Below are 49,812 nucleotides of genomic sequence, written 5' to 3'. Positions count from 1 at the left end.
ATTTTAAACTTTCTTTCGAAGACTTAAAACCGAAGTTTTACTTAACTCTCTGCTACGTTGTTCAGCGTCTTTCGTTGCTGCCCGCCGTGTCAGTGGATGCGCATTATAGGGAGATGGATTTTTTACGCAAGCACTTTTTTGCAGAAAACTACTAAAAACTTACCTTTCGCGCAAAAAACAAGCTAAAGGCAGTAAAAAACACAGTTTACTGTACAAAATACAGCCAACTTTTCTCGAGAGGATCTTAAGTATTATCGAAATTAGGTAATAAGCAAGTTTTAAAAATAAAAAAAGCGCCCTTATTTAAATGACGCTTTCTTTCATTTTCTAAATATTAATACAAGATACTGTAGAGTTTACGACGATACTTTGAAGCTAACGCATCACCATCTGGTAATGAAGCAATAATTTCTAGGTATGTTGGTTTTGCATCTGCAAAGTTTAGATCTTTCTTAAGTACATTAAACAATAACTCTAATGCTTCTTCTTTGCGCCCTGCTCCATTAAATGCATTACTTAATTCCAGCTTTATTTCTAAATCGTTCGGGTACTTTTCTACTTTTACTTGTAACGCTTTTATCTCTGGTGAGTCTGTTGCTGCCAATGCCTGCTCACATTTAGCTTTAATGTTTGTAAAATAAGCATCGCGCTCGCTTTCATCAACTGAATCTAATAAAGCTTGCGCATCATCTAATTTATGAATTTGAATACAAATATCCGCGAGCACTAATTTTACGCGCGTATGACTTGGGTCTAGCTCATACGCTTTCTTGGCATAATTAAAAGCATTGTTTAGATCTTGATTAATTAAGGCTTGTTTAGCTTGTTCAAGTAATAACTCATGTTGTGCAGGTAAATGCTTTGCAAGTGCATCACGAATTTGCTGCTCAGACTGTGCGCCTGGCAACATATCAACAGGAGCAGCATCTTTTAGCAATACTAATGTAGGCAAAGCTTGCAATCCAATTTGTTGTGCCAATTGCGACGCCAGCGCTTGCTCCACATCACAGTCTAGTGTTGCTACTAATAAATGCTCACCATATTCGCTGGCTATTTTCTCTAAAATTGCAGCTTGCTGATGACATTCTGGGTTTTGTGCAGAATAAAAACTAAGTAGCACTAGTTTTTCTGAAGATGTTTCACCCAATGCTTGCTGCAGATTCTGCGGTGTAAGATTTATCATATTGTTCATGTGATCGATTGCACTATATATTCATTTAGGTTTTTATATGGTGACGAACATAACAATTACAAGCCCACTCAGTCGAGGTCATTATGAAATTATCGCGCATATGTGCTGCATTAGTACTCCTTAGTCCACTTGCTCACGCCGCATCATTGGATTTAAATCTAACGCAATCAATGCCAAATATCGAAAAGCTTTATTTAGATTTACATCAAACACCCGAATTGTCTTATCACGAAAAGCAAACAGGTCAAAAACTAGCAAAAGAACTTAAAAAGCTTGGTTTTACTGTGACTGATAATGTGGGTGGTTACGGGGTTGTAGGCCTTTATAAAAATGGTGAAGGCCCAACTATCATGATCCGCACAGATACTGACGGATTACCTATTGTTGAACAAACGGGAAAGCCTTACGCTTCTAAAGTCACTGTGAAAAATGACAGCGGTGCGACTGTTGGTGTGATGCATGGTTGTGGCCATGATATCCATATGAGCTCTTTTATTGGGACCGCAGAGCAATTAATATCTCACAAAGATCAATGGCAAGGCACGCTAATGATGGTAGCACAGCCCGCTGAAGAAGTTGGTGGCGGTGCAAAAGCCATGCTAAAAGAAGGACTTTTCTCTCAATATCCGACCCCAGATCATGTCATTGCGCTGCATGTTAGTGCGAGCGTCCCTGCGGGGAAAGTGAGCATGAAAAATGAATATACCATGGCCAGTGTTGACTCTGTAGATATCACTGTAAAAGGCAAAGGGGGCCATGGTGCTTACCCACATACAACAATTGACCCCGTTGTTATCGCTTCGCGCATTGTTTTAGCATTACAAACAATAACCAGTCGCGAGCTTTCTCCATTAGAACCCTCGGTCATTACTGTTGGCTCTATTCATGGTGGTTCTAAACATAATGTCATTTCTGATGAAGTGAAACTGCAATTAACACTTCGCAGCTATAATCCCGAAGTACGTTTGCAGCAAATTGCGGCGATTAAACGAATTAGTAAAGGTATTGCACTGAGTGCTGGTTTGGATGAAAGCTTAATCCCAGAGGTATACGTTCATGAAGATGAGTCTATTCCATCAACTTATAATAACCCCGCACAAACAAATGTTGTACGTAATGCGATTTCCAGTGCACTTGGTGAAGAAAATGTACTTGATGCAGATGCAGTAATGGCAGGTGAAGATTTTGGTTTGTATGGCCGTACAGAGCACCATGTCCCTATCACGCTATTTTGGTTAGGGGGTGTCGAGCCTAACCAGTACAATGATGCAATAAAATCGGGTAACACTTTACCTTCACTGCACTCCAGTAAATTTGCGCCAGATTATAAAAAAGCCCTACCCACAGGAATAACTGCGATGAGCAACGCCGCTGTCGCATTATTCAATCAATAACCGTTTTAAGGCTAAGCTGGCTTAGCCTTAAATTTTGCTTTTCTTTTAAAACGCCGCTTAGGTGGCGTTTTTGGTAGCTGCGCAAATACCTGGCTATCGCAGTGTTTGGCTTGTTCAACAAGTTGCTGCAATTCATCAAGTAGCGGTGTTAAAAATTGCTGATAACTCATTTGCTGTTCAGCAATGTTACTCAAAGAAGCTTCCCACTTCGCTGTTAAATCAGGACTCGCTAACGCAAGAGGTAAGGCACTTATAAGCGCTTGCCCAGTTTCTGTAGCAATAATACTTTTACCTTGGCGTTTTAGAAAACGTCGTTTAAAGAGTAACTCAATAATGCCCGCTCGCGTGGCCTCTGTTCCAAGTCCATCAGTTTCTTTCAGTATTTTTTTGATTTCTGAATCTTTTACATAACGACTAATGCCCGTCATAGCACTTAATAGAGTGGCGTCTGTGAAATGCGCGGGCGGTGACGTCATTTTGTCAACGAGCTGAGCTTCGTAACAATGCAGTTGCTGGCCTCTCTCTAATGGGGGAAGTGTTTGTTCGTCCTTTAATTCTGTTTTACCCATTAATGCTTTAAAGCCCAGACTAACATCTTGCTTAGCTGTTGTTTTAAAAAGCCCGCCCGCAATCATCACACTCACTTTGGTTTCATTAAAAATATAATCTGGATAAAACTGAGCTAAATATTGGCGACAAATAAGTCTATAAACCTTTTGCTCATCGGCATTTAAGGCTGCAGTACGTAATTGTTTAACTGTTGGCACTATCGCATGATGCGCAGCGACCTTGCTATCATTAAAACATTTACTTCGCTTACTGCTATCAGCTTTATTGCATGCTTCATTAGGTTGTCCATTATTATGCGCAATTGCAGCAATAATGCCCGCAGCCTCACGGTGATGATCTTTTGGTAAGTAACGATTATCTGAACGAGGATAAGTAATTAATTTATGGCGCTCGTATAAATTTTGGCAGATATCGAGCACACTTTGTGCTGGCATCGAAAACGCTTTTGCTGCATCTATTTGTAAAGCGGATAAGTTATAGGGCAAAGGTGCTTGTTGTTTTTTTTGCTTTTGTTCAAGCTCTGATACCGTTGCTGGCTGGTCAGTTATTCGCGATACAACATTTTCTGCAAGCCCTCGGTGCAACACGCGACCTTCGTCATCTTGATACGGCTCACACGCTTTACTCGGTTGCCACTTAGCTGTAAATGTTTGCTGGTTTTGGGTTTTTAGATGGGCCAATACTTCATAAAAAGGCTTGGCTGTAAAATTAGCGATTTCAATATCACGGTTGACGACTAAACCTAAGATAGGCGTTTGCACACGGCCAACAGATAACACATTACCAAATCCAGCTTTTTGACCGGCTAATGTATAAGCACGAGTCAAATTCATGCCAAATAACCAATCAGCGCGTGAACGAGCCAAAGCAGAGACACTTAATGGAATAAACTCGCGATTAGACCGCAAATTATTGAGTGCTTTTTTTACTGCATTTAAGTTTAAATCGCTGATTAGTAAACGTTGTATTTGCTGCTTTTTTGCTTGGCTAAGTTTAACTTGATCGATCACTTGATCGACAAGTAATTGCCCTTCGCGGTCAGGATCACCTGCGTGTACAATCTGAGTAGCCTGTTTGATTAACTTTTTTAAAACGGTAAGTTGTTTGCGCGTTTTTGGTTTTGGCTTTAGTTGCCATTGCTCTGGCACGATAGGTAAATGTTCAAAACGCCATTTTTTAAAGCGTTCATCGTACTCATCAGGTTCCGCTTGCTCAAGTAAATGACCTATACACCATGAAACACAATCACCATTGGCAAGTTCAATAAAACCATCCTGCTTTTTTTGAGGTTTTGGCAGCGCATCTGCTATAGCGCGTGCTAAAGAAGGTTTTTCGGCAATGTAAAGTTTCATAAAGCAACACTAGATACTGTTTATATGAACAGTAGTCTAGCATAGGGTTTTTAACTTAGGAATAAGTTAAGCGTGCTTTGCTCGCCGTGTTAGTAAGTAAATCAGTGGTAAATAACACACAATAACAGTAGCAATATTAATGAGAGGCAGCAGCGTCTTATACATATATGTGCTGTACGATAAGTCCCAAAGATGGCGATCGACTAAACGAAAGAGTTGTAAAATAGGAGCCATAATAACAACAAGTTGACCCAACACACTCTGCCACAAATAAACTTTATCTTTGATCCCTAAATACGCAATTACAGCCATCCAAGCAATATCATTGAAAGCCCACACTACATAGCGCCAGACATAAATATCATCAAAACCACGTAAATGGTCATGAATCAACGTGCCGTATAAAAAGAAGCAGGCTGTGATTAGTGCAAACCGAAAGGCAAACCAGTCTTTTTGTAGATAGAAAACGAAAATAGCTGGGCTCAACATGAATACCCAGCTATTATTTAATATTGATATGATGGAGCCAAACCAATCAGGCAAAATTACCTACCTTAATCAGTTTTATCATCATCATCACCACTACCATTACCTGGCATGTAGCAGTACTTATCTATTTTTTTCATTTGTATACTCCATTACATCTGTTAACGAAGTTTTACTGTAATAGATTTATGGTCTCACATCAATAGGGTCTGACTCGTGCGCTTTACCCTGCATTATAGAGATCTCGACACGTCGATTACGTCGGCGATCTTCATCGGTCACATTGGGAACAAGCGGCCGTGTTTCAGCATGCCCGACAACCACCATGCGCGACTTATCGAAACCTGAGGCTTTTTCCATTTCACTGGCAACCGCCACCGCTCTTTTCGAAGATAAATCCCAGTTATTGGTGTATAGCTCATTAGAAACCTGAAAATCATCGGTATGGCCAGACACCGTAATTTCACCAGGTACGTCTTTAAGTAAGGTCGCTATATCACGAATGATAGGTTTAAATTTAGGCTGTAAAAATGCGCTGCCCGATGGGAATGAGCCATTTTCACGAATACGGATAATAATTTGCTGACCAAGCGACTCAAGCTCAATCGCCCCATCCATAATCTGTTGCTCTAATTGCTGAGCAATTTTTTTCACAAGCTCATTAGTTTGCTCTTGATCAGCCGCTGAAATTGACTGCTCCATCGCTTGCTCTTGCGCTGTACTTTGCGATTCACCACCGCGCTTGTTACCTCGTTGCTCTTGGCGACCACCAGCAGAGCTTTCATCACCCGCTTGAAACTCTAACATTTGCTGAGTCATTTCAACGGTTTGTTGTTGAATCGTTTCAATCGGCGTGGGCTCAGGTTTACCTGGCGTGAACTCCATTGCAATCACCGAGGTTCCTTTGGGAATATCTTTTACTTCAATCTTATTTTGCACACCAAAAGCAAACTTCATCGAGCCTGCTATTTGCTTAAACTTAAGTACATCCATTTCTGAGAAAGCAAGTAAGAGTACAAAGAAGCACATTAATAACGACATTAAGTCAGCAAACGTGCCCATCCAAGCTGGCAGGCCAGGGGGCGGACATTTGCACTCTTGATCAGACATGCCTACTCCTCAGTATCTACTTTACGTTTAGATTCGGCTAAATAGTTTTTCAAAATCCCTTCAATTACTTTCGGGTTTTGACCATCTTGTATGCCTAAAACCGCATCCAAAATGAGGCGCTGGTTTAGTGCTTCTTCGTCTTTACGAAGCTCAAGCTTTACCTGAATAGGAATAGCAATAACATTCGCTAAAAATGCACCGTATAAGGTGGTAAGTAAGGCCACCGCCATAGCAGGACCAATCGCTTTAGGGTCATCCATGTTTGATAACATCGCAACCAACCCTATCAGCGTACCAATCATACCCATTGCCGGGGCGATATCAGCAAGCGATTTAAATAAAGTGGCACCATGTTCATGACGTGCAGATGTCAAAGAAATATCTTTTTGTAGCGTAGCCCTCACAACATCGGCATCATGACCATCAACCAGCATATCAACCCCTTTTCGCATGAACGCATTGGGGATATCAGCCTCTTCCAGCGCGAGAAAGCCACCTTTACGTGCAGAGTCAGCTAGTTCAACTGCTTTTTCAATTAACTCTTCTGGAGATTCAATTTTGAACATGAAGGCTTTAGCTGCAACCTTCCCTATCCCCAAAAACTGTCCCATGGTGAAGTTTGATAACACAATAAAAATCGAGCCACCGAATACAATGACCACCGAAGGTGTGTTGTAAAACATTGCAACTTGGCCGTCACTACTTAACACCATCGACATAGCAATTAAGCCTATGGCACCAAGAATACCTATTATGGTTGCTAAATCCACATACCCCTCCAGAGGAAAATAACACGACACCCTCAGGCATCAAATTTTTATTATTAACTGCTTATCGGCAAGCAATTGAATTACTTAAATCATTAAATGAATTAATTTTATTTTAATGTAAGATTTTTAAGCTACAAGTTTAAGCTGTATCTAAAAGCGTAAAAATAGCATATCGAAATCGCTTTATGCGTAAAAAAACACATCATTCTTTGACCTAGTTTAGCATTCCCCCTAAAATTGGCCTCACTTTCTAATAGCTATCGAGGCCACAATGGCGGCAAAGAAACCAGAAAACTTAAGCTTTGAAGAAGCGCTGGATGAATTATCTCAAATAGTTGTGCAAATGGAGCAAGGTGAACTGTCTTTAGAACAGTCACTTAAACAGTTTGAACGTGGTATTGCACTGGCAAATGCCTCATCGGGTAAATTACAGCAAGCAGAACAAAAAGTGGCCATTTTAATGGGCAACGATAGCCAAGCTCCTCTGAGCAACTTTGATTCAAACCTGGACTAATTCAGTGCAATTAAAAGAACAACTACAACGTGCTCAACACGATGTTGAAGCCATGTTAAATCGCTATTTTGACCAGCCACTTAATACCGAACAAACAATTAAAGACGCAACCCATTATGGTGTTTTAAATGGGGGGAAGCGTTTACGCCCGTACCTTGTTTACGCAACCGGTCGTATGATGGGAGCAAACAAAGCCGATTTAGATGTACTTGCAGCAGCCATTGAGTGTATCCATAGTTACTCACTTGTACACGATGATTTGCCGGCAATGGACGATGATGATTTACGCCGAGGCCGACCAACTTGCCACATTGTTTATGGCGAAGCACAGGCAATTTTAGCCGGCGATGCACTGCAAACGCTTGCATTTGATTTAATTGCTAATCATCAATTTACGGTGCCAGCGACACAACAGGTTAAAATGATAGCCTCATTAAGCAAAGCCTCAGGTATTGAAGGTATGGTTGGGGGACAAGCACTGGATATTGTCTCTACCGATCAAGTGATCAGTGTTGAGCAATTGGAACGTATCCACCAACTGAAAACTGGGGCGCTTTTAAATTGTGCAATTACACTGGGAGCTTTGTGCGCGACTCACTGTGATCAGCATACATTGCAGCAACTAAATCTATTTGGTCAAGCGATAGGTCTGGCTTTTCAGGTACAAGACGATATCCTAGACGTTGAAGCTGATACTGAAACATTAGGAAAGCCTCAAGGGTCAGATATTGCGGCTAATAAAGCAACCTACCCTGCTTTATTAGGCATGGCAGGTGCTAAACAAAAAGCGCAAGATTTACTTGCCCAAGCTCATCAGGCTCTTGAGGCAATAGATTACGACACAAATGAGTTGGCAAGCCTTGCCAGCTATATAGTTGAACGTAACTATTAGTGCCTACAAAAGAAAGACAAAATAACTAAAAAATCAGAGCCGCTATGGGCTATAATGCACTCTGGTTAGCGAAGGATGTATAAAAAACATGACACTTGATAGTAGCAAGTATCCATTATTAAGTTTGGTTGACGAACCAGCACAACTGCGTGATTTAGCGCAAGACAAATTACCTGCGTTTAGTAAAGAGTTACGTGAATACCTTTTGAACTCAGTTTCGCAAAGTAGTGGTCATTTAGCATCAGGATTAGGCACTGTTGAGTTAACTGTTGCGCTGCATTATGTCTATAACACCCCTGAAGATCGTTTAGTATGGGATGTGGGTCACCAAGCATACCCACACAAAATCTTAACGGGTCGTCGTGACCAAATGCATACGATTCGTCAAAAGGATGGCTTACACCCTTTCCCATTCCGTGAAGAAAGTAAATACGATACATTCAGTGTAGGTCACTCTAGCACCTCTATTTCTGCAGCCCTAGGCATGGCAATTGCGGCAGAAAAAGAAGGTAAAGATCGAAAAACAGTTGCCGTAATTGGTGATGGTGCCATTACTGCGGGTATGGCATTTGAAGCGATGAACCACATGGGTGATGTAAACCCAAATGTGCTGATTATCTTAAATGATAACGAAATGTCGATTTCAGAAAACGTGGGCGCATTAAACAACCACTTCGCTCGCATTTTATCAGGTAGTTTCTATACCAATATCCGAGAAGGCAGTAAAAAGCTACTTTCGGGTTTACCGCCCGTAAAAGAACTTGCCAGCCGAATGGAAGAGCACTTGAAAGGCATGGTCATTCCAGGCACTTTCTTTGAAGAGTTAGGTTTAAACTATATCGGCCCAATAGATGGCCACGACGTGAATATGTTGGTCGATACCCTGCGTAATATGCGTAACCTTAAAGGGCCGCAATTACTGCATATAAAAACGCAAAAAGGCAAAGGTTATAAACCTGCTGAAGCGGATCCTATTGGCTACCATGGGGTACCGAAATTTGACCCTAGCATGTCAAAATTGCCTAAATCAAAACCGGGCGCAGCCACATTCTCGAATGTGTTTGGTGATTGGCTTTGTGACATGGCAAAACAAGACGACAAACTCATGGCAATTACCCCTGCAATGCGAGAAGGCTCGGGCATGGTACGCTTTTCAAAAGAGTTTCCTAAACAGTACTTCGATGTTGCCATTGCAGAACAACACGCCGTGACACTCGCTGCAGGTTTTGCGTGCGAAGGCTTAAAGCCTGTCGTTGCTATTTACTCTAGTTTCTTACAACGTGCCTATGACCAACTAATTCATGATGTTGCACTGCAAAACCTCCCTGTTTTATTTGCCATTGACCGTGCAGGTATTGTTGGCGCCGACGGTGAAACACACCAAGGTGCTTACGATTTAAGCTTTATGCGCTGTATACCAAACATGATCATCATGGCACCGAGTGACACCAATGAATGCCGCCAAATGCTTTATACTGGCTATCAATGTAATCAACCGGTTGCGGTACGTTATCCGCGCGGTAGCGCTGGCCATTGTGAAGTGCAAGCACAGATGCATGCAATTGAACTTGGTAAAGCCCATACAATAAAACAAGGAAACAAGGTGGCCATATTATCATTTGGAACCTTGTTAGATAATGCACAGCTTGCCGCAGAAGCATTAAATGCAACCCTGCTTGATATGCGCTTTATTAAGCCACTCGATACACAGGCAATTAGCGACTTACTAAGCGAGCACGATGTGATTGTCACTCTCGAGGACAACGCGATTGCTGGCGGTGCAGGTTCTGCAGTTAATGAATACCTTGCTACCATTAAAGCCAATGCATCTATCTTGAATTTGGGTATCCCTGATGAGTTTATAAAGCACGGTACGCAGGAAGAAATGCATGCCGAAATGGGCCTAGATGCAAACGGTATTTTAGCCAGCATTAAAGCCTTTATTGCTTAACTTACACAATCAGTTCAAATAAAAAGGAGCATAATGCTCCTTTTTTTAATTTTAAAATCAATAATATAAAAACAAACACTAAAAAAGTTATTTTTTCCTGCATCCAATCACCCTCCTTCCCCGTTTACTCAATGAGGTTAACTCGTGAGCAAGGGTTATGCTTTTGAAAGCGGTTCTGAGCACTACACGTTGTCTGTTCACTTTTTGATGGATTATTAAATAAGGTATGAACAAATGAAAGCGTTTAAAAATGATGAAATAGCACTACATACTCACACAGATTCAACACTAACAAAATTTACTCTTTGTGCATTAACACTAGCCGTGTTACTCGGCGTAAGTGGATGTAGTGGTGACGACGGTAAAGACGGTGCGATGGGTGCTCAGGGTGTTGCAGGTCAAGATGGTGCTGACGGAGCCAATGGCGTTGACGGTCAAGATGGTACAAATGGCACTGATGGTTCAGACGGTATGGATGGTAACGATGGTGCACCCGGTTTTGCAGCTGCCACCTTTATTCTCGCTAATAATGGCCAAGAAAATGCGGGGACAGTCAATGTTATCAATCAAAATGCCGCTAAGCTTTCAAGTTTTAACACTGGGGCAAATGAAGGTGTCGTATTCGACAGTTTAGGTAACCTTGTACAAGCAGCCGATTCGGGCAATGGGGCAATCAGCACAGTGTGTCAGATTCTCAGCCGAGGTGATGGCGGGATGTATAACAGTGACGTTGATAGAATGATATCAGGTACAAACAGCACCTTAGTCAACCCCAAAGGCATCACTATTTCAAACAAGCACGGGCTAATTTTTGCTGCTGACTTTAATGGTATGCAAGTAACGGTGTTCGGTAAAGAAGCCGCAGGAGATGTTGCACCACTGGCCAGCACAGTGACAGACGCAAAACCGTGGGATTTAACCTACGATGAAATTAACGACCGATTATACGTTGCACTCACTAATGGTGATGTGGCCGTATATGATAACTATGTGATGGGCGGCTTTGCAGCTACACCCGCGCGGACAATTACCCCTAGCGATGAAACCGGCGCCAAAATATCAGTGAACCTTCATGGCATCTCACTTGAATCACATACTAATAAATTAGTGCTCTCTGATGTAGGAAGTGCATCTGATGCAACCGACGGTGCGCTCTTTGTTATTTCAAATGCATCACAGGCTGATGGCATGGTCACAGTTGACCGCCATATCGCAGGCCCAATGTCTATGCTTGGCAATCCGGTTGATATTAGTCTGACAGGCAGTGATTTACGTGTTGCCGAAAAATCAAATGATGCCGTACTCGTGTTTAGCAATATTTTCGCTGGTGACAGCGGTGATATTGCTCCTGACTTAGTGACAGCAACCACAAAGCCTGAATCAATCACACCTACAGTCATGCACAATGGTATGCAAGATAGCTCTGACAGTGTCATGATTAACATGCCATTATTGGGCGTTGCTGTCAGTAGCAACCCAGCTGTACTAGGCGCTACAACCGGTCAAATTAGCCGCATTAATGCCCCCTTGACTGCAGAGCTTGCCAGCTATAATGCAAGTCAAACCATTGAAAGTGTCGCCTTCGACAAATCAGGGACAAGCTATGCCACGTACGATAATGCAACGACATCAATAGGCGGTCTCGTTGTCTCGAACAAAGTAGCAACCCATCGTGATGGCGACACATTTACAACCAGCCAAGACAGGCTAATCACTGGAGCAAATACAGGTATCATTTCACCTAAAGGTATCGATGTGGCCTCTGATAATGGCATGGTATTTGTGGCTGAATTTAATGCCACAACCCCTGGTATTTTAATCTTTTCGAGCTGTGCAACGGGCAATGTTAGCCCACTCATGACTTTAACAGCCAACGGCGGTGCTCGCCCATGGGATGTTGATTATGACCCTGCAACAGACAAAGCATTTGTTGCCCTGACTAATGGCACAGTTGCAGTATTTGACGAAGTGAAAAGCAAATTAATGGCAGGCATGACAACCATCACTGGAGAAGACCGTTTGATCACACCAGCATCCGGCGGTACGGCGTTTGCAGCGCCAACTAACCTTCATGGTATTGATTATGATCCTCTAAGTGATTCATTGATAGTGTCAGATGTAGGCAGTGCAGCCGATGCTACCGACGGTAAAATTTACGTGTTAAATAACGCATCAAAAGCAAGCGGCTTAACCAATGTAAGCGTCAACATTGCAGGGCCAGCTAGTCAGCTTGGTAACCCCGTTGATATTATGTATACAGGCAACCATTTATATGTCGCTGAAAAGTCGAATGGTTTGGTAATGCGCTTCGATAATATTTTAAATAGCCCAAGTGGTGATATTGCCGCGACTGTGAGTTACTCATTCACGGCACCAGAGTCAGTGGCTATTTTACCGGCTTGGCTTAACCATTAAAACTAAAAAGGGGGCTTAGGTAACAAGCGCCCTGGTTAGCCTCACAATGCCTTCTCTAGTAATAGACAAGGCATTTTTAATTACACATTGACCTAGGAACACGGAATACTATAGTGTCACCAGTTCCATATTGCTGAAAAAAGATTGTGCATGTTCTACCGCTTCCAGCACCGTTAATTACAGTATTTGTAGCCCCATCTGAACCATTAAAACCTAAAACATCTCCATTTGAATTAGTGAACATGCCTGTTTCATTCAATTCTGCTAACTTATCTAGAGTACATTCATTGTCAATTACTGAAGGTCCTGCATCATGCCCTTTTAGAGCTGAAAGAGTCATGCCTGCAACTCTCGATGCTTCATCAATAATAGTGTAACGGGCACGTGGCGCGCCATTAGAATCATGAAGGTAGATTTCATAATCAAAAACTAAACCATCTTTGAACGAACTTTCTTTTTCGCTTTGTTCAAACTCCCAAATTAGGGTAGGCTTTTTCGTTTCATCAGTGTATTGTACGGTGAAATTTACACCCATTAGGTTAACTCCAACACTAGTGGAGCTGACTCGCCCTGAATTGTTAATACGATCTAAGACGTCTGCGCTTGGAGAACTTTCTAAGTTAAACATTAGAGATAAATTCATCAACTCTTTGAGCTGATTTATTTTATTCGGCTCGACTATGATGGATAAAGCTGAATTATCTGGGCAAGATGCCGATGAAGATGTACGCGTAGCCTTTGCATTAAAAGTCATTAAATACTGAGAGTTAATTGCTTTATAATTTTGAATATTGCTTACTGCATAATTAAGCGCAGCATTGTAATCAACAACAGCTTGGTAGCCTTCAATTTGATTCTGGCTCAGTGTCATGTCTAATGCTAGGGTAGGAAAAATTGGAGCAACGTTACTGTGCCCTAATAAAAAACTATAAACAGCTTTCGTGTCAGGGTTAACTAAAACCACATTTTTCTGAACAGAGCTACAAATCATATTAGCATCGTTCATTGGGCGGTTAGGGTCTTCTGGGTAACACTTCTTAGGGTTTACGTACTCATTTTTTGCTATTGTTCTAGCAATGTCTTTACTTGTACATTGCTTGCAAAAAAAAGCCTCAGATTGAATATCTGCTACACCACTAAACGAATAAAGACACAAAAGAGAAATTAAAATTACTTTCATTGTTTTCATATTTCATTCCTTTTAAATACAACTCCAACAAAATGTTATCACCACTATATATTAGTAAATCAAAAAATCATATCTAGCGCATCCAAATCTTGATGTCTGCTAGGCCATTCTCTTGTAAAACACTGAGTTGCTGATCAACATTATTGGTTTGTTCAAACTCAAATGCATCTAGCTGCTCATCAAAGGTAATATTAGCCACACCATCACCCCCGCGCTTTTTAACTTGATGCAGTGCAATATCAGCTAAATTGACAGACGTTTCCCAGCCAATTACTTGGCCGCCTAATAAAGGCAATGGATAAAACGACCAACCGATTGATGCGGTGATTGTTGTCGACTCACCATTTGGTAACCTAAATGAGTTACTCGCCACTGCTTCACATAATTCTGCAACATAATCATCTATCGCGGTGCGTTTAAAATCGCGCAGTAAGAGTAAAAACTCATCGCCGCTCCATCGAGCCACGTAGTCGGAACCTTGAGTACGGCTATTAAGCAACGTAGCCATTTGTTGTAAACAGCTGTCGCCTGCAAGCGGACCATACGCGTCATTAATACGGCTAAAATTATCAAAATTAATAATTAACAGTACCAACGATTTACCTTGTGCCTGCAATGACTGTGAATTTCGCTGAAAGTGTTCAATGTCTTTCGGTAATTGATCAAATAAGAAGCGACGACTACGAAGCCCCGTTAGCTCATCAGAGTGGCTGACTAACTTAAGCTGCGAGTTCACTTGGTTAAGTTTATCGTTAGCCTCACGAAGCTCTACGGTACGCTCAGTAACCAAACTTTCCAGCGCCAATTGCTTACGCTTCTCTTGCGCTCTAAACACCCAGAATACAAGATAAAACAATAGAATAAAGCTGCTGGTGATCAGCAACCTAAAGTAAATAGTTTCATCAAAGCGGCGCGGTACAATAAATGAATACTCTGTTCGGCGTGCTTTTTTCCAATCTTCACCCCGGCGTTTTGCTTCAAGCTGAAATAAGAAAGAACCAGGGGGTAAGTTAGTATAAATAGCTTCACGTCGCGTATTCGCGTATCGCCAATCATTGTCTAATCCGCTTAATCGATAACGAAATTCAATACTTGAAGGCGCATAATAATCAATCGCTGTGTACTTAATCGTTATGTCACGCTCATCTATTTGCAGCTCAGGTTTGTTACCTAATGTTGCGGTGCTCAAATGGCGCAATGGAGTAACAATATTTTCAATGCGTGGCTTTAATGCTTTCACTCCAAAAAGCTCTACACTTTTCGGAATCTCAACAACACCTTGCAAGCTTGGGTACCAAATTGAATTTCCTGTATCTGCAACCGCATCATGGCCAAGCCCCGCACAACATTGACTCGCTTTACCATCGAGTTGACGATCAAACGATGAGATAACCTGCTCCACTTTCAAGCTTTCAATATCAGTACCAAACTGTTCAACCGGCATACGGTATACGCCTTTCATGGTACTAACCCAAATACGCTTCAACTGCTTGTCATACACTAGACTAAAAATAGAGCCATAAGGTAAACCATCGGTGGCATCAAGCTGCCGCCACTGCCCTTTTGTACTGCGATAAAATAAGCCGTCATTTAATGAGCCTATTAAAATGCCAACCCCTTCAATGTTTAAAATACTGGTGACGTAGGCACTTTCTAAGCTTGTTTGGTCGCCTATTTTTTCAATACCGCGGTCGGTAAAGTAGTAAGCTCCTTTACTGGTTCCGATAAGACCAAAGTTCTGTTCATCAAGTACATAAGTAATAAATTTACTACCAAGGAACGCGTTATAGGCAAATGGAGTAAGCCCCCCGTAACTTAAACGATACATACCGCGCCCAGTCCCTAACCAAAATCCTCCTTTATTGGAGCGACTAATAGCAAACACTGGGTTGTCTCGTAATGCACGGCCGGGCACCGTATATAAACTTTGGTTCTCGTAATAAAAAACGCCACGACCTGTTGCGATATAAAGGCGATCACCATCAAACTGCAAATCGTGCACGGCGGCACGACCAAATTGATTACTAGGGATTTTGTTAACAAAGTTTTTATTGTAATCGAAATAGCCAACACCACTTCGGTTAGCAACCCACAGCTTGCCGTCGGGGGCTTGGCTTATCGCCATTACCGCCTCGGTCATGTTAGAAATTGCTGAGTGGCGCTCAATACGCCCTTCATGTGCAAGCCATAAACCTTCACTAAAGCTTGCTAACCAAATATTATTTTGGTTATCGCGGAAGATATCTGCAAACCAAATACTTTGATCAAGTTGGCTCGGCTCTACCCATTGCCAGTCACCCGAGTTATCACGGAACAAGAGTCGCCCATAGGTTGAGATCCACAATGCCCCATCGGAGTCACTCATGAATTTATACACCGCCGAGTTACTCGCATTAGGCAAAGGAAATGGGCGTAGTTCATCGTCTAAATCAAGAAAGTAAGCACCCAGCTCAGAAGCAAGATACAAGTTACCTTCAAGCCAAGCCATATCATGGATAATCGTTTGTGCTAAACGCTCGGGAAGTGAGACTTTTGCGGTTAACTCTAAGCGCAGTTTCGCAAAATCAGATGAGGTATTGGTTAAGCGCAGTAAGTGACGTTCATTTACCAGCCAAATTCCTTCAGGAGAGAGCGCCATTTGACTGACAGAACCCACAATTTGCGTGATTGCGGTCGCGTTAGACACCGGAACACTTAACGCTGAGTTCTGTTGCAGTGCTACCTGGTTACGAGCAACATAATAAAGACCATTCGCAGCAATCCAAATACTGCCCTTTGAGTCTTCTAAAATGTCCCGCACGGGGCCTTTCACATTGAAAGTTTGCGACATCATGGTTTCGGGGTCGAGTGTGACTAACCCATTTTTGGTGCCAACCCACAGCAAACCATCACTATCAACTAATAGCTTGTTGATACCATTGCTTGGTAAAAAATCGCTATTTTGTGTATTAAAGTTAGTAAATGTATTACCGTCAAAACGACTAAGACCAAACTGGGTGCCTAGCCACATATAACCCTGTTCGTCTTGCGCAATGCTTTTTAATGATTGTGATGGCAAGCCATTTTGGATATTCCATTGTTTGACAACGTACTCAGTGATAGATGCAAACACCGACGTGCTACAAAACATCAACAAACAAACCACTAGAAATCGCATCATACCTTTGCCACCAAGAAAACCTTAATTCATTGCTTAAAAAGGTAAAAGGCCACTTTTAAACAAAGCTTGAACACAAATCAATGAAAATACACCTGCTAGAATATCATCAGCCATGATGCCCAGACCACCATGTAAACGTCTATCAAGAATACGTATTGGGCCTGGTTTAGCGATATCAAAAAAACGGAACAATAAAAAACCAACTAACAGTGACTGCCAACTGAGAGCAGCACCAATCATGGTGATATAATAACCAGCTACTTCGTCCCATACAATGGCAGGATGATCATGTACCCCTAAGTCATCAGCTGTTTTACCGCATGCCCAAATACCAAACACACTAATCACCACAGCAAACACAATTTGCAACCACAGTGGAAAGTACATTGTAGTAAAAATTAGTGGCAACGCAGCAAAAGTACCAAATGTACCCGGCGCTTTAGGCGCTAAACCTAAACCGAAACCCAAACCAAAAAATTGATGTGGACGTTTTAAATTGAATAAACGGTTACTGCTCAAACCGGCTCCTTCGTAAAATGCTGAAATCCTTTACCTTGATAGTTAAATTTTTCACCATCAAGTAAAAGTTCAATTTCGCCTACGCCATTTTTGATTTGTCCAATACAACTGGCTTCAACGCCATACTGACGAAGCTTCATATCCACCATGCTTTTGTTACTTTCTGGCACAGTGAAAAGTAGTTCGTAATCGTCACCATAATTTAAAATATAATCAAACTGCTCAGCACGCGGAATTGACGCATTCACGGCGTCAGACACCGGAACTTTATCAACATTTATAACCGCGCTTACTTGAGAAAGCGCTAAAATATGCCCTAAGTCAGCCAACAAGCCATCGGAGATATCGATTGCAGCAGATGCTGCACCACGCAATACTTGTCCTGCGGCAACACGAGGAGCGGGGTAATCAAAGCGATTATTTAAATACGATAAATGCTCTGGTGCGATATTGAAACCTTGCTTGCGCGCTTCAATCGCCACACCTGCATCACCTAAGGGGCCTGTCACGTAAATCCAATCACCCACTTTTGCACCACTGCGACGCAGAGCTTTGCCTTGCGGTACGATACCTTTTGCACAAATAGTAATGGTGAGAGGCCCTTGCGTGGTGTCTCCCCCTATAATTTGCACATTAAAGTATTCGGCAATTTCATGCATCCCTTCAGTGAACTCTTCAAGCCATTCAACGTTTGCTTCTGGCAAAGTTAAACCAACCGAAATCCACGTAGGCTCTGCACCCATCGCCGCTAAATCACTTAAGTTGACGGCCAGTGCTCGATGTCCAAGTGCACGAGGAGAGATATCATCAAAAAAGTGAACTCCTGCAACTAGGGTATCAGTTGTCACGGCTAACTGACAGTTTTCAGGCACGGTGACCAACGCACAATCGTCACCTATTCCAAGGTTTACATCACGGCGGATAATACCGCGACCTTTAAAGTAACGATTGATTAATTCAAATTCCTTCATACACAAAAAAGCCGGCCCAAGCCGGCTCTCCTCTACGGGGTTACTTACTTACGCAGTTCTTTAACTGCTTTATCAAGTACACCGTTGACAAATTTATGACTGTCTTCAGCACCAAACATTTTCGCAAGCTCAATACCTTCATTGATTGCTACTTTATAAGGTACGTCTTCACGGAACTTAAGCTCATAGGCAGACAGACGTAAAATTGCTTTTTCGACCATATCTAACTCATCAGCAGGGCGTGCTAAATGTGGTGCAACAATCTCATCAAGTTGCTTACAGTTAACAACAACACCACGTGCTAGGTCTTTGAAATATTCGACGTCGATTTTAGTCACATCATTTTCAATTAACATTTGCTGTTCGATATCAGCAATTGGGTTGGCACTTAACTGCCAAGAATATACGGCCTGAAGTGCTAAGATGCGTGCTTTACGTCTTGCTGCTGGTTTCACAGAGATTCCTTAAACTTAAATTTTGTCTAACACATTAACCATTTCGAGCGCGCCTAAAGCAGCTTCGCCGCCTTTATTGCCCATTTTGGTGCCTGCGCGTTCGATTGCTTGTTCAATGCTTTCAGTGGTTAATACGCCAAATGCAACCGGGATATCGTACTCAAGTGATACTTGTGCAAGACCTTTGTTTGATTCGCCAGCGACTAAATCAAAGTGTGGTGTACCACCTCTGATCACGACACCGAGGGCGATGATTGCATCATGTTCTTTCTTTGCTGCAACGCGTTTCGCTGCTAAAGGTAATTCAACGGCACCTGGTACGTAAACAACAGTAATGTCGTCGTCAGATACACCACCTGTGCGCTTAAGCTCATCAACAGCACCTGCTAAAAGGCTGCTACCAATAAAGTCATTAAAGCGTGAAATGACAATGGCAAATTTTTTGCCCGGTGCGTATTTGTTACCTTCAATAATTTTCATTTAATAACCCTAAAAAATAAGTTTAAGCGGTTGCGATTGCGCAAAAATTACGGCGCATAATACCACAAAAATATAAAAGTCGCCTAGTTAACCTGAACTCTGGATAATAAATCTATCTCCAGCGGTTACTTTTAACGCTTACTGCCTTGAATTTACATGCAATAGGCCAAGAATACCTTGGCCTTAAAATTAGCTTGCTAGTAAAATTTGTTAACTAAGCTGTGCGTTAATTAAGACTGCGGCTCAACGTAATCAACCACTTCTAAGTGGAAACCAGACAATGCATGATACTTCTTCGGACGACTCATCAAGCGCATTTTCTCAATGCCAAGGTCTGCTAAAATTTGTGACCCCACACCCACTGTGCGTGACGTGCCTTGGAATTTACGATGACTGACATTTTCACCCGCATCTTCTGCTGCAAATGCTTTGACCGTTGCTTCAAGATCTTCGGTTGATTCTTGTTTACCTAAGATAACCAATACGCCGTTATGCTCAGCAATATAGGCCATTGCATCTGATAAACTCCAGCTACGATCTGCGCTGCGGTCTGACAGTAAAATATCGTTAAACGTACTTTGTAAGTGAACACGTACTAACGTAGCGTCATCTTTCGATACGTCGCCTTTTTGCAATGCATAGTGGAGCTGACCATCAATGGTGTCTTTATACGTTACTAAATCGAATTCACCGTGATCGGTTGGCAACTTACATTTTGCAACACGTTCAATGGTGGTTTCGTTTAGATTTCTGTACTCGATTAAATCAGCAATTGTACCAATCTTCAGACCATGCTCTTTAGCAAACACTTCAAGGTCGGGACGACGGGCCATGGTGCCATCGGCATTGAGAATTTCAACAATAACAGAAGAAGGCTCAAGACCAGCCAAGCGCGCTAAATCACAGCCCGCTTCAGTGTGACCCGCACGGGTAAGAACGCCGCCAGGTTGTGCCATAATAGGGAAAATATGACCCGGCTGTACGATATCGCTTGGCACAGCTCCTTTCGCGATGGCCGCTTGCACTGTGCGTGCACGGTCAGCAGCTGAAATACCGGTTGTTACGCCTTTTGCAGCTTCAATCGACATTGTAAAGTTTGTTGAGAAAGCCGCTCCGTTATTTTTAACCATTAACGGTAATTCTAACTGCTGACAACGCTCTTGAGTCATGGTTAAACAAATTAAACCACGACCATGCGTTGCCATAAAATTGATAGCATCTGCACTTATGTGCTCTGCTGCGATAATTAAATCGCCTTCATTTTCTCTATCTTCATCGTCCATTAAAATAACCATTTTACCGGCTTTAATGTCATCGATAATTTCTTGCGCGCTGTGTAAATTCATAATGTGCCCATGAGAGTATGATTAATAATGACGTATCTTCGCTTATTTAATAAAACCAGCTTGCGCTAACAAGCTCATAGATATGTCTGAACGGGAAGGTTGTTCAGCCCCTTTGATCAGGCGCTCTAAGTAGCGAGCAATTTGATCAACTTCTAAGTTAACCTGCGTGCCCACTTGAAATTCTGCAATCGTCGTTTGCTCAGCGGTGTGTGGAACAATGGTCAGCTTGAAGCGATTTTGCTCGACCTCATTCACCGTTAAACTAATTCCATCAATACATACCGACCCTTTATACGGTATGTATTTCATTAAATTATGGTCGGTACTTAGCCAGTACTCTGTTGCTCTGGCATTGGCGGTAATGCTTTCAACTGTCGCGATGCCATCAACATGGCCTGACACTAAATGCCCACCAAGGCGAGAAATTGGCTGCATGGCCTTTTCTAGATTCACGGTTTGGCCTTTTTTATAGTGCGCAAACCCTGTCAGGCTAATGGTTTCATTTGATAAATCAGCACTGAAGCCATCGCTATGTTTAGTAACCACTGTTAAGCACACACCATTTGTTGCAATACTGTCGCCTAGTTTTACGTCTTTCATATCCAAATCATTACTTTGAATACGAATAGCGAGATCACCTTGTTTTTGTGTTAATTCAACAATTTTACCTGTTGCTTCAATTATTCCAGTAAACATAATGCTACTCTTTATCTTCAGTGTGTGTGGCTTGCTTTGCTTTGTACGCTGTTAAGCGGATATCGTCGCCAATTATCTGTGTATCGGTAAACGTTAATTGAGTGACATCACCCATGGCTGTTACTTCTGCAAAGTTTAGTAAGCTTTTGCCCATATCACCTATTAACTTTGGGGCAATATAAACAATGTATTCGTCTATTAGGTCTTGCTGTGCAAAAGCGCCCGCTAGGGTTGCTCCTGCTTCAAGCCAAATATGATTAAATTGTAATTCGGCTAACCGTGCTAAAACGGCCGATAAATCAACTTTATTCTTGTTAGCTGCCACCACTTCGTGTTTTACAAAATGTGGCCATTGCTGCTGATTATCAAGCTGTGTTGTGAAAATAATCACCGGACTCTCAATACTAAATAAAGCGAGATCTGGGGTGAGTCTGTTTTGCGAATCGATAATCACACGTGTTGGCTGACGTATCGGCAATGATGTTGGCATTGCAAATGGCAGCTCTTCAGTACGCACATTTAATTTGGCGTTATCACTGATAACGGTATCTGCACCACTCAAAATTGCGCAGCTTTGTGCGCGAAATGCTTGAACGTCTTGGCGTGCTTGCGGACCCGTGATCCATTTACTTTGGCCGTTATTAAGTGCCGTTTTTCCATCTAAACTACAGGCCATTTTACAGGTAACAAAAGGCAACCCTGTTTCCATTCGCTTCAAAAAGCCTTTGTTTAAATCGCGCGCCTGTTGCTCAAGTAACCCAGAGGCAACGTCAATACCTGCATCAGCTAATATTTGTAAGCCACGGCCACTGACTGCTGGATTTGGGTCTACCATTGCAGCAATCACTTTACTCACACCGGCCGCTTTTAGGCCTTCAGCACAGGGCGGAGTACGACCATAATGACTGCAAGGTTCAAGCGTCACATAGGCTGTTGCCCCTTTGGCATTATCGCCAGCAACGGCCAGTGCATTCACCTCGGCATGACCCTGCCCGGCAAGTTGATGAAAACCCTCACCAACTATATGGCCGTCTTTAACAAGTACACAACCCACATTAGGGTTTGGCGTCGTGGTAAAACGGCCCTGTTTGGCAAGCTCAATAGCGCGTGCCATATAAATGCTATCAAGTTCAGTGAACGACATGCTTAATCACCTAAACGGGCAATTTCTTCGCCAAACTCACGAATATCTTCAAATGAGCGATATACTGAGGCAAACCTAACATAAGCTACTTTATCAAGCTTTTTGAGCGATTCCATAATACACTCGCCGATTAAATGGCTTGAGATTTCACGCTCTCCGGTAGCACGTAGCTGTGATTTAATCACGTTAACGACTTCTTCGATTTGCTCTGTACTCACTGGGCGTTTTTCTAATGCGCGGTGCAGACCATTTAATAATTTGTCTTCGTTAAAAGGCTCTCGACTACCGTCTTGCTTTATCACCCTTGGCATAACAAGTTCAGCACCTTCAAAGGTGGTAAAACGCTCGTGACATTCGTTGCATTCGCGACGGCGTCTAACTTGGTGACCACCGCCAACAAGTCGTGAATCGATTACTTTAGTATCTTTTGCTGTGCAAAAAGGGCAATGCATAAGGTTAAACTTCCGTTTATAAAAAACAAAAAAAGACCGCTTAATAAGCGGCCTTTATAATAGCAAAAAACAACACTATTGTTATCTTAATTACGGTTTAACCAGCAATTAAGCGTAAACAGGTAGTTTTTTACAGATTGCTTTAACTTTCTCTTTTACTTCTGCTTGTACTGATGCATCGTTGATGTTGTCTAGTACGTCACAGATCCAGCCAGCAAGTTCTTTAGACTCAGCTTCTTTGAAACCACGGCGCGTAATTGCCGGAGAACCAATACGAAGACCCGACGTTACAAACGGTGAACGTGGGTCATTTGGTACTGAGTTTTTGTTTACTGTGATGTTTGCATTACCAAGGGCAGCGTCAGCATCTTTACCTGTGATATCTTTATCAATTAGGTCTAGAAGGAATAAGTGGTTGTCTGTTTTACCAGAAACAACTTTATAGCCACGCTCTTGTAACACTTCAACCATTGCTTGTGCGTTTTTAACCACTTGCGCTTGGTATGTTTTGAATTCAGGCTGTAATGCTTCTTTAAACGCAACCGCTTTAGCAGCGATGATGTGACATAAAGGACCACCTTGGCCACCCGGGAATACGGCGCTGTTAAGCTTTTTATAGATCTCTTCATCACCACACGCAGAAACAATTAGACCACCACGAGGACCCGCTAGTGTTTTATGAGTTGTTGTTGTAACAACATGCGCGTGAGGGATTGGGCTTGGGTATACGCCAGCCGCAATAAGACCTGCAACGTGTGCCATATCTACGAATAAGTACGCATCCACTTTATCAGCGATTTCACGGAACTTAGCCCAATCAACGATACCTGAGTATGCAGAGAAACCCGCAATGATCATTTTTGGTTTGTGCTCTAGTGCTAGCGCTTCAACTTGAGCGTAATCAATTTCGCCCGTTTCTTCATTTAGGCCATATTGAATTGCGTTGTACGTTTTACCAGAAAAGTTAACGTGTGAACCATGCGTTAAGTGGCCACCATGAGCTAAGCTCATACCTAGTACGGTGTCATGTGGCTGAAGAAGCGCTTGGAAAACAGCCGCATTAGCTTGTGAACCAGCGTGCGGTTGTACGTTTGCGTAGTCTGTGCCGAATAACTCGTTTGCACGGTCAATTGCTAATTGTTCAACAACGTCAACGTGCTCACAACCGCCATAGTAACGTTTGCCTGGATAACCTTCAGCATATTTGTTTGTAAGCTGAGAACCCTGTGCTTCTAGCACGCGTGGGCTACAGTAGTTTTCAGACGCGATCAGTTCGATGTGCTCTTCTTGACGAGCCGTCTCTTTAGTGATGGCTGCAAATAACTCTGGATCGAAATCCGAAATATTCATGCTACGTTCTAACATGGGGTCTCCTAAGGCAACGTGTATGGTGTTTTTTTGAAGGCTATATTGTACGCTGAAAACGCACATTTGCCTATCGTGTAAAGATGAACATATTTAAACAGGGATTGAATTTATTTCACAGTGTTTTAATAATGATATTTTTTTATTGATACATAACGAAAATTTATGAATTTAAAATATTACATAGGTTTTTAAAATGTCATTTGCATAAAAAATAGCACACAGGCATTGCTTTTTACTATTTTCAAACTACCCTAATAGTCTTAATAAATATCAAGGATGGTATAAAATCTCATGTTAGCAAAACCTCTTTACGAAGCCGCCCCCTATGGCTACTTTATCCTCGGCATTAGTTGCATCACATTAGCGAATAATGTGGTGCCTACAGTCATCGGTATCGTACTCTTTTTACTGGGTGCAAATATTTGGCGAATGCGCTCAAATGCAAGACGCACAGATCATTCAAGTCAACGAGTAAATCAAAGAAAGCTCTATTATTACTATGAATTTAAACCATTTATTGTTTTTATTGCGGCATATACCTTGATCCAATGGACACAAAATGAACTTGTTTCAGTGATTGGCGTGTTACTGTGTATTACCGCTGTGGTGATTCTTGTGATGCGAATTTTAAACCGGCATAGTCATTCAATATTGCACTAAAAAAGAGCGGCTCAGCCGCTCTTTTTTATGGTTTTTTACGCCAGTTTTTTTAACAGCTCAGTACGCAAAAGCTGGTAATCACACACAATATCTTCTGCAAGACATTGCTTTGCTAACGCATCTGCTAAAGGCTTTGGCATCGGTAACTCAATCTCGAGTATTTCTTCCACGCTTTCTTTAAATTTAGCGGGGTGTGCCGTCGCTAAAAAGATACCCGCACTGCCCGGTGCAATGTTTTCTTTTAAGCCTTGGTATGCAATCGCAGTATGAGGCTCTGCAACATACCCTGTTTGATGAATTTTTTTCATCACCTCTTTGGTTGTCTCTTCATCGACACAGCTTGAATAAAAGTCATCATAACTAAACCATGCATTATCTAACATGTGCTGAACACGCGGCCAATTGTTTGGTTTACTCACATCCATCGCGTTCGATAACGATTCAATCGTTGCGTTAGGAGCCCACTCTTTATTTTGCAAGAAACGAGGCACCGTATCGTTTTGGTTGGTTGTTGCACTGAGTTTTGCCACTGGCATCCCTAGTACAGCGCCAATCATCGCAGCACACACGTTACCAAAGTTTCCACTTGGTACAGAGATATGCGCTTTAGCACGTTGCGCTTTTGGCAATTGCGCTATTGCTTCAAAGTAGTAACACACCTGTGCAACTAAACGACTGATGTTGATTGAATTCGCTGAGTTTAACCCTAGCTTTTCTTTTACTTCATCATCGAGAAACGCTTGTTTTACCATGCTTTGGCAATCATCAAAGCTGCCATCAACCGCATAGCAATGAATGTTGTTGCCTAACGTAGTGAATAGTTTTTGCTGTGCTAGCGAAATTTTGCCTTTCGGATATAGAATAACCACATCAATATTCGGTTTGTTGTAAAAGGCGTGCGCAACCGCAGCACCTGTGTCACCCGACGTTGCGGTTAGAATAGTAACTTTTTCTCCTTGGCTAAATTGTGCAAGACACTCTGCCATGAAACGCCCACCAAAATCTTTAAACGCTAATGTTGGCCCGTGAAAAAGCTCTAAACAGTAAATATCCTTTTCGACTTCAACAAGTTTTACATCAAAGTTAAACGCATTTTGTACCATCTCAGCAACGGTGTCTGCGGGTAATTCATCCCCAATCAAATGGGATAAGATTTTGCTACTGCGAGTAACAAAGTCCAAATCCAATAAAGCATCAATATCAGCAATAGGCGCCAAGCTATCTGGAAAGAAAACGCCTTGGTTACGACCCAAACCCGTTTTTACAGCTTCAATAAACGACACCTGTTGTGTTGCATCTTTTAAATTATGTAATTGCATTGTAGTTCCTTAAATTCTTTATAGCTGTCGCGTGCCAAGCTGATCAAGCTGGCAAATATGGCAAAAACCATGTTCATTAATGTAATTATCATTAAGCCATGCTGCGCATTGCTTAGCGGCTTCTAGACTTTTACACACTGTAAAAAGGGTGGGTCCAGCACCCGAAATACTCACAATCTCAGCGCCAAGTTCTGGTAAAGCATGCTTCGCCTCGCTAAACCCGTTTATAAGTGGCGCTCGGTGTGGCTCAGCAATTTCATCACGCATAATTGATAAGGCATCATCAAAACGCCCTGTCAGTAACAAACTGCTGAATGCAGACAATCTTTGTGCAAACTCAACACTGTCATGCATTGATAGTTGCGTGGGTAAAACCGAGCGAGCTTTTGCCGTATTAAGAGAAAAGCCAGGAAAAGCTGCCACGTAATACCAGCGCTCATCAACCGGTAACGCAATGGATTTATTGGGAATAAGATCGCCTGTTAACTGTAAACCACCTAGGTAACATGGCGTGATGTTATCGTAATGACGACCACCACTCACAATCGCCTCAAAATCAGCCATAAGTTCAATCAACTGCTCTTGCGATAAGTCAGTTTTAGCAAACTGATCAAGCGCAGCAAATGTAGCAACCACAGAACATGCACTTGACCCAAGCCCAGAACCGATTGGTAAGTTCTTTTTAAGCTCTAGTTTCACTGTGGGCATGGCCGGTGCAACATGCGCTTTAAAATGAATAAGGCACTGATAGGCAAGATTTTCTTCTGCGTTAGCTGGTAACTTACTAGCATACTCTCCTGAGCACACAAATGTGTCTTGCTCAGCTGCAGATACCTCAACCACATCACCAAGTAGGCTGCCATCAATAGGTGCCAATGCGGCACCTAAAGCATCAAATCCAACCGCAAAGTTACCGATAGAAGCCGGTGCGTAAATACGGATCATAACCTTCTCCTAGCGTGATAATGTTTTTAAGATATCAGCAAATACACCTGCGGCAGTCACTTCTGCACCCGCACCATAGCCACGGATAACAAACGGACGAGGCTGATAATATTGGCTAAGAATCGCCAGTGCATTTTCACCATCACGAATATCATAAAGTGCATGCTTACTATCAACCGCTTCAATACCTACTTTGCAGTGACCATTTTCAATAGTGCCAACATAACGCAGCACTTTACCTTCGCTTGCTGCACTTTGGATACGGTCATTAAAAGCAGCATCAAGACTGGGCAGTTTTTCCATAAACTCAGCAACCGAATCTCCCTCTGCAAACCCTGTTGGTAATACAGATTCAACTTCAATATCGCTTAACTCAAGTTCAAGTCCAGACTCACGCGCAATGATCAGCAGCTTTCTAGCAACATCGGTCCCCGATAAGTCATCACGTGGGTCTGGCTCAGTGAAGCCACTTTCTTTTGCCTTTACAGTTGCTTCGCTCAACGAGAGGCCATCTTGCAAAGCACCAAACATGTACGACAACGAGCCTGATAATATGCCGCTGAACTTAATAAGTTCATCACCCGCGCCAAATAATGACTTTAAATTATCAAGGACTGGTAAACCTGCCCCTACGTTGGTTTCGTATAAAAACTTACGGTTATTCTTTTGTGTCGCAGAAATCAAATCTTGATAGTACGCAAATGAGCTGGTATTTGCTTTTTTATTCGCAGCCACAACATGGAAACCAGCATTTAAGAAATCAACATACTGCGCGGCGAGTTTATCGGCTGAGCTACAATCAACAATAACAGGGTTGATTAAATGGTTTTGTTTCACAAATTGCTCAACGAGTTTTAAGTCAAAACCTTGCTCCGATATCGCTAATTTTTCTTGCCAATCACTAAAGGCAATACCGTCACTGTCGAGGTAGAGTTGTTTTGAGTTAGCAACACCGTACAAATTAAGCTTAATATTGCGCTTTTCAAGCCATGCTTGCTGGCGCTCAAGTTGCTGGATAAGCTCTTGGCCAACTAAACCACAGCCTAATAAGAACATATCGATTGATGGAATATGTGTAAAAAAGTTCTCGTGGCACACTTTCACAGCATCATTGCACAGCTCACCATCAATAACCGCAGAAATAGCACTCTCTGTTGAATCTTGGGCAATCGCCACAATGTTGACTTGCGCTTGCGCTAATGAAGCAAAGAATTTTGCTGCAAGACCCTTGTGCGCTCGCATATTGTCGCCCACTAGAGTAACAATCGCTAAATTACGTTGTACTTGAACGGGTTCAATAAGCCCAGCTTGCGACTCAAGTTCGAAAGCCGTTTGCAACGCTTCTAAAGCCAGCGCTAAATCACTTTCGTGAACACAAAAACTGATACTAAATTCACACGACGATTGTGTAATTAACACAATCGATACATTGTCATGAGCAAGGGCATTAAACACCTTAGATGCCATACCCACTTTACCTTTCATGCCGGGACCTGAGACCGTTAGCATTGCAAGGTTTTGTAAGCTTGATAATGCTTTAACCGGTTCTGATGATACGCTATCGTTACTGATCACAGAGCCTTCAGCGCGAGGGTTATGAGTATTTTTGATCTCGCAAGGTACGCCAGCTTTAGCACATGGCAAAATTGTTTTTGGGTGTAACACCTTGGCACCAAAGTAAGAAAGTTCCATCGCTTCTTTATAAGACAGCGAATCTACTTTAGAGGCTTTTTTGATATAACGCGGGTCCGCATTGTAAACACCGTCAACATCGGTCCAAATTTGACAAACATCGGCTTCTAAGCAGGCTGCAGCAATTGCTGCTGAATAATCAGAGCCATTACGGCCAAGTGTTGTAAGCTCGCCTTGCTCATTAGCCGCAGTAAAACCAGGCATGATGTAAATGGTACTTGGTGCTGCTTTTAATGCTTCACGAAAACGCAACTTACTCGCGGCTAAGTCTGCTTCTGCATCAATATATCCACCAACAGAAGCAATACAATCGGTTGCCTCAAGGTAGTGCGCATTACTCTCTTTTAACATACGCTGCATGAGCGCTACACTCACTCGCTCACCAAAGCTAATAACATAAGCTTTAACTTGGTCTGGGCAGCACGTTAATAATGCAACACCATCCAATTTATTTTTTAGGTCATTTAAATTAGGCCAATTATCAACTGCGCCAAACTCTGCTTCTACATCCGCCTTTAACTGCTCACAACGATTAACCAGTGCATGCCATAACTCACTATAATCACGCCCCTGCTCTGCTGCACTCGCTAGCGCAACGAGTGAATCAGTCATGCCGCCCGGTGCAGAAAGCACTAATAGCATTTCATCTTTAAGTTCTTGTTTGACTAACTGAGCTACCTGTTGCAAACATGCGAAGTCAGCCAAGGACGACCCGCCAAATTTTAATACTCGCATTATTTATGTTTCCTCATCCCATAAACGAAAAAAGGCCTGTGTTCTAGTGAACACAGGCCTTTAATTTTGTTGCACCGACCTATGCCACTATCCCGTAAGGATGATGGTTGTAATAATAATGGTCGTTGCGTGATTAAATGTTTTCATAGCCCCTAGACTGCCTTAAAAACAGCCAGTCTGTCAACCCTTAATAAAAAGATAAATTATGCAATTAGGTTATATAAAGACTTAATGAATACCAAATTTATGCAAAGTTGTTTTTAAGCGGACAAGTTCTATCGGCTTATCAATAAAATCAATGGCACCAAGTTTTGCGACTCGTTGCTTCATTTCTGTTTGAATATCCGCCGAAATAACCAACACAAAACACTCTATTTTTTCGGCTTTAATCGTTTCAAGTACAGCAACACCATCAACTTCTGGCATGGTTAAGTCGAGGCAAAGCAAATCAAAGTTTTGCTGCCGCAATAAAGCAAGTGCCTCACGGCCGTTACTGGCTTGTTTAATGTCGGCACTGATGCAGTCACCTAAACAGCGTACGACCTGTTTTCGGGCAACGTTTGAATCATCACAGACAAGCACTGAAAAATTAGAATTACTCATGAAATATACATCTTCGCTGTTGCAAACACAGCGTTAATAGAGGATAAATTAAAGATGACTAATTTTATATCACACTTTTTAAAAGGCAGTAAGGTCAAGTTTTTTCATGATTTAGTTACAATCTGTAAATGATCCCGTAAAAAAGGATATATTTATTTATTTTTAATCATTTATTAGCTAACTTTAGATTTAGCTGAATGTATTACAAATCTCACCAAGGAGCTATGGATAATCCATGCTACAAAAAAGCCTGTCAAAAAAATTATTAACCAGTGTGCTCTCGGTTTATTTTTTATTAACGTTTGTCGTTACGTGTGGGCAGGTTATTGCTGAGTACGTTAATACCAAGGATTACATTCGCGATGAATTAACCACGTTGCAAAAAACATTCAGTCGCAGCCTCACACGCGCCATTTGGGAGCTGAACACTAAGCAAACGATCACCACAGCTGAGGGGTTACTTGCGATCCCTATGATTGAAGGCATTATTGTGCGAGATGACAGTGGTGAAGTGTTATCACAATTAGGGCGCTCTTTAGACATACATGAGTTATACAGTCAGCAGCTAGTGCAAGAAGAGGCGATTATTGAAGACACCCCGTCAGGTTTATTTGGTTACACTTTCCCGCTGATTTTTGAGTTTTCAGGCAGAGCCACCCAAGTGGGTGATGTCACCCTATTTTCAAGCCGAGACGTCGTATTTAGCCGTATTATGATCTCGATTTATTTCTTAATCGGTAATGCGATGATCAAAACAACATTTTTGATCATCCTATTCTTAATTGCCTTTAGAAAACAGTTAACAGAACCCTTAGCCCAGCTCACAGAACAAATAGAAGATCTTGAACTCAATGATTTAGAAGGTCGCCATATCGACATTCAAACCAGTGAGCATAACGAATTAAAAGTGATGGAAGAGTCATTTAATCGCCTGATTGATAAAGTGGTACTGTACCGAGAAGAGCTTGAACATACACAAAAAGAATTACTGATAAGCAACGAAAAACTGGATCAACAAAACCTGCAATTAGAGCAGGAAGTCGCTCGTAAGACATCAAACTTGAGCCAAGCAATGATGGACTTACAGCAACAAAAATACGAGCTAGAAAAACAAAAGTTCACCTTAACTGAAGAAATCGATTTACGTAAACAAACCGAACAAGAGCTCATAACAAAGCAAACTGAACTACAGCGTTACCTTGATGAACTGAACATGGCCCAAGAGCGGTTAGTAGGCTCAGAGAAAATGGCCGCATTAGGGGGGCTTGTTGCCGGTATTACTCATGATGTGAACACCCCGATTGGTATTGGTGTTACAGCGACCTCTTTTTTACAAGAGCGCCTGAATCAAATTGAAGCAGCCTATAAAGACAAAACCCTTTCGCCGAAAGCATTAGAAGAGTTTATAAACGACGCAAAACAAAGCACCAGCTTATTAACCAGTAATTTAGACCGTGCTTCTGAGCTGGTCGCCAGCTTCAAACAAATCGCGGTAGACCAAGCCAGTGAAGCGGTGCGTACAATTAATTTTAAAGAGTATTTAGGCGAGGTGATCCGCTCGTTACACCCTAAACTTAAAAAAACATCGCACCATATAAACCTAGATTGCCCTGAAGACTTAACACTCAATTTACCTGCGGGGGCAATTAGTCAAATTTTCACTAACTTAATCATGAATTCACTCATTCACGGTTTCGAAGGCATAGAAAGCGGCATCATAGAGATTGTTATAAAAGAAGAAGACGATGAGGTTATCATCGACTTTAAAGATAACGGTAATGGTGTAACTCAAGAGCAGTTAGAAAAGCTATTTGACCCATTTTTTACTACCAAGCGCGACCAAGGCGGCAGCGGTTTAGGCACACACATTACTTTTAACTTAGTAAAACAAACGCTCAGTGGCGATATAGAAGTAACAAGCGAGCCTGGACAAGGCTTGCATTACCACATTAGTTTCCCTAAAAACATGCCAAAGCCACTTTCAATGTTTAATACATAAACAAAACCCCCTGATGCCGAAATCATTCATTTCGGCATCACTTTTTTATTGCTATGATTGGGCAAATTTAATGAAAGGATTAGCCTAATTATGTGGTTTAGTAACCTTATCTGTTACCGTTTTAAACAAGACGTATCATACAACCAAGAAGACTTCGATAAAGCCCTAGAACAAGACCTGTTTCGCTCATGTGGTGGTCAAGAGTTATCAACGTTTGGTTGGACCAAAGCCTTTGGTAAACATGGTCAAACCCTATCGCACTTTTCTCAAGATAGCATTTTAGTGTGCGCAAAACGTGAAGAAAAAGTATTACCCGCTGCGGTTATTAACGAACTGGTTGCTGAAAAAGTAGAGCAGATTGAAGCGGAAGAAAACCGCCCAGTTAAGAAAAAAGAAAAAGACGAACTAAAAGAAAATATTCTGCATACCCTACTTCCTCAAGCATTCAAAAAATCAAGCTTACAGTTTGCATTTATTGACCAAAAGAATGGCTGGGTTGTTGTTAACAGTGGTAGTTTTAACAAAGCCGAAGAACTTCTTGCCTTGTTACGTAAATCGTTAGGGTCGTTACCTGTAGTGCCCGCATTTGCAAACTATGATCTGGATGTGTTTCTAACCGATTGGCTAACACAATTTAATGCGCCTGAGGGGTTCGCTATTGGCAACGATGCAGAACTTGAAGAAGCAGACGATAGTGGCGCACAGGTTAAACTTAAAGGCCATGATTTATCGTGTGATGAAGTGAAATCGCACCTAGAAAATGGCAAGCGCGTGACTAAGCTTGCACTTGATTGGCAAGAGCGAGTTAAGTTCATGCTGCAAAACGATGGGTCAATAAAACGACTAAGCTACTCAGAAACACTTAAAGAAGAAAACGCCGATATCCCTAAAGAAGATATGGCCGTAAAATTAGATGCAGACTTCATTTTAGCATCTGAAGAAATTAAGCAATTACTTGAAGAACTAACTCAAGGATTAGGAGATGCAAGCGATTTATAATCAGCTTGTTGACACTAAAAGCGCAGATTAGTCGTAATCTGCGCTTTTTAATGCGTTATTCAGTAAACACCGCTTTTACATCATTTAACATGTCGTGATATTCATCTGAATTAAACATATCAAGTGACGAAATAACACCTTTATCTAAATAGGTCTGTAATGCTGAAGACTTATCTGATACTTGCAGGATCCCCTCTAAGATCGCGCCTATGCGAATAAAGTCAACATAGCAAATATGCTCAGGACGATAGTTAGGGTTTGCCCAGCTCTCAGCAACTTCAACAAATTCATCAGTGAAGCCCCACGCTCGCATAATAGCTCCCCCTACTTTGCCTCCCAATTTTTGAATTGCATGCGCAAGAAAGCTCGGGTTCGCAAATACTTCGGGGTGTTTTTCGGCTTCCGTTAAAATGGGTAACACGCCAATGTTATACACTAAAGCCGCTAGCGTAATGGTGTCGCGATTTAATGACGTCTTCTTATTATCACGTAGGAAAAAATCCATTAAGGTAATTGAGTGGCAAGCCACCTTCAGCGTTTTTTGCCACGCTTTGTCCATGTAGCCTTTAATCAACTCATTGTGCGATACAAACAGTTGCTCCATTGCCATGGCCGTTGCAATGTTTTTAATTTGCCGTAAACCTATCCGCGTTACAGCTTGGTGTAGGTTTGTCACCTTAACCGAGCGCCCCATAAAGGCACTGTTCGCCACCTTAATCATGCGGGCAGAAAGCGCGGGGTCGTGTGAAATCACATCGGCCATTTGCATCAAATTGACATTAGGATTGTCTGCAGCTTGTCTGACTTTTACAGCCACTTCAGGTAAAGTAGGCAACACTAGGGTGTCATTATTAATTCGGTCGACCAAAATGGTCAGTAGTGCATTTTCTGTTGACATATCTTTGCCATCCTCTTGAATTAGCTTGCTTTTATAAAACCAAACTAATGACTGACATTGTTAGATTAATTATTGTTTTAGTATTGTCTAAGTTAGCGCTAAAGTTAAGAAATTCACAGTAATAATCTACTTTTATATTTTAAGACACCGATTTAATTGCTTAAAATCACATACTGCGCAGTAAACTTGCCATTTATATGTTAGGTTTGCTTTAATGCTTACACATTTATTTTCAAAGCAACGACTCTCTCTTTTTAACGGGCAAAAAAATGACATTAAATAAAATTAGCCACGCACTTATCTTATCTGGTGCAGTTTTTCTAGGTGCATGTTCTGACCAACAAGCGACCCCTTCTCAAACAAAGCCTGCTGCAGAGCAAACGACTCAAAATACTGAAGAAAATAATCCGCAACTAATCAATGCAGACAGAAACCGCTTAGATATCTATACAGACTTTACATTAACCTCAGACTTGAGCCACTTAAGCGATAACCAAAAGCAAATGGTTGGCAAACTTATTGACGCATCAAAAATCATGGATGCATTATTTTGGCGTCAAGCATTTGGTGAAAACAAAGAAGCATTTTTGGCAAAAATTAATGACGAAAAAGTGCAAAAATTTGCAGATATCAACTACGGCCCATGGGACCGTTTAAACGGCGATCAGGTGTTCTTATCTGGCTATGAAGAAAAGCCACTTGGCGCAGAGTTTTACCCAAGCGATATCACTAAAGAAGAGTTAAACAACGCAACAGTTGAAGATAAAACAGGCCTTTATTCAGTTATTAAACGTGATGAAAATGGCAAACTATACAGCGTGGCTTACTCAGTAGAATACGCACAGGAACTAGAAAAAGCGGCAAACTTACTCCGTGAAGCAAGTAAACTTGCCGATGACAAAGAATTTGCAAACTACTTAAGCATGCGTGCTGATGCACTTGTCAGTGATAACTTCCAACCCTCTGACTTCGCATGGATGGACATGAAAAACAACCCAATTGATGTTGTTATTGGTCCAATCGAAACCTACGAAGATCAACTCTTTGGTTACCGTGCCGCTTACGAGTCTTACGTGTTAATTAAAGACCTTGCGTGGAGTGAGCGTTTAGCTAAGTTTGCAGCTTTCTTACCAGAGCTACAAAAAGGCTTACCCGTAGACGATAAGTACAAGCAAGAAGTACCGGGCTCAGACGCTGACCTTAATGCATATGATGTTGTTTACTATGCGGGCCACTCAAATGCCGGCAGCAAAACAATTGCTATTAACTTGCCTAATGATGAGCAAGTACAGCTTGAAAAAGGCACCCGCCGTTTACAGCTTAAAAACGCGATGCGCGCTAAATTCGACAAAATCTTAGTGCCAATTTCAGAGCAATTAATTGTGCCTGAGCAGCGTAAACACATCACCTTTGATGCGTTTTTTGCAAACACCATGTTCCACGAAGTCGCACATGGCTTAGGAATTAAAAACACTATCACCAACAAAGGGACTGTGCGTCAATCACTGCAAGAGCATGCCAGCGCGCTTGAAGAAGGTAAAGCAGATATCCTTGGTCTTTACATGGTTGAGCAGTTACTTAAAAAAGGTGAAATCACTGACGGTACGCTAGAAGATTACTACATCACCTTTATGGCTGGTATATTCCGCTCAGTGCGTTTTGGTGCATCAAGTGCACATGGTAAAGCAAACATGATCCGTTTTAACTTTTTTGCCGAAGAAGGTGCATTTTCTAAAAATGCAGATGGCTTATACAGCGTAAATATGGAAAAAATGAGCTTAGCGATGGCAAAACTATCGCGCCTTATCTTAACGATTCAAGGTGACGGCGATTATCAAAAAGTCGACCAATTAATCGCGACTCATGGTGAAATTAAAGCCGAGCTTGCTAAAGATTTAGAAAAGCTAAGCCAAGCAAACATCCCTGTTGATGTGACCTTTAAACAAGGTAAAGAGGTATTAGGTTTAAACTAAACGCACTCTCATCTGAGTAATAACCAGTTTAAACAAAAAACGCTGCTTTCGAGCAGCGTTTTTTTATGCTTAAACAACAGTCATTAATGCGCCACAAAGCTCAGCCCATATTTATTGTTTAGTTTTACGATTTCCCCATTTAGCAACATTTTTTGAAACTCAGCATTAAACTCATCAATAAATTGCGCTAAATCTCGCTGCTTAGTAAAACCAAAATAACCTTGATTAACCGTTAAAATAGGAGAAAGTATGATCACCTTATCGGCAATACCCAAACTTTCTATCACCGGCCTTGCTGCCCGGGGGTGAGTTAGAATTAAATCAACCCTGTCATACATTAATTGTAAAAAACTTGCCCGCACATTGGCGACTTCCGATAACAGTAAACTCGATTCATGGCGCTTAAATTCAACCCCATAATCCCAGCCACGAATAACCCCTATTACATCTTTTTTTAAACTGGCGAAGTTTCCTCGCCAAGTAACTTCATTATTCGGTTTGGTATAAAAAACAATAGGGTCTTCATAAAAGGGTAATGCACTAAAGAGCATGTATTGGTTACGCTGAAACGATTTATAAGGGCCAATAATGGCATCGGCATCACCTTGCTCAACCATTTTTAAAGCCCGTTTAAGCGGCATAATATCAATCACAATAGTATGCCCCAATCGCTTGCCTATTTCATAAACGATGTCAGCCCCGAGTCCTGTTGGAGAACCGTGCTGATCCTGTTCTAAAATGGCAGGAAAATGACTTCCTACAAAATAATAACTTTTTGCCACACTCTCAAAGGCACTCAAAGATAACATCGTCACAAAAAAACAACGTGTTATTATTGCCGCGCTAACGTGCCACTTTTTCATATTTGCTGGACTATATTTTCGATATTCACCGTTTAAAAATACGCTTTAAGCGAAGTAATCTGCTCATCAGAATACGGAACCGCCGGTAACTTACCCCACACAGGTGCAGGCCAAGCAGCATCTGTTTTAAAGCGTGCGATATGATGAATATGCAGTTGTGGCACCATATTTCCCAAAGCAGCCACATTGAGCTTGTCTGGATTAAAAACCTGCTGTAATAATTTACTTAGTTTGGCCGACTCGCGTAAAAGTGTCACTTGCTGCGTTTCAGAAAGGTCGATAATTTCTTTTAAACCCGCTTCTCTCGGGACTAAAATAAACCACGGATATTGGCTGTCATTCATTAGCAATACTTTACACAGTGGCCAATCTGCTAATTCAATACAATCACGCTGTAATTCAGGTGCCAAGGAAAATGGCATATCAGCATTTTTCATCAATAAGTCCTTAAATCTAAGTTGTACCCCTGCTACTTTATAGCATTTAGTTGCAGTTGCCTAAGCTTACCATTAACATCGTGGCAGTTTTTATTCGAGCGAAGGTACCCCTGTGCTAAAAAAAATTAAATCTCTCTCACTTGCCTTACCAATAGTGGCAACAGCACTGAGTGTGAATGCTGAACCACTATCACTAGAGCGTATTTTTGACGATCCTAGTTTAGCAGGTAAAGCACCTGTACAACTTAAATTCTCACCCGATGGTAGCCGCGTTACCTACTTACAAGGTAAAACCGACGACTACAACCGTTATGACTTGTGGGAATACAATTTAAAAGATAACAAAAACCGCTTATTAGTTGACTCTGCGGCACTATTCTCAGGCCCAGAAAACCTATCAGATGAAGAAAAAGCACGACGTGAGCGTCAGCGTATCTTTGGTAAAGGGATTTTAGAGTATAAATGGTCAAAAGATGGTAAAGCACTGCTTTTCCCACTGAATGGCGACCTTTATTACTACGAACTTGCCTCAGCTAAAAGCCGCAAATTGACCGATACCGAAGCATTCGAAACCGATGCACGTTTTTCACCGAAAGGTCATTTTGTATCGTTTATTCGCGAGCAAAACCTTTACGCACTGAACTTAAAAACGGGTCAAGAAATCCAGTTAAGTAAAGACGGCGGTGGCGTTATTAAAAACGGCATGGCTGAATTCGTGGCTCAAGAAGAAATGGGCCGCATGACGGGCTACTGGTGGTCAGGTGATGAAACAAAAATTGCCTATACGCGTGTCGATGAAAGCCCTGTAAAAGAAGCGATTCGAAACGAAATTTACGCTGATGAAGTAAAGCTTTTCAACCAGCGTTACCCGTTCACGGGTACAGATAACGTTAAAATTAAACTCGGTGTTGTTAGCATTAACAACCAACAAACTGATTGGGTTGATTTAGGCGAAGACGAAGATATCTACATTGCTCGCGCCAACTGGTTAAAAGATAACAAAACGCTTTCTTATCAATGGCAAGACCGCTCACAGCAAACGTTAGAGCTGCGTTTTTACAACAGTGAAACGAAAAAGCAAAAGGTCGCCCTAACAGAAAAAAGCGATACATGGATTAACTTACACTTTGATCTACAGTTCCTAAACGATAAAAAACACTTCGTGTGGGCCTCTGAACGTGACGGCTTTAAACACCTTTATTTGTACCGAACAAATGGCGAGATGATCCGCCAAATCACGCAAGGTGACTGGGTAGTTGATAGCTTAAAAGGAATCGATGAGAAAAAAGGCATTGTGTATTTTGCAGCGCGTAAAGACACCGCTCTTGAAAGCCATTTATACAGTGCACCGTTATTCAAAAAAGGGGATATTAAGCGCATAACAGAGCTCGGTGCTTATCATAATGTGGTTATCGCCAAAGATAATAAAACCTTTATCGACAATAGCTCATCGGTTAATAAACCAGGTTCAGCCGCACTTCGTAAAATTAACGGCGAGTTTATTACCTGGCTTGAAGAAAACAAACTCGATAAGTCGCATCCACTTACACCGTACTTAGACGATTTAATCACTCCTGAATACGGTACATTGACAGCTGAAGACGGCCAAATAATGCATTACCGTTTATTCAAGCCGACTAACTATCAAGATGGTAAAAAGCACCCTGTTATTGTAAACGTATACGGCGGCCCACATGCCCAACGAGTGACAAATAGCTGGCGCAGCAAAAACTTGTATTTCCAATACATGGCACAGCAAGGCTACGTTATTTTTCAACTCGATAACCGTGGTTCTTACAACCGTGGTAAAAAGTTTGAAGACGTTATCTATAAACACTTAGGGGTTGCTGAAGTCGCTGACCAAATTAAAGGGGTTGAGTTCTTACGCACTCTTGATTACGTTGATCCTGAGCGCATAGGTATTTACGGTCACAGTTACGGTGGCTATATGGCACTGATGACCATGTTTAAAGCCGGTGATTATTTCAAAGCGGGTGTATCGGGCGCGCCAGTGACCGACTGGGCACTTTACGACACACACTACACAGAACGCTACGTAGGCCACCCTGCAACAAATGCAAAAGGCTATGAAGCAAGTGCCGTTTTCCCTTATGCTGAAGGCTTAAAAGGACCGCTAATGATTTACCACGGCATGGCTGATGACAACGTGTTATTTACTCACGCCACGAAGTTATTTAAACAACTGCAAGATCAAGAAAAGCAGTTCGAGATGATGACGTACCCAGGTTCTAAGCACAGTTTACGTGGTAAGAGTGTGCAAACACACTTGCACCAAACTATCACAAGCTTTTTCAACCGTCACTTTAACGTACAATAGTTAAATTTAAATTCGGTAACTTAGACTAAAGGCTGATTGTCCAATCAGCCTTTTTTTTGTCTCAATGTATTCCATCCACAACTAGATTTAATACCTGTTTTAACTACACTTAACATATTGCTTTTAGACAAGCATGACCAAGGAATACACATGAACTACTTACGCCGTTTTACAATCTTACAACGCCTTGCCATGTTGGTTAGTGTAGTGGTGGTTGGATTGATCTTTTTAAGTATCTCAAGCTTAATGCAGCAATATGATTCTTTAGAACAAGAACAATACACCAAAACTCAAAACCTAGTGGAGTCAGCTCACAGCATTATTGAACACAATTATGCTTTATTCCAACAAGGTAAACTCAGTGAACAACAAGCAAAACAAGCTGCGCTGGATACTATCGCTGCACTTCGCTATGACAAAAGCAATTACTTTTGGATAAACGACTATCAACCTGCGATGGTTATGCACCCATTCAAACCAGAGCTTGAAGGTAAATCACTTGCCAACAATAAAGACCCCGACGGGGTACACCTGTTTGTTGACATGGTGAACGTGGTTAAACGACAAGGCGAAGGGTTTGTTCCATACAAATGGCCTAAGCCTGGAAAGGATCAACCCGTTGATAAAATTGCCTATGTTAAGGGTTTTACACCATGGCAATGGATTATTGGTTCGGGTGTCTACATTGACACCATTGAAGATGCATTTGCTTCACTACGAAATCACGTCATTATCACTGCGGTGGTTATTATTGGTCTGTTAATTGCGCTCAGTTATTTAATTGCAAATAGCATATTACGACCAACTCAATTGGCTGCTGATATGATGAAAGACATTTCGCAAGGTGAAGGTGATTTAACCCAACAACTTGATGAAAACGGCAATGATGAGGTCTCTCGGCTATCGCGTTACTTCAACCTATACACTGCAAAAATGCGAGAGTCACTCAAGCAAGTCGCGCAAAATGCTCAACAGGTCAATCAGTACGCCCACAATGTGGATGATGCCACTAAAACCAATCATTCTTTTATTGAACTGCAAAACGACAGCTCAACACAAGTTGCCACCGCAATGGAAGAAATGACTCATCAAATTCATGATGTTAGCCAAAATGCAGATCAAGCTGAGCATGCCGCAAACGACGCGGCGCAAAATGCTTCAACCGGTAAACAGGTGCTCAACAAAACCATTACCGCTATTGAAACTCTGTCGCATAATATTGAGCAGGTTAGTAAGGTAACCACTGACCTTGCAGCAGAGAGTAACAATATAGGCTCTGTACTGGATGTTATTCGCAGCATAGCAGAGCAAACAAACTTACTTGCGCTTAATGCCGCGATTGAAGCGGCTCGCGCGGGAGAGCAAGGGCGCGGCTTTGCTGTCGTAGCCGATGAAGTGCGTACACTGGCTAGCCGTACCGGTAAAAGTACTGATGAAATTCAGGCCATGATCAGTAAGTTACAAGCAGGCGCTAAAGCTGCGGTTGATGCGGTATCTGCCAGTCAACAACTGTCGAGCGAAACCGTCTTACAAGCAGGTGAAGCAAGCAGCTCACTCAGTGAAATTGAGCGTTTGGTCACAATTATTAAAGATATGAATAGCCAAATAGCCCGCGCCACAGAACAACAAACGAGTGCGGCAGATGAAGTTAACTTACGTATCAATGAGCTGTCACAATCAACCGAACAGTCACTATCTAATACCCAAGGGCTATCAGATGCCAGTGAAAGCTTAAAGCAAAGCTCACAAGCACTGAGCGATGTGGTAAATCGCTTTAGACTTGATTAAGCTAAATTTTAACGAAAAAAAGCCCCGCTTCATTTTTGCGGGGCTTTTTTAATGCTTAAATATTACAAGCAATAACGTGCAAATAAACTGCTGACAGCTGCTGCGGTTGGCTTACCATGTTGCCAATCACCGCCTTCTACACCACTGCCCGCGATGTCCATGTGAACATACGGTAATGGGTGTGCTGATTCAGTGCCATGCTTATCTAAACCACCTACAATCGCTAAGAATGCCATTGGGAACTGGTGGCCACGTGCTGTCACTGCTGACGGTGCATTGTTACTCGAAAGTACATCATCGGCTAATGTACGAGGCTTAACAAAGTCGTAGTCTTCACGACGGCTGCGAGAGACCTCTGCGCCATCAGCCCATAAATCACCTAAATCAGCAATTTTACGTGAAACCTGCGCTTGACGAGCGGGTCCATTTTCAACATAAGCGCTGTAAGGACCCATCGCACGTGCTGCGTGACCTGTTAGCGTTGCAACAGTGAATAGCTCTGGATTTACTTCATTTAATGCGCGGTCTTTCATTTCACTGAGTAAATCACCCATTGCTAAACGCCCCTCTGCGTCGGTATTACCGATGCGTACACGAACGCCTTCACGGCACGTAATGATTTCGTCAGGCACGAAACAATCAGAACCAATTGAGTTTCGAACCACGGCTAAGTAAGCAATCACTTTGACACCTTTAGGTGCATAATCAGCCACTGACTTCATAAAACCAGCGACCGATGCTGCGCCACCTTTATCGCGGCTCATACCCGCCATAAAGCCACCCACTTTAAGGTCGGCACCACCGGTATCATAAACAAGCCCCTTACCAACGAACATTAACGTACGCTCAATGTCACCCTCAGGAACATATTCAAGCTTAACAACACGTGGATGATGACGCTCAACAGCGTATGATGCACGCGCTACAGTGCTCATCATTGGATAATCTTTATCGATAGTGTCGATATCTGAAATCACATCAACAGACACTTTACTGCCCGCAAATAACTCAACACAATAATCGGCAAAACGTGGCGGTGCCATGCGCTCAGGCTCTGTACCGCATAAGTCACGCGCAGCATATTGGCCTGCGGCAATTGCATTCAATGCTTTAACCATGGCCTCATCAGCACCCACTAAGCTAATTTGACTGATTGGCTCAATCGCTTGGCCATGAAACTCACGCGCTTCAAGTGGCTGCCATAATGCTTGGCAAGCGCCTAAAAAGGCAACTTCAAGTGCATGTTTGTAACGCGCATCGTGGTGTGCACTCGCAAGTAAAATAGCAGGCTTGGTGCTGCCCGAAGCTTTTGCTTCTAGCACGGCTAATTTAGCAGCATCAAAATAACGACGTACATCGTCATAATCGCGATTAAGCGGACCTGTAGGCGCTAAAATAACGCGCTTTGAGTCAATCACAAGTAATGTGACTTGCTTAGAGATACGTGCATCAATGGCTTGTTGAGCACTGATAGCGTGGCTTAAGCTTGCATCGGCTAAAGACGAAAAATTATCACCGATAATAATCAATGCATCGTGATCTGCATCAGCTAATTGAGAGGCGACAACTGCATGAGGGTATGCCATAAAAAAAGGTCCTGCTGTTAGAAACATAGGACCTTATTATCATTGATTTAACGCGCTATTGCCAGCCGTGCAAATGAGCGGCTGGCAAGCAAAGTTTACTGCTCTGACACAGATTGGTTGTCTTTGCGATGTTTCACAATGACAGACCATGCTTCTAGCATCACCAAGACACTGATCACCAGTACCAGTAAATCGAGCGTTACAAGTAACCAGTTGCCTTGTTGGTAATATTCACCTAGCTTAATCACACCCGCGAAGAATGCCATTACCAGTACAAAGCTCATCGGTATTAACGTGTACTTCGCAGGACGATTCGCTTTGATTAACATTACCGAAATAACCAGTAACGTTAAACTTGCAAGGATTTGGTTGGTAGAGCCAAACAGCGGCCAAATAATCATTCCGCCGCTGCCATCGGCACCACCTGCACCAAAGGCAAGTAGCAAGCAGCACAGTACAGCGACAAGCGTTGCGACAATCCCATTGCGAATAATACTGATATTATAAATATCACCCCACTCTTGAATAATGTAGCGTTGTAAACGAACGCCAGAGTCCATTGTCGTGCCTGCAAATAGCACCACCATTACCGCAAGTAAGGTCGACGCGACTTCTTGTGAAATACCCCAACCACTTTCGATTAAGTTTGCACCCCCATTGATAAAGGCACTCACGCTCCCCGCTCCTAAGTGGCTGTAAATTTCATGCCATTCTTCAGGTGATACAGCCAATGCGACACCACTTACCGCCACCAGCGTAATAAGTGCAAGCATGCCTTCACCCACAGCACCTAAATACCCAACAAAGCGACCGTCAGTTTCTTTGTTTAACTGTTTAGAGCTGGTACCCGATGACACGATTCCATGGAAACCCGATACCGCACCACAGGCTATGGTGACAAACAACAGCGGAATAATACTCGGCGTATCCACTGCCGTTTGTGTATTAAATGCAGGTGCGGTGATATCTGGCATTGAAATAAAGACCGCGCCATATAAAAGCACTAAACCAACCAGCAACTGCATACCATTAATAAAATCGCGAGGTTGTAATAACATCCACACAGGCAGTAAAGAAGCAATTGCAGCGTAGATGAACAAAATAATGATCCAGTTTGCGTTTGCACTTAAGCCAAACATCTCATCTGGCAACGCAATGGGCATACTACTGCCAAGATAAATGGTGTAATAAAGGATACCGACACCAATTAAACACAGAGGAATTAAAGAAACTTTACGGCGCAGTAACTGGCCTATAACAAGGGCCACAACAATGGCTGACCAAGCAGGAAAAACCGCATTTGGCTGGGATACAAATGATTTAGCAATAACAACCCCAAACACCGCATTCACCATCAGTAGCACTAAAAATACCACAATCATAAATAAAGCACGGGTACGCTTACCGATGACGCTTTCAGACAAAGCCCCCATCGATTTACCTTTGTTGCGAGCACTGGCCCAAAGAGCCCCCATATCATGGACGCCAGCAAAAAAGATTGTTCCAAATACGACCCATAACACGGCAGGCACCCAGCCCCAATAAACAGCAATAGCAGGACCGACTATCGGTGCCGCACCTGCTACAGACGTGAAATGGTGGCCCCACAACACGACCTTATTGGTGGGTACATAATCCACACCATCCTCAAGCTCATGAGCAGGTGTGACGAAGTTATCATCCATTTTAAAGATTTTTTCGGCGATGAATTTCGAATAAACAAACCATCCGAATAACATACCGACTATTCCGAGCAGCACGATCACGACCGATTGCATAGTCATCTCTCTTATGTAGTTATAATGTTGTCTAGAGGCCGTGAACACAAATGGTTCAACACCCCACACTGAACACTAACAAACTTTAAACAACCTAGGTGTTAACCTTTAGTCTAATATACTTAACTGAAAATGCTCGTGGGCTTCACTCTTTATTCCCACACCAATGCCCAAGAGTCTGACGGGTTTATTATTTCCGCGTTCATACGCTTTACTCATTAACTCTGTAAAAATGCTGTCATCTAACTGATGATGACTTTGGTCGGCACTGGTCACTGTGAAATTTGCGAACTTCACTTTAACTGATAATTTGTTGATTCTGTTACTCAGTTGCTGCCTTTCTAAACGGCGTACTAACTCTGTCATTAAACGGGGTAACTCAGATAAACACTCAGCTAAGCTATTTTTGTTGAATTCATAAGTGTGTTCCACACTCAGCGATTTACGTACGCGTTCCGTAGACACTTTACCTACGTATTCTCCTGCGCATTTTTGATAAAGCGAAACACCAAAGTTCCCCACGTGTTGCTGCATCCAATTAACCCCTTTTTCGCGAACATCAGCTCCCGTGTATAAGCCTTTAAGTTGCAATTTTTCAAGCGTCACCTTCCCTACACCTGGGATCTTGCCTAGCGGCAACTTGGCTAAAAAGCTATCCACTTGCTCAGGCAGTACCACGCACTGACCATTGGGTTTATTCTCATCACTGGCTATTTTGGCAATAAATTTAATCGGTGCGATACCCGCCGATGCAGTTAGGCCTGTTGTGGTAAAAATTTCTTGTCGAATTTGCTCAGCCATAAGAGTCGCACTGCCTCTGCATGCACTGCTTTGGGTAACATCTAAATAAGCTTCATCAAGCGATAAGGGTTCAATCAGGTCAGTGTATTTAGCGAAAATTTCACGGATTTGTTGAGAGACTTCTTTGTATACATGCATTCGTCCGGGCACAATGACTAAATCAGGACACAATTGTTTAGCATGGTAGTTAGACATAGCTGAACGAACGCCATATTGGCGCGCAATATAGTTGGCCGTAGAAAGCACACCACGGCGACTGTTCCCACCAATCGCAAGAGGCACACTGGCAAGTGCAGGATTGTCACGCATCTCTACTGCAGCAAAAAAGCAATCCATATCAATATGAATGAATTTTTTCATCAGGCATACAACAACTGTTCATTTACACAGTTATTATTATTTAATCTACCTGATAGTGCAAGCGAACATACTAAGAGGTTTGACGTGTTTGCTCGCGTGTTTTTTTGCGGCTAAACAGCCGTGCTCCAAATAACCAAAAGGCGGCTTCGAGTAAAAGTCCCAAGAAAATTAGTACGATAAACCCAGACATTGTGCCCATACTGTAGCACAGTAGAGCCAGAGCCAGTAAGATGAATAATACTGCCCACTTTATCATTTTCGCTGTTAGTTGCTGCATAACTAGGTCCTTCATGTGTGTTCGATTTACTCACACTTTACGTAAGCGTGAACTTATAAAGTTAGCACAATATACTTAGTTTTCTAATTTTCTTGAGCTAAAAGCAGCATGTTGCTAACCTAGCTTTTCTCACAATTAACCTGGATTTGCTATGCAATCGTTTATAGAACAACACCCTATCAGAACAAAAATTAATGTAGCATGGGGTGAAATGGACGCCCTTCAGCATGTGAATAATGTGGTCTATTTTCGTTACTTTGAAACCGCTCGTATCGACTTTTTTACACAATTAGGCTTTCTTAAAGATTTACAAGCAACAGGCGTGGGTCCGGTGATCAGCGAGAACAATGCTCGCTATAAACGCCCCGTGACGTTTCCAGATTCCGTGCATGTTGGTGTAACCATAAGTGACATTGAAAAAGACCGCTTTATGATGCACTACACCGTATTCAGTGAGAGCCAAAAGGCAGTAACCACTGTTGGCTCATCACACGTTGTCATGTTTAACTTTACAACGGGTAAAAAAGCAGATCTAAGCGATGAGCTTTTAGCTGCACTTAAAGCCCACTCTAACGATTAACAAGGAACTAATATGCTTTATAGCCCACTTGGCCGAAGTGGTATTGACGTCTCCCGTGTTTGCTTAGGAAGCATGACATGGGGTATGCAAAATAACCAAGCTGATGCCGATGAACAAATTGCCTATGCGTTAGATAAAGGCGTTAATTTTATCGACACGGCAGAAATGTATGCCGTACCGCCCTCGCCCGACACCTATGGTAAGACCGAAGAGATTATTGGTCATTGGCTTGCTCGTAATAAAGATAAACGTGAAAACCTCGTTATTGCGACTAAAATTGCCGGTAATGGTTTACCTTGGGTTCGTGAAGGCGAAGATATCACTCGTCAAGCGGTGGTTAACGCCGTTGATGCCTCATTAAAACGATTACAAACCGATGTTATCGACTTATATCAGCTTCATTGGCCTAACCGCACCTCGCCGCATTTTGGTAAACAATGGCCCGGCATGGTGCGTTTTTCAGATGCCGACACCGAGCAAAATATTGCAGGTATGCTCGATATTCTTGAAGGCCTGAATGACTGTGTTAAAGCTGGTAAAATTAAACACTGTGGTCTTTCTGATGATAGTCCATGGGGTATTAGCCAATACTTGCGTTTAAGTGAGCAACATAATTTGCCGCGCATGGTGTCTATTCAAAACGAATTTAGTCTACTGCATGCCAAAGACTGGCCTTACTTAATCGAGCAATGTATTCACGAAGATATTGCGTATTTACCTTGGTCACCCCTTGGTGGTGGTATGTTAAGTGGTAAATACCTTAATGGTGCGCGCCCTGAAGGTAGCCGCTGGACACTGGTACAACGCAATGGCCTATTTAGAGACACGCCTCAGTCGCAACAAGCTATCGCAGAGTATGTAGAGATAGCGAATGCCTTTAATCTAACCCCTTCACAACTTGCGCTTGCATGGTGTGATCAGGTCGATGGTGTCAGCTCAACCATCATCGGTGCCACGTCAATGTCGCAGTTAAAAGAAAATATTGATGCTTTCTCAGTGACGCTCACCGATGAGGCACTTGAAAAAATAGCACAGGTATTTAATCGCTACCCAATGCCATTTTAATGCTGTTAAAGCCTATCGTTTGATAGGCTTTAATCCCGCCAAAACCAATACTATATAACCATTTTTAATTGCTGTTTATTTTATTTTCAATACTTTGGTGTATAGTTAATCATCGTTATTGAGTTGTAAGGTAAACGATGAGAAAACATCTAAAAAAAGCATTCTATGTTATTTCTAGCTTATTACTTGGCTCGTATGTGCATGCTTCTGAACAACTATCAATTACATGGCTCGAAAACGATAGCGGGCCTTTTTATATCGAAAAAAATGAAACAACTCCTCACGCGGGTTTATGTAACGAAATAACCGATTTACTCATCACCGCCCTGCCACACATAAAACATACCAAGGTGACAATCCCACAAAAGCGAGCAAGTAAATATTTAGATGAAGGCCACATGGCTTGTTATGCGTGTATGATTCATCGTGAACAAAAAACACATCGGGTTACTTACTCTATTCCGACCACGGTTTACCCGCCGTTTACTGTCTTAAGTAATAGCGAACAAGCTGAAAAAATTTATAAAGCTCACGGTAATCCCGTGTCATTAATTTCGCTGTTAACGGATGCACACTTTATGTATGGTCAAAATGATGCACGCAAGTTTGGCAACACCCTGGATAACATTGCAAAAAACATTAAGCTTTATGACCATGCAGCACTGAGCAGCACTGGCAGCCAAGCAAGTTATGCACTACTCACGCAGCTTGAGCACGGCTATATTGACTACACCATTGATTACCCATTTGTGGCAGACTATTACAATAAAAAATACCAGCAAGATATAAAGAAACTCGCCATCGGTGACCCTGAACAGCATGTTGTGCTGGGTGCGATTGGCTGCTCAACCAGCGCCCCCAATAATTATGCACAACGCGTGTTAGTCGACATTAATAACGCGCTTAAAAACACCGTATTACCAAGTGAAAAATATCAACAAAACCAACGAGCTTGGTTAGAGGAAAGTTTTCCTGATTTTTTAAATTACTACCAACGATTTATCTTAGCGCCACTTAAATCGCCTGCCATTGATGGGTTAGAACTTGAGTAGAGCCATCTTTTAGCGCCACATTAAAAGTGGCACCTGAAATAACTTTACCCACTCCCTCAGGGGTGCCTGTCATAATGATGTCACCATCCTGTAAACTCATAAACTCATTGATCTCAGCTAAAATCTGCTGAGCAGTGTAGATCATCAACTGAGTGTCGCCAAGCTGGGCTAATTTACCATCAATGTGTAGACTAAATTGATACTGCCCTGACTCATTGACTGGCACAAACTCTGTAAAAAGTGCCGCTCCATCAAAGGCTTTAGCACGCTCCCAGGGTAAGCTTTTTTGTTTTAGCTGAGTTTGTAAATCGCGTTTGGTTAAGTCAAGTCCAAGGCCAACACCAGCAAGCTGTTTATTTTTAACTAAAAAACACAACTCTGCTTCGTAATGTAATTGCTCAGAACCGTGCTTAGCATAAAGCGACTGCGTTAATGCGCTGTTCGGTTTTACAAATAACACCATACTGGTCGGTGTTTCGTTATTGAGCTCTGCGATATGAGCGGCATAGTTTCGACCAACACACACCACTTTACTTGGTGTCACTATTTCGTTAACAAATTTGACTGAGTGCATTGTGGGTTCCTTATAATCTACAACACCTTTTGTACTATATTAACATTAATTGAATTATCTAATT

At 42.2% G+C, this 49,812-nt stretch carries 42 protein-coding genes; 14 read left to right on the top strand and 28 right to left on the bottom strand.

All coding sequences use genetic code 11. The features are described 5' to 3' along the window. Positions 1–334: 334 nt before the first annotated feature. The gene (locus ACSSVW_RS10745; protein ID WP_075594062.1) at positions 335–1,192 is read right to left on the bottom strand and encodes a tetratricopeptide repeat protein; all 858 of its coding nucleotides are present in this window, start codon (positions 1,190–1,192) and stop codon (positions 335–337) included. 83 nt (positions 1,193–1,275) lie between these two features. On the opposite strand from ACSSVW_RS10745, the gene ACSSVW_RS10740 reads away from it, so the two are divergent. Next, positions 1,276–2,586 carry a M20 metallopeptidase family protein gene (locus ACSSVW_RS10740; RefSeq protein WP_454179280.1) on the top strand — a complete coding sequence of 437 codons (1,311 nt, stop codon included), beginning with the start codon at positions 1,276–1,278 and terminating at the stop codon, positions 2,584–2,586. 11 nt (positions 2,587–2,597) lie between these two features. Here the strand turns inward: ACSSVW_RS10740 and ACSSVW_RS10735 are convergent, their stop codons facing one another. The 4 genes from ACSSVW_RS10735 to pomA all read right to left on the bottom strand — a co-directional run bounded on the left by ACSSVW_RS10735 (position 2,598) and on the right by pomA (position 6,874). Further along, positions 2,598–4,508 carry a DNA topoisomerase III gene (locus ACSSVW_RS10735; protein WP_454179279.1) on the bottom strand — a complete coding sequence of 637 codons (1,911 nt, stop codon included), beginning with the start codon at positions 4,506–4,508 and terminating at the stop codon, positions 2,598–2,600. 66 nt (positions 4,509–4,574) lie between these two features. Beyond that, the gene (locus ACSSVW_RS10730) at positions 4,575–5,051 is read right to left on the bottom strand and encodes a hypothetical protein (protein ID WP_036966353.1); all 477 of its coding nucleotides are present in this window, start codon (positions 5,049–5,051) and stop codon (positions 4,575–4,577) included. A 129-nt stretch (positions 5,052–5,180) separates the two neighbouring features. Continuing rightward, the gene (locus ACSSVW_RS10725) at positions 5,181–6,104 is read right to left on the bottom strand and encodes a flagellar motor protein MotB (RefSeq protein WP_036966350.1); all 924 of its coding nucleotides are present in this window, start codon (positions 6,102–6,104) and stop codon (positions 5,181–5,183) included. 2 nt (positions 6,105–6,106) lie between these two features. Beyond that, complete coding sequence (gene pomA, locus ACSSVW_RS10720; RefSeq protein WP_036966347.1) at positions 6,107–6,874, bottom strand: flagellar motor protein PomA; 768 nt, start codon at positions 6,872–6,874, stop codon at positions 6,107–6,109. 271 nt (positions 6,875–7,145) lie between these two features. Here pomA and ACSSVW_RS10715 point away from each other — a divergent pair, with 271 nt between their 5' ends. The 4 genes from ACSSVW_RS10715 to ACSSVW_RS10700 all read left to right on the top strand — a co-directional run bounded on the left by ACSSVW_RS10715 (position 7,146) and on the right by ACSSVW_RS10700 (position 12,646). After that, a complete protein-coding gene (locus tag ACSSVW_RS10715; RefSeq protein WP_036966344.1) occupies positions 7,146–7,388 on the top strand; it encodes an exodeoxyribonuclease VII small subunit in 243 nt (80 codons plus the stop codon). 4 nt (positions 7,389–7,392) lie between these two features. Further along, entirely contained in the window at positions 7,393–8,280 is an 888-nt protein-coding gene (ispA, locus tag ACSSVW_RS10710) for a (2E,6E)-farnesyl diphosphate synthase (protein WP_454179278.1), read from the top strand. An 88-nt stretch (positions 8,281–8,368) separates the two neighbouring features. Continuing rightward, complete coding sequence (gene dxs / locus ACSSVW_RS10705) at positions 8,369–10,231, top strand: 1-deoxy-D-xylulose-5-phosphate synthase (RefSeq protein ID WP_454179277.1); 1,863 nt, start codon at positions 8,369–8,371, stop codon at positions 10,229–10,231. Between the two features lie 234 nt (positions 10,232–10,465). After that, entirely contained in the window at positions 10,466–12,646 is a 2,181-nt protein-coding gene (locus ACSSVW_RS10700; RefSeq protein WP_075594060.1) for a hypothetical protein, read from the top strand. A 76-nt stretch (positions 12,647–12,722) separates the two neighbouring features. Here the strand turns inward: ACSSVW_RS10700 and ACSSVW_RS10695 are convergent, their stop codons facing one another. From ACSSVW_RS10695 to glyA, 11 genes are all read right to left on the bottom strand, one after another. Continuing rightward, the gene (locus ACSSVW_RS10695) at positions 12,723–13,835 is read right to left on the bottom strand and encodes a hypothetical protein (protein WP_036966338.1); all 1,113 of its coding nucleotides are present in this window, start codon (positions 13,833–13,835) and stop codon (positions 12,723–12,725) included. A gap of 73 nt (positions 13,836–13,908) precedes the next feature. Further along, on the bottom strand, positions 13,909–16,995 hold the full coding sequence (locus ACSSVW_RS10690; RefSeq protein WP_065979734.1) for a ligand-binding sensor domain-containing diguanylate cyclase: 3,087 nt from the start codon (positions 16,993–16,995) through the stop codon (positions 13,909–13,911). A gap of 33 nt (positions 16,996–17,028) precedes the next feature. Continuing rightward, positions 17,029–17,514 carry a phosphatidylglycerophosphatase A family protein gene (locus tag ACSSVW_RS10685; RefSeq protein ID WP_036966334.1) on the bottom strand — a complete coding sequence of 162 codons (486 nt, stop codon included), beginning with the start codon at positions 17,512–17,514 and terminating at the stop codon, positions 17,029–17,031. Further along, positions 17,511–18,485: a thiamine-phosphate kinase gene (thiL, locus tag ACSSVW_RS10680; protein WP_036966332.1), complete on the bottom strand. Its 975-nt coding sequence runs from the start codon at positions 18,483–18,485 to the stop codon at positions 17,511–17,513. Before thiL ends, ACSSVW_RS10685 begins: the two co-directional genes overlap by 4 nt. Positions 18,486–18,529: 44 nt before the next feature. After that, positions 18,530–18,940: a transcription antitermination factor NusB gene (nusB, locus tag ACSSVW_RS10675; protein WP_036966330.1), complete on the bottom strand. Its 411-nt coding sequence runs from the start codon at positions 18,938–18,940 to the stop codon at positions 18,530–18,532. Between the two features lie 15 nt (positions 18,941–18,955). After that, positions 18,956–19,420 carry a 6,7-dimethyl-8-ribityllumazine synthase gene (gene ribH, locus ACSSVW_RS10670; protein ID WP_036966328.1) on the bottom strand — a complete coding sequence of 155 codons (465 nt, stop codon included), beginning with the start codon at positions 19,418–19,420 and terminating at the stop codon, positions 18,956–18,958. Between the two features lie 230 nt (positions 19,421–19,650). Beyond that, positions 19,651–20,766 carry a bifunctional 3,4-dihydroxy-2-butanone-4-phosphate synthase/GTP cyclohydrolase II gene (gene ribBA / locus ACSSVW_RS10665; protein ID WP_065979732.1) on the bottom strand — a complete coding sequence of 372 codons (1,116 nt, stop codon included), beginning with the start codon at positions 20,764–20,766 and terminating at the stop codon, positions 19,651–19,653. A 42-nt stretch (positions 20,767–20,808) separates the two neighbouring features. Continuing rightward, positions 20,809–21,462: a riboflavin synthase gene (locus tag ACSSVW_RS10660; RefSeq protein WP_036966322.1), complete on the bottom strand. Its 654-nt coding sequence runs from the start codon at positions 21,460–21,462 to the stop codon at positions 20,809–20,811. A gap of 4 nt (positions 21,463–21,466) precedes the next feature. Next, entirely contained in the window at positions 21,467–22,606 is a 1,140-nt protein-coding gene (gene ribD / locus ACSSVW_RS10655; protein ID WP_036966319.1) for a bifunctional diaminohydroxyphosphoribosylaminopyrimidine deaminase/5-amino-6-(5-phosphoribosylamino)uracil reductase RibD, read from the bottom strand. Positions 22,607–22,608: 2 nt separating this feature from the next. Further along, positions 22,609–23,058 (bottom strand): transcriptional regulator NrdR, encoded by a 450-nt coding sequence (gene nrdR, locus ACSSVW_RS10650; protein WP_036966316.1) that lies wholly within the window; start codon positions 23,056–23,058, stop codon positions 22,609–22,611. 108 nt (positions 23,059–23,166) lie between these two features. Further along, positions 23,167–24,423 (bottom strand): serine hydroxymethyltransferase, encoded by a 1,257-nt coding sequence (gene glyA / locus ACSSVW_RS10645; RefSeq protein ID WP_036966312.1) that lies wholly within the window; start codon positions 24,421–24,423, stop codon positions 23,167–23,169. Between the two features lie 294 nt (positions 24,424–24,717). Between glyA and ACSSVW_RS10640 the strand changes: the two genes are divergently transcribed. Continuing rightward, positions 24,718–25,086, top strand: coding sequence for a hypothetical protein (locus ACSSVW_RS10640; RefSeq protein ID WP_036966310.1), 369 nt, complete (start codon positions 24,718–24,720; stop codon positions 25,084–25,086). A gap of 35 nt (positions 25,087–25,121) precedes the next feature. On the opposite strand, the gene thrC is transcribed toward ACSSVW_RS10640, so the two are convergent. The 4 genes from thrC to ACSSVW_RS10620 all read right to left on the bottom strand — a co-directional run bounded on the left by thrC (position 25,122) and on the right by ACSSVW_RS10620 (position 30,380). Further along, the gene (thrC, locus tag ACSSVW_RS10635) at positions 25,122–26,405 is read right to left on the bottom strand and encodes a threonine synthase (protein ID WP_065979731.1); all 1,284 of its coding nucleotides are present in this window, start codon (positions 26,403–26,405) and stop codon (positions 25,122–25,124) included. A gap of 18 nt (positions 26,406–26,423) precedes the next feature. Continuing rightward, positions 26,424–27,350, bottom strand: a complete 927-nt coding sequence (gene thrB, locus ACSSVW_RS10630) for a homoserine kinase (protein WP_074988905.1) — start codon at positions 27,348–27,350, stop codon at positions 26,424–26,426. A 9-nt stretch (positions 27,351–27,359) separates the two neighbouring features. Beyond that, positions 27,360–29,777 (bottom strand): bifunctional aspartate kinase/homoserine dehydrogenase I, encoded by a 2,418-nt coding sequence (thrA, locus tag ACSSVW_RS10625; protein WP_075594057.1) that lies wholly within the window; start codon positions 29,775–29,777, stop codon positions 27,360–27,362. Positions 29,778–30,005: 228 nt separating this feature from the next. Further along, positions 30,006–30,380, bottom strand: coding sequence for a response regulator (locus ACSSVW_RS10620; RefSeq protein WP_036966301.1), 375 nt, complete (start codon positions 30,378–30,380; stop codon positions 30,006–30,008). Between the two features lie 235 nt (positions 30,381–30,615). Between ACSSVW_RS10620 and ACSSVW_RS10615 the strand changes: the two genes are divergently transcribed. Beyond that, positions 30,616–32,379: a sensor histidine kinase gene (locus tag ACSSVW_RS10615; RefSeq protein WP_036966299.1), complete on the top strand. Its 1,764-nt coding sequence runs from the start codon at positions 30,616–30,618 to the stop codon at positions 32,377–32,379. Between the two features lie 90 nt (positions 32,380–32,469). Further along, positions 32,470–33,378: a recombination-associated protein RdgC gene (gene rdgC / locus ACSSVW_RS10610; protein WP_036966297.1), complete on the top strand. Its 909-nt coding sequence runs from the start codon at positions 32,470–32,472 to the stop codon at positions 33,376–33,378. A gap of 55 nt (positions 33,379–33,433) precedes the next feature. Here rdgC and ACSSVW_RS10605 read toward each other — a convergent pair whose 3' ends face one another. Next, entirely contained in the window at positions 33,434–34,276 is an 843-nt protein-coding gene (locus ACSSVW_RS10605; protein ID WP_036966295.1) for an HDOD domain-containing protein, read from the bottom strand. Positions 34,277–34,545: 269 nt separating this feature from the next. On the opposite strand from ACSSVW_RS10605, the gene ACSSVW_RS10600 reads away from it, so the two are divergent. Next, positions 34,546–36,249, top strand: coding sequence for a dipeptidyl-peptidase 3 family protein (locus ACSSVW_RS10600; RefSeq protein ID WP_065979727.1), 1,704 nt, complete (start codon positions 34,546–34,548; stop codon positions 36,247–36,249). Positions 36,250–36,332: 83 nt separating this feature from the next. On the opposite strand, the gene ACSSVW_RS10595 is transcribed toward ACSSVW_RS10600, so the two are convergent. Further along, positions 36,333–37,112 (bottom strand): substrate-binding periplasmic protein, encoded by a 780-nt coding sequence (locus ACSSVW_RS10595; protein WP_180311056.1) that lies wholly within the window; start codon positions 37,110–37,112, stop codon positions 36,333–36,335. Between the two features lie 32 nt (positions 37,113–37,144). Beyond that, on the bottom strand, positions 37,145–37,549 hold the full coding sequence (locus ACSSVW_RS10590; protein ID WP_421418792.1) for an HIT domain-containing protein: 405 nt from the start codon (positions 37,547–37,549) through the stop codon (positions 37,145–37,147). A 112-nt stretch (positions 37,550–37,661) separates the two neighbouring features. Between ACSSVW_RS10590 and ACSSVW_RS10585 the strand changes: the two genes are divergently transcribed. Both ACSSVW_RS10585 and ACSSVW_RS10580 read left to right on the top strand, forming a co-directional pair. Next, positions 37,662–39,887, top strand: a complete 2,226-nt coding sequence (locus ACSSVW_RS10585; RefSeq protein WP_036966286.1) for a S9 family peptidase — start codon at positions 37,662–37,664, stop codon at positions 39,885–39,887. A gap of 150 nt (positions 39,888–40,037) precedes the next feature. Beyond that, entirely contained in the window at positions 40,038–41,675 is a 1,638-nt protein-coding gene (locus ACSSVW_RS10580) for a methyl-accepting chemotaxis protein (RefSeq protein ID WP_065979725.1), read from the top strand. Positions 41,676–41,737: 62 nt separating this feature from the next. On the opposite strand, the gene ACSSVW_RS10575 is transcribed toward ACSSVW_RS10580, so the two are convergent. The 4 genes from ACSSVW_RS10575 to ACSSVW_RS10560 all read right to left on the bottom strand — a co-directional run bounded on the left by ACSSVW_RS10575 (position 41,738) and on the right by ACSSVW_RS10560 (position 46,477). Further along, a complete protein-coding gene (locus ACSSVW_RS10575; protein WP_180311057.1) occupies positions 41,738–43,261 on the bottom strand; it encodes a M17 family metallopeptidase in 1,524 nt (507 codons plus the stop codon). A gap of 95 nt (positions 43,262–43,356) precedes the next feature. Beyond that, a complete protein-coding gene (locus ACSSVW_RS10570; RefSeq protein WP_036966280.1) occupies positions 43,357–45,039 on the bottom strand; it encodes a carbon starvation CstA family protein in 1,683 nt (560 codons plus the stop codon). Between the two features lie 108 nt (positions 45,040–45,147). Beyond that, complete coding sequence (gene dinB, locus ACSSVW_RS10565; RefSeq protein ID WP_036966279.1) at positions 45,148–46,200, bottom strand: DNA polymerase IV; 1,053 nt, start codon at positions 46,198–46,200, stop codon at positions 45,148–45,150. 70 nt (positions 46,201–46,270) lie between these two features. Next, the gene (locus ACSSVW_RS10560; RefSeq protein ID WP_065979723.1) at positions 46,271–46,477 is read right to left on the bottom strand and encodes a hypothetical protein; all 207 of its coding nucleotides are present in this window, start codon (positions 46,475–46,477) and stop codon (positions 46,271–46,273) included. A gap of 151 nt (positions 46,478–46,628) precedes the next feature. Between ACSSVW_RS10560 and ACSSVW_RS10555 the strand changes: the two genes are divergently transcribed. The 3 genes from ACSSVW_RS10555 to ACSSVW_RS10545 all read left to right on the top strand — a co-directional run bounded on the left by ACSSVW_RS10555 (position 46,629) and on the right by ACSSVW_RS10545 (position 49,174). Next, positions 46,629–47,057, top strand: coding sequence for an acyl-CoA thioesterase (locus tag ACSSVW_RS10555; protein ID WP_454179276.1), 429 nt, complete (start codon positions 46,629–46,631; stop codon positions 47,055–47,057). 12 nt (positions 47,058–47,069) lie between these two features. Further along, positions 47,070–48,122, top strand: coding sequence for an aldo/keto reductase (locus ACSSVW_RS10550; protein ID WP_278369963.1), 1,053 nt, complete (start codon positions 47,070–47,072; stop codon positions 48,120–48,122). A gap of 137 nt (positions 48,123–48,259) precedes the next feature. Next, the gene (locus tag ACSSVW_RS10545; RefSeq protein WP_421418795.1) at positions 48,260–49,174 is read left to right on the top strand and encodes an ABC transporter substrate-binding protein; all 915 of its coding nucleotides are present in this window, start codon (positions 48,260–48,262) and stop codon (positions 49,172–49,174) included. Here the strand turns inward: ACSSVW_RS10545 and ACSSVW_RS10540 are convergent. After that, positions 49,137–49,748 (bottom strand): fumarylacetoacetate hydrolase family protein, encoded by a 612-nt coding sequence (locus ACSSVW_RS10540; RefSeq protein WP_454179275.1) that lies wholly within the window; start codon positions 49,746–49,748, stop codon positions 49,137–49,139. The genes ACSSVW_RS10545 and ACSSVW_RS10540 overlap by 38 nt on opposite strands. Positions 49,749–49,812: the final 64 nt, after the last annotated feature.

It is taken from the genome of Pseudoalteromonas sp. MBR-15 (genome assembly GCF_053628915.1).
This window is presented reverse-complemented; position numbering and strand designations above follow the sequence as displayed.

What these genes read in the sequence shown, in the direction of transcription:
- dinB (WP_036966279.1), bottom strand. Translation starts at nt 46,200, where the DNA reads ATGAAAAAATTCATTCATATTGATATGGATTGCTTTTTTGCTGCAGTA.
- ACSSVW_RS10560 (WP_065979723.1), bottom strand. Translation starts at nt 46,477, where the DNA reads ATGCAGCAACTAACAGCGAAAATGATAAAGTGGGCAGTATTATTCATC.
- ACSSVW_RS10550 (WP_278369963.1), top strand. Translation starts at nt 47,070, where the DNA reads ATGCTTTATAGCCCACTTGGCCGAAGTGGTATTGACGTCTCCCGTGTT.
- ACSSVW_RS10700 (WP_075594060.1), top strand. Translation starts at nt 10,466, where the DNA reads ATGAAAGCGTTTAAAAATGATGAAATAGCACTACATACTCACACAGAT.
- ribD (WP_036966319.1), bottom strand. Translation starts at nt 22,606, where the DNA reads ATGTCGTTCACTGAACTTGATAGCATTTATATGGCACGCGCTATTGAG.
- ACSSVW_RS10745 (WP_075594062.1), bottom strand. Translation starts at nt 1,192, where the DNA reads ATGAACAATATGATAAATCTTACACCGCAGAATCTGCAGCAAGCATTG.
- ACSSVW_RS10660 (WP_036966322.1), bottom strand. Translation starts at nt 21,462, where the DNA reads ATGTTTACTGGAATAATTGAAGCAACAGGTAAAATTGTTGAATTAACA.
- ACSSVW_RS10555 (WP_454179276.1), top strand. Translation starts at nt 46,629, where the DNA reads ATGCAATCGTTTATAGAACAACACCCTATCAGAACAAAAATTAATGTA.
- ACSSVW_RS10590 (WP_421418792.1), bottom strand. Translation starts at nt 37,549, where the DNA reads ATGAAAAATGCTGATATGCCATTTTCCTTGGCACCTGAATTACAGCGT.
- ribH (WP_036966328.1), bottom strand. Translation starts at nt 19,420, where the DNA reads ATGAAAATTATTGAAGGTAACAAATACGCACCGGGCAAAAAATTTGCC.
- ACSSVW_RS10545 (WP_421418795.1), top strand. Translation starts at nt 48,260, where the DNA reads ATGAGAAAACATCTAAAAAAAGCATTCTATGTTATTTCTAGCTTATTA.
- thrA (WP_075594057.1), bottom strand. Translation starts at nt 29,777, where the DNA reads ATGCGAGTATTAAAATTTGGCGGGTCGTCCTTGGCTGACTTCGCATGT.
- thrB (WP_074988905.1), bottom strand. Translation starts at nt 27,350, where the DNA reads ATGATCCGTATTTACGCACCGGCTTCTATCGGTAACTTTGCGGTTGGA.
- ACSSVW_RS10735 (WP_454179279.1), bottom strand. Translation starts at nt 4,508, where the DNA reads ATGAAACTTTACATTGCCGAAAAACCTTCTTTAGCACGCGCTATAGCA.
- ACSSVW_RS10640 (WP_036966310.1), top strand. Translation starts at nt 24,718, where the DNA reads ATGTTAGCAAAACCTCTTTACGAAGCCGCCCCCTATGGCTACTTTATC.
- ACSSVW_RS10725 (WP_036966350.1), bottom strand. Translation starts at nt 6,104, where the DNA reads ATGTCTGATCAAGAGTGCAAATGTCCGCCCCCTGGCCTGCCAGCTTGG.
- ACSSVW_RS10740 (WP_454179280.1), top strand. Translation starts at nt 1,276, where the DNA reads ATGAAATTATCGCGCATATGTGCTGCATTAGTACTCCTTAGTCCACTT.
- glyA (WP_036966312.1), bottom strand. Translation starts at nt 24,423, where the DNA reads ATGTTAGAACGTAGCATGAATATTTCGGATTTCGATCCAGAGTTATTT.
- nrdR (WP_036966316.1), bottom strand. Translation starts at nt 23,058, where the DNA reads ATGCATTGCCCTTTTTGCACAGCAAAAGATACTAAAGTAATCGATTCA.
- ACSSVW_RS10595 (WP_180311056.1), bottom strand. Translation starts at nt 37,112, where the DNA reads ATGAAAAAGTGGCACGTTAGCGCGGCAATAATAACACGTTGTTTTTTT.
- dxs (WP_454179277.1), top strand. Translation starts at nt 8,369, where the DNA reads ATGACACTTGATAGTAGCAAGTATCCATTATTAAGTTTGGTTGACGAA.
- ACSSVW_RS10715 (WP_036966344.1), top strand. Translation starts at nt 7,146, where the DNA reads ATGGCGGCAAAGAAACCAGAAAACTTAAGCTTTGAAGAAGCGCTGGAT.
- ACSSVW_RS10600 (WP_065979727.1), top strand. Translation starts at nt 34,546, where the DNA reads ATGACATTAAATAAAATTAGCCACGCACTTATCTTATCTGGTGCAGTT.
- ACSSVW_RS10695 (WP_036966338.1), bottom strand. Translation starts at nt 13,835, where the DNA reads ATGAAAACAATGAAAGTAATTTTAATTTCTCTTTTGTGTCTTTATTCG.
- ACSSVW_RS10540 (WP_454179275.1), bottom strand. Translation starts at nt 49,748, where the DNA reads ATGCACTCAGTCAAATTTGTTAACGAAATAGTGACACCAAGTAAAGTG.
- ACSSVW_RS10690 (WP_065979734.1), bottom strand. Translation starts at nt 16,995, where the DNA reads ATGATGCGATTTCTAGTGGTTTGTTTGTTGATGTTTTGTAGCACGTCG.
- ACSSVW_RS10580 (WP_065979725.1), top strand. Translation starts at nt 40,038, where the DNA reads ATGAACTACTTACGCCGTTTTACAATCTTACAACGCCTTGCCATGTTG.
- ACSSVW_RS10615 (WP_036966299.1), top strand. Translation starts at nt 30,616, where the DNA reads ATGCTACAAAAAAGCCTGTCAAAAAAATTATTAACCAGTGTGCTCTCG.
- rdgC (WP_036966297.1), top strand. Translation starts at nt 32,470, where the DNA reads ATGTGGTTTAGTAACCTTATCTGTTACCGTTTTAAACAAGACGTATCA.
- thrC (WP_065979731.1), bottom strand. Translation starts at nt 26,405, where the DNA reads ATGCAATTACATAATTTAAAAGATGCAACACAACAGGTGTCGTTTATT.
- ACSSVW_RS10570 (WP_036966280.1), bottom strand. Translation starts at nt 45,039, where the DNA reads ATGCAATCGGTCGTGATCGTGCTGCTCGGAATAGTCGGTATGTTATTC.
- ACSSVW_RS10605 (WP_036966295.1), bottom strand. Translation starts at nt 34,276, where the DNA reads ATGTCAACAGAAAATGCACTACTGACCATTTTGGTCGACCGAATTAAT.
- ribBA (WP_065979732.1), bottom strand. Translation starts at nt 20,766, where the DNA reads ATGAATTTACACAGCGCGCAAGAAATTATCGATGACATTAAAGCCGGT.
- ACSSVW_RS10620 (WP_036966301.1), bottom strand. Translation starts at nt 30,380, where the DNA reads ATGAGTAATTCTAATTTTTCAGTGCTTGTCTGTGATGATTCAAACGTT.
- ACSSVW_RS10575 (WP_180311057.1), bottom strand. Translation starts at nt 43,261, where the DNA reads ATGGCATACCCTCATGCAGTTGTCGCCTCTCAATTAGCTGATGCAGAT.
- thiL (WP_036966332.1), bottom strand. Translation starts at nt 18,485, where the DNA reads ATGAAGGAATTTGAATTAATCAATCGTTACTTTAAAGGTCGCGGTATT.